At 58.2% G+C, this 57671-nt stretch carries 50 protein-coding genes (1 of these 50 running past the window's edge); 25 read left to right on the top strand and 25 right to left on the bottom strand.

What is annotated here, in order from left to right; translation table 11 throughout:
- Window positions 1-1410, top strand: the 3' portion of a protein-coding gene (locus JQK15_RS22950; protein WP_214868345.1) for a TonB-dependent receptor. Its footprint begins 852 nt before the window's first position; only the last 1410 of its 2262 coding nucleotides appear in the window; its start codon lies beyond the left edge, outside the window; the stop codon is at window positions 1408-1410.
- Window positions 1411-1857: 447 nt separating this feature from the next.
- On the opposite strand, the gene JQK15_RS22945 is transcribed toward JQK15_RS22950, so the two are convergent.
- The 5 genes from JQK15_RS22945 to JQK15_RS22925 all read right to left on the bottom strand — a co-directional run bounded on the left by JQK15_RS22945 (window position 1858) and on the right by JQK15_RS22925 (window position 8346).
- A complete protein-coding gene (locus JQK15_RS22945) occupies window positions 1858-2346 on the bottom strand; it encodes a Ros/MucR family transcriptional regulator (RefSeq protein ID WP_214868343.1) in 489 nt (162 codons plus the stop codon).
- Between the two features lie 255 nt (window positions 2347-2601).
- Complete coding sequence (locus JQK15_RS22940) at window positions 2602-4044, bottom strand: MFS transporter (RefSeq protein WP_214868336.1); 1443 nt, start codon at window positions 4042-4044, stop codon at window positions 2602-2604.
- Between the two features lie 207 nt (window positions 4045-4251).
- Entirely contained in the window at window positions 4252-5052 is an 801-nt protein-coding gene (locus JQK15_RS22935; protein ID WP_214868327.1) for an SDR family NAD(P)-dependent oxidoreductase, read from the bottom strand.
- A gap of 26 nt (window positions 5053-5078) precedes the next feature.
- Complete coding sequence (locus JQK15_RS22930; protein ID WP_214868325.1) at window positions 5079-6077, bottom strand: MBL fold metallo-hydrolase; 999 nt, start codon at window positions 6075-6077, stop codon at window positions 5079-5081.
- 13 nt (window positions 6078-6090) lie between these two features.
- On the bottom strand, window positions 6091-8346 hold the full coding sequence (locus JQK15_RS22925) for a TonB-dependent receptor (RefSeq protein WP_214868319.1): 2256 nt from the start codon (window positions 8344-8346) through the stop codon (window positions 6091-6093).
- Window positions 8347-8669: 323 nt separating this feature from the next.
- Between JQK15_RS22925 and JQK15_RS22920 the strand changes: the two genes are divergently transcribed.
- Genes JQK15_RS22920 through JQK15_RS22910 form a run of 3 tightly spaced genes read left to right on the top strand, consistent with a single transcriptional unit; the run spans window position 8670 to window position 11539 of the window.
- Window positions 8670-9740 carry an ABC transporter substrate-binding protein gene (locus JQK15_RS22920; RefSeq protein ID WP_214868317.1) on the top strand — a complete coding sequence of 357 codons (1071 nt, stop codon included), beginning with the start codon at window positions 8670-8672 and terminating at the stop codon, window positions 9738-9740.
- Between the two features lie 9 nt (window positions 9741-9749).
- On the top strand, window positions 9750-10760 hold the full coding sequence (locus tag JQK15_RS22915) for an ABC transporter permease (protein WP_214868315.1): 1011 nt from the start codon (window positions 9750-9752) through the stop codon (window positions 10758-10760).
- Window positions 10754-11539, top strand: coding sequence for an ABC transporter ATP-binding protein (locus tag JQK15_RS22910; protein ID WP_214868314.1), 786 nt, complete (start codon window positions 10754-10756; stop codon window positions 11537-11539). The genes JQK15_RS22915 and JQK15_RS22910 overlap by 7 nt, the downstream gene beginning before the upstream one ends.
- A gap of 157 nt (window positions 11540-11696) precedes the next feature.
- Here JQK15_RS22910 and JQK15_RS27560 read toward each other — a convergent pair whose 3' ends face one another.
- On the bottom strand, window positions 11697-11900 hold the full coding sequence (locus tag JQK15_RS27560; RefSeq protein ID WP_353047259.1) for a DUF5818 domain-containing protein: 204 nt from the start codon (window positions 11898-11900) through the stop codon (window positions 11697-11699).
- 221 nt (window positions 11901-12121) lie between these two features.
- Between JQK15_RS27560 and JQK15_RS22900 the strand changes: the two genes are divergently transcribed.
- Together JQK15_RS22900 and JQK15_RS22895 are read left to right on the top strand one after the other, a co-directional pair.
- Complete coding sequence (locus JQK15_RS22900) at window positions 12122-13108, top strand: exonuclease domain-containing protein (protein WP_353047257.1); 987 nt, start codon at window positions 12122-12124, stop codon at window positions 13106-13108.
- A 729-nt stretch (window positions 13109-13837) separates the two neighbouring features.
- Entirely contained in the window at window positions 13838-14809 is a 972-nt protein-coding gene (locus JQK15_RS22895; RefSeq protein WP_214868310.1) for a Ros/MucR family transcriptional regulator, read from the top strand.
- 1045 nt (window positions 14810-15854) lie between these two features.
- Here JQK15_RS22895 and JQK15_RS22890 read toward each other — a convergent pair.
- Together JQK15_RS22890 and JQK15_RS22885 are read right to left on the bottom strand one after the other, a co-directional pair.
- Entirely contained in the window at window positions 15855-16880 is a 1026-nt protein-coding gene (locus JQK15_RS22890) for a LacI family DNA-binding transcriptional regulator (RefSeq protein WP_214868308.1), read from the bottom strand.
- Window positions 16877-18085: an MFS transporter gene (locus tag JQK15_RS22885; RefSeq protein ID WP_251007982.1), complete on the bottom strand. Its 1209-nt coding sequence runs from the start codon at window positions 18083-18085 to the stop codon at window positions 16877-16879. Before JQK15_RS22885 ends, JQK15_RS22890 begins: the two co-directional genes overlap by 4 nt.
- A gap of 198 nt (window positions 18086-18283) precedes the next feature.
- Here JQK15_RS22885 and JQK15_RS22880 point away from each other — a divergent pair, with 198 nt between their 5' ends.
- The 3 genes from JQK15_RS22880 to JQK15_RS22870 are packed head-to-tail and all read left to right on the top strand — an operon-like array spanning window position 18284 to window position 24566.
- Entirely contained in the window at window positions 18284-20731 is a 2448-nt protein-coding gene (locus JQK15_RS22880) for a TonB-dependent receptor (protein WP_214868303.1), read from the top strand.
- 23 nt (window positions 20732-20754) lie between these two features.
- Window positions 20755-22308 (top strand): tryptophan halogenase family protein, encoded by a 1554-nt coding sequence (locus tag JQK15_RS22875; RefSeq protein ID WP_214868302.1) that lies wholly within the window; start codon window positions 20755-20757, stop codon window positions 22306-22308.
- Window positions 22305-24566 carry a beta-glucosidase family protein gene (locus JQK15_RS22870; protein ID WP_214868300.1) on the top strand — a complete coding sequence of 754 codons (2262 nt, stop codon included), beginning with the start codon at window positions 22305-22307 and terminating at the stop codon, window positions 24564-24566. The genes JQK15_RS22875 and JQK15_RS22870 overlap by 4 nt, the downstream gene beginning before the upstream one ends.
- A gap of 554 nt (window positions 24567-25120) precedes the next feature.
- On the opposite strand, the gene JQK15_RS22865 is transcribed toward JQK15_RS22870, so the two are convergent.
- Complete coding sequence (locus JQK15_RS22865; protein WP_214868298.1) at window positions 25121-25312, bottom strand: hypothetical protein; 192 nt, start codon at window positions 25310-25312, stop codon at window positions 25121-25123.
- Between the two features lie 143 nt (window positions 25313-25455).
- Window positions 25456-26073: an SOS response-associated peptidase family protein gene (locus JQK15_RS22860; RefSeq protein WP_214868296.1), complete on the bottom strand. Its 618-nt coding sequence runs from the start codon at window positions 26071-26073 to the stop codon at window positions 25456-25458.
- Between the two features lie 155 nt (window positions 26074-26228).
- On the opposite strand from JQK15_RS22860, the gene JQK15_RS22855 reads away from it, so the two are divergent.
- Window positions 26229-26654, top strand: a complete 426-nt coding sequence (locus JQK15_RS22855; protein WP_214868295.1) for an SOS response-associated peptidase family protein — start codon at window positions 26229-26231, stop codon at window positions 26652-26654.
- Window positions 26655-27701: 1047 nt separating this feature from the next.
- Here the strand turns inward: JQK15_RS22855 and JQK15_RS22850 are convergent.
- The 6 genes from JQK15_RS22850 to JQK15_RS22825 form a co-directional block, all read right to left on the bottom strand.
- Entirely contained in the window at window positions 27702-27890 is a 189-nt protein-coding gene (locus tag JQK15_RS22850) for a hypothetical protein (RefSeq protein ID WP_214868293.1), read from the bottom strand.
- A 642-nt stretch (window positions 27891-28532) separates the two neighbouring features.
- Window positions 28533-28841 carry a hypothetical protein gene (locus JQK15_RS22845; protein ID WP_214868291.1) on the bottom strand — a complete coding sequence of 103 codons (309 nt, stop codon included), beginning with the start codon at window positions 28839-28841 and terminating at the stop codon, window positions 28533-28535.
- A gap of 1120 nt (window positions 28842-29961) precedes the next feature.
- Window positions 29962-32514 carry an HWE histidine kinase domain-containing protein gene (locus JQK15_RS22840; protein WP_353047256.1) on the bottom strand — a complete coding sequence of 851 codons (2553 nt, stop codon included), beginning with the start codon at window positions 32512-32514 and terminating at the stop codon, window positions 29962-29964.
- A 605-nt stretch (window positions 32515-33119) separates the two neighbouring features.
- Window positions 33120-35159 (bottom strand): M3 family metallopeptidase, encoded by a 2040-nt coding sequence (locus tag JQK15_RS22835; RefSeq protein WP_502956864.1) that lies wholly within the window; start codon window positions 35157-35159, stop codon window positions 33120-33122.
- Window positions 35137-35952, bottom strand: coding sequence for a transglutaminase-like domain-containing protein (locus JQK15_RS22830; protein WP_214868287.1), 816 nt, complete (start codon window positions 35950-35952; stop codon window positions 35137-35139). Before JQK15_RS22830 ends, JQK15_RS22835 begins: the two co-directional genes overlap by 23 nt.
- The gene (locus JQK15_RS22825) at window positions 35946-36896 is read right to left on the bottom strand and encodes a transglutaminase family protein (protein WP_214868285.1); all 951 of its coding nucleotides are present in this window, start codon (window positions 36894-36896) and stop codon (window positions 35946-35948) included. The genes JQK15_RS22830 and JQK15_RS22825 overlap by 7 nt, the downstream gene beginning before the upstream one ends.
- A gap of 15 nt (window positions 36897-36911) precedes the next feature.
- Between JQK15_RS22825 and JQK15_RS22820 the strand changes: the two genes are divergently transcribed.
- Window positions 36912-37688 carry an N-formylglutamate amidohydrolase gene (locus JQK15_RS22820; RefSeq protein WP_214868283.1) on the top strand — a complete coding sequence of 259 codons (777 nt, stop codon included), beginning with the start codon at window positions 36912-36914 and terminating at the stop codon, window positions 37686-37688.
- Window positions 37689-37700: 12 nt separating this feature from the next.
- Here the strand turns inward: JQK15_RS22820 and nhaA are convergent, their stop codons facing one another.
- From nhaA to JQK15_RS22805, 3 genes are all read right to left on the bottom strand, one after another.
- Entirely contained in the window at window positions 37701-39113 is a 1413-nt protein-coding gene (nhaA, locus tag JQK15_RS22815) for a Na+/H+ antiporter NhaA (protein ID WP_214868281.1), read from the bottom strand.
- A 268-nt stretch (window positions 39114-39381) separates the two neighbouring features.
- Window positions 39382-40275 (bottom strand): NAD(P)H-hydrate dehydratase, encoded by an 894-nt coding sequence (locus tag JQK15_RS22810; RefSeq protein ID WP_214868279.1) that lies wholly within the window; start codon window positions 40273-40275, stop codon window positions 39382-39384.
- Window positions 40272-41039: a histidine phosphatase family protein gene (locus JQK15_RS22805; protein ID WP_214868277.1), complete on the bottom strand. Its 768-nt coding sequence runs from the start codon at window positions 41037-41039 to the stop codon at window positions 40272-40274. The genes JQK15_RS22810 and JQK15_RS22805 overlap by 4 nt, the downstream gene beginning before the upstream one ends.
- Window positions 41040-41181: 142 nt before the next feature.
- Here JQK15_RS22805 and JQK15_RS22800 point away from each other — a divergent pair, with 142 nt between their 5' ends.
- From JQK15_RS22800 to JQK15_RS22785, 4 genes are all read left to right on the top strand, one after another.
- Window positions 41182-41391, top strand: coding sequence for a hypothetical protein (locus tag JQK15_RS22800; RefSeq protein WP_214868275.1), 210 nt, complete (start codon window positions 41182-41184; stop codon window positions 41389-41391).
- Between the two features lie 218 nt (window positions 41392-41609).
- On the top strand, window positions 41610-42725 hold the full coding sequence (locus tag JQK15_RS22795; RefSeq protein ID WP_214868273.1) for a DUF3182 family protein: 1116 nt from the start codon (window positions 41610-41612) through the stop codon (window positions 42723-42725).
- Window positions 42722-43519, top strand: a complete 798-nt coding sequence (locus tag JQK15_RS22790) for an alpha/beta hydrolase family protein (protein ID WP_214868271.1) — start codon at window positions 42722-42724, stop codon at window positions 43517-43519. The genes JQK15_RS22795 and JQK15_RS22790 overlap by 4 nt, the downstream gene beginning before the upstream one ends.
- 58 nt (window positions 43520-43577) lie before the next feature.
- Window positions 43578-44018 carry a pyridoxamine 5'-phosphate oxidase family protein gene (locus JQK15_RS22785; protein ID WP_214868269.1) on the top strand — a complete coding sequence of 147 codons (441 nt, stop codon included), beginning with the start codon at window positions 43578-43580 and terminating at the stop codon, window positions 44016-44018.
- 228 nt (window positions 44019-44246) lie between these two features.
- Here JQK15_RS22785 and JQK15_RS22780 read toward each other — a convergent pair whose 3' ends face one another.
- The gene (locus JQK15_RS22780; protein WP_214868267.1) at window positions 44247-44888 is read right to left on the bottom strand and encodes a class I SAM-dependent methyltransferase; all 642 of its coding nucleotides are present in this window, start codon (window positions 44886-44888) and stop codon (window positions 44247-44249) included.
- A gap of 394 nt (window positions 44889-45282) precedes the next feature.
- Here JQK15_RS22780 and JQK15_RS22775 point away from each other — a divergent pair, with 394 nt between their 5' ends.
- Window positions 45283-46176, top strand: a complete 894-nt coding sequence (locus tag JQK15_RS22775; protein WP_214868265.1) for an SDR family oxidoreductase — start codon at window positions 45283-45285, stop codon at window positions 46174-46176.
- A gap of 102 nt (window positions 46177-46278) precedes the next feature.
- On the opposite strand, the gene JQK15_RS22770 is transcribed toward JQK15_RS22775, so the two are convergent.
- Together JQK15_RS22770 and JQK15_RS27070 are read right to left on the bottom strand one after the other, a co-directional pair.
- The gene (locus tag JQK15_RS22770; RefSeq protein ID WP_214868264.1) at window positions 46279-46716 is read right to left on the bottom strand and encodes a DUF3597 domain-containing protein; all 438 of its coding nucleotides are present in this window, start codon (window positions 46714-46716) and stop codon (window positions 46279-46281) included.
- Window positions 46717-46898: 182 nt separating this feature from the next.
- The gene (locus JQK15_RS27070; RefSeq protein ID WP_251007981.1) at window positions 46899-47108 is read right to left on the bottom strand and encodes a hypothetical protein; all 210 of its coding nucleotides are present in this window, start codon (window positions 47106-47108) and stop codon (window positions 46899-46901) included.
- Between JQK15_RS27070 and JQK15_RS27065 the strand changes: the two genes are divergently transcribed.
- On the top strand, window positions 47035-47256 hold the full coding sequence (locus JQK15_RS27065) for a DUF4142 domain-containing protein (protein WP_353047258.1): 222 nt from the start codon (window positions 47035-47037) through the stop codon (window positions 47254-47256). The genes JQK15_RS27070 and JQK15_RS27065 overlap by 74 nt on opposite strands.
- Window positions 47257-47906: 650 nt before the next feature.
- Window positions 47907-48650 carry a Crp/Fnr family transcriptional regulator gene (locus JQK15_RS22760; protein ID WP_214868262.1) on the top strand — a complete coding sequence of 248 codons (744 nt, stop codon included), beginning with the start codon at window positions 47907-47909 and terminating at the stop codon, window positions 48648-48650.
- A gap of 7 nt (window positions 48651-48657) precedes the next feature.
- On the opposite strand, the gene JQK15_RS22755 is transcribed toward JQK15_RS22760, so the two are convergent.
- Together JQK15_RS22755 and JQK15_RS22750 are read right to left on the bottom strand one after the other, a co-directional pair.
- Window positions 48658-49008 carry a response regulator transcription factor gene (locus JQK15_RS22755; protein ID WP_251007980.1) on the bottom strand — a complete coding sequence of 117 codons (351 nt, stop codon included), beginning with the start codon at window positions 49006-49008 and terminating at the stop codon, window positions 48658-48660.
- Window positions 49005-49892, bottom strand: coding sequence for an iron-containing redox enzyme family protein (locus JQK15_RS22750; protein WP_214868260.1), 888 nt, complete (start codon window positions 49890-49892; stop codon window positions 49005-49007). Before JQK15_RS22750 ends, JQK15_RS22755 begins: the two co-directional genes overlap by 4 nt.
- Window positions 49893-50096: 204 nt before the next feature.
- Between JQK15_RS22750 and JQK15_RS22745 the strand changes: the two genes are divergently transcribed.
- The 4 genes from JQK15_RS22745 (at window position 50097) to JQK15_RS22730 (ending at window position 54546) form a co-directional block, all read left to right on the top strand.
- On the top strand, window positions 50097-50813 hold the full coding sequence (locus tag JQK15_RS22745; protein ID WP_214868258.1) for a Crp/Fnr family transcriptional regulator: 717 nt from the start codon (window positions 50097-50099) through the stop codon (window positions 50811-50813).
- A 53-nt stretch (window positions 50814-50866) separates the two neighbouring features.
- Complete coding sequence (locus tag JQK15_RS22740) at window positions 50867-51055, top strand: hypothetical protein (protein WP_214868257.1); 189 nt, start codon at window positions 50867-50869, stop codon at window positions 51053-51055.
- A 171-nt stretch (window positions 51056-51226) separates the two neighbouring features.
- Window positions 51227-52321 (top strand): glycosyltransferase family 4 protein, encoded by a 1095-nt coding sequence (locus JQK15_RS22735; protein ID WP_214868255.1) that lies wholly within the window; start codon window positions 51227-51229, stop codon window positions 52319-52321.
- Window positions 52322-52329: 8 nt separating this feature from the next.
- Window positions 52330-54546 carry an amylo-alpha-1,6-glucosidase gene (locus JQK15_RS22730; protein ID WP_214868253.1) on the top strand — a complete coding sequence of 739 codons (2217 nt, stop codon included), beginning with the start codon at window positions 52330-52332 and terminating at the stop codon, window positions 54544-54546.
- 26 nt (window positions 54547-54572) lie between these two features.
- Here the strand turns inward: JQK15_RS22730 and JQK15_RS22725 are convergent, their stop codons facing one another.
- Window positions 54573-55340 (bottom strand): Crp/Fnr family transcriptional regulator, encoded by a 768-nt coding sequence (locus JQK15_RS22725; RefSeq protein WP_214868251.1) that lies wholly within the window; start codon window positions 55338-55340, stop codon window positions 54573-54575.
- Between the two features lie 1300 nt (window positions 55341-56640).
- On the opposite strand from JQK15_RS22725, the gene JQK15_RS22720 reads away from it, so the two are divergent.
- The 3 genes from JQK15_RS22720 to JQK15_RS22710 all read left to right on the top strand — a co-directional run.
- Window positions 56641-56790, top strand: a complete 150-nt coding sequence (locus JQK15_RS22720; RefSeq protein WP_214868249.1) for a hypothetical protein — start codon at window positions 56641-56643, stop codon at window positions 56788-56790.
- A complete protein-coding gene (locus JQK15_RS22715) occupies window positions 56738-57259 on the top strand; it encodes a type II toxin-antitoxin system death-on-curing family toxin (protein ID WP_353047255.1) in 522 nt (173 codons plus the stop codon). The genes JQK15_RS22720 and JQK15_RS22715 overlap by 53 nt, the downstream gene beginning before the upstream one ends.
- Before the next feature lie 135 nt (window positions 57260-57394).
- Window positions 57395-57671: transposase (locus JQK15_RS22710; protein WP_214868246.1), on the top strand; the 277-nt coding region annotated here is incomplete at its 3' end.

The raw sequence follows: 57671 nt of genomic DNA, 5'->3' as shown, positions 1-57671 counted from the left end.
GAAGGAGTGACCGCGTCGCGCGACAACAGAACCGTCGCGACAAATTTCGACAGCGACGTGCGCGATAAAAATTATGGCGGATCGGTTCAGGCGGACATCGAAATTGGCGACGCGACCCTGACTTCGATCACCGCCTATCGCGAATGGAAAAACAAACAGCATCAGGATTGGGACGGCTTCAGCCTGTTGACCGCGCCTGGCGCCACCACCTCTCTGACACAGGGCGAGGATCATGGCAGCGTTGACAGCAGTCAGATCAGCCAGGAGTTGCGCTACACCTCCGCCAAGGGCGGTCTGATTGATTATGTCGTGGGACTTTATTTCCTCAAGGCCAAGACGGACGAGATCTATCGTCGCGACATCACCCGCCTGATCAACGGGGCCACTGTCGCCAATTATGGCGTCGCCAACTATGGTATCGAGTCCGACAATTTCGCGGCTTATGGCGAGGCGAATATCAACTTCACCCCGTCGTTCCGCGGCATCGTCGGCGGCCGTATCATCCAGGACGAACTGCAATTCTACCACGCGCGCGTGTCCGATGCGCCAGCAGCCGGCGTGCCCGGCATCGCCGCCTCGATCGCGAACAAGGGCAGCACGTCGAAGACCGACTATACCGCCCGCCTTGGTCTCCAATATGACCTTTCGAGCGACGCCCAGGTCTACGCGACCTGGTCGCGCGGTTATAAGGGGCAGGCCTATAATGTCTTCTTCAACATGCCGCAAAATGCGGTCGAGCCGCTCGATCCGGAAACCTCGAACAGCTATGAGATTGGCCTGAAGGGGTCCGCCTTCGATCATCGGCTGCAGGCCAGCATCGCGGCCTATATCACCAAGTTCCACGGTTATCAGACGAACTTCCAGGATAGTTTCCAGGGCGCCCTGGTGACCCGCCTTACCAACGCTGGCGACGTATCTTCGCGGGGCGTGGAAGGCGATTTCTCCTTCCGCCCGATCGATCCGCTCAACATCGGCTTCAACATTGCGTATACGGATGCCAAGATTGACGAGTTCAACTGCCCGGCCGGCGCCACCTGCACCGATTTCAACGGGCAACCGCTCCCCTATGCGCCCAAGTGGAAACTTCACGGGGATATCACCTACACCGCTCCGCTCAGCGATACGCTCGGTCTCGAGCTCAATACTGATTATAGTTACAAGTCCAAGACCCAATATTCGATCACGCAAACGCCCGACACCATTCAGGCGGGCTATGGCATCTGGAACGCTTCAATCGCGCTGGTTGGTGACAAGGATGGACATCGCTGGAGCTTGCGCGGGATCGTCAAGAATATCGCGGACAAACATTATTCGACCTTCCTAGCTTATGGCGCAGTTGCCGGGCTATCCCGATTTGTGCCGCGCGATAATGACCGCTACTTCGGGTTGACCGGCAGCATCGATTTTTGACACCTCCAAACCGATCGCAATCTTGACCGCTGCATCTTGAATGACGTCAACGATACAGCGGTCAAATCGACCTTCGGATGGAACGCGTTCGATTGCGCCGCAGCCCGATTGCACTCCGGCCGCGCAGACATGAATCGAACCCAGTTGGATGACATATTGTGGATCCACATGTCGTTCCCCGAGATGATGTTGGGGATAGCCGGATGGCGCCGCGCTGATCCCTCGCCTTTGACTCAAGCCAGCACGAACGACGACGCCTGCCTTTGCGATAGCTCGACGTGCGAAATCGCGCCGGCTTGTTCGCAGGCTTTCCGTAGCGGAAATATTCTTCCCTATGTCTGATTCATACAATGCGAATCGGTAGCGTGAGGATAGCGAGAGTGCGCGACCCGAAGGCTTCGAGCCTTTTAACTGGCCCGCTCAGCTCAGCCGGGCGGGCCTTTTTGTTTATTCGGCCCCTGCGTTCACGCCAGTCTTCTTGGTCCGCCCCTTGGCGGCATTCGCTTTCGACGCAGCCGCATTGTTTCCTTGGCCCGGCTTGCGTCCCAAGCCGATCTTGACCGCCAATGCCTTGCGCTGTGCAGTATAGTTAGGTGCGGTCATCGGATAATCGGCGGGAAGTCCCCACTTGGCGCGATAATCTTCCGGCGTCATCTGATATTGGCTCATGAGATGGCGCTTTAGCATCTTCAACTTCCTGCCATCTTCAAGACAGACGATGTAATCGGGCTTTACCGAGGATCGGATGGAAACTGCAGGATGCAACGGCTCCGCCGCTGGCTCCGCAGGAACCGCAAGACCGGCGAGTGCGCCGTGAACATTTGCAATCAGAGCAGCCAGATCGCTTACAGCAACTGAATTGTTGCTGACGTGCGCCGCTACAATATCGGCGGTAAGGGTGATCAGATGCTCTTTGGTTTCGTCTTGCTCGGGCATTTCCACGCGTCCCTTTCAGATATATCGGAGCGCGCCTTCTATAGTCCTGCGTTCCCATTGTCATCGCTCTCGAGAGAAACATTTTATATAATATAATCCTCGTGGGCCACGACCTGGAGGCGATCCAAGTGCTACGCGCAACTTGTCTGCCCGTGTGATGCAAGCGTTACCCACAATATGGTTGCAAAAAACACGGGATCGAGTGCTATCAATCTACCTGGCGATGAGGTGGTGCCGCAATACATTAGCATTGTGCTACAAACCTGGGATACGCCGGATTGAGGCGCCGTCATCTTCCTTTAGCTTGCGAAAGCCGAGTGTTGTCGCCAGGCTCAAGATCCCTAGCAATGCTAATGCGATACGCACATCGGTGGCAGCGACCTCATCGCCATGTCGCGCAAGCATGCTGAGTTGAATGAGGAAGGCCGCCAGACTCACACCCAGACTTTGCGCGAGTTCCTGCGACATGCTCGCGAAGGCGCTGCCTCGTCCCATGCTTGCGTCGGGAAGATCAGCAAATGCCAGCGCCCCGAGACCAGTATATTGAAGAGAGCGCGATACGCCGCCCAGAAATAGAACCGGCACCAGTAACCACAAAGGGGATGTCCCATCGAACAGAGCATAGCTGCAGCCGAAAATGCCAGCGATCAGCGCATTTCCAATCATCACTCGACGAAAGCCAAAACGATGCAATATGGTGCCCGCGACCACTTTCATCATCAGAGCGCCCACACCGCTTGCAAACAGAATGAGCCCGCTGGCGAGCGGGCCAAGACCAAAACCGACCTGAAGCAGCAAGGCAAGCAGCACGGGAAGTCCGGCAACCGTGATCCGCCACAATGTGCCACTTTGCATGACAACGCGAAAACTCCGCACTTTGAGCAGACTGAGGTCAATCAGCGGGTGCTTCGCACGCCGTGCATGATGGATGGCCAGAGCCAGGGTGAGGAGGCTGGTGATTGCGAACATTGCGACCACCAGCCGATCCATCGCGCCTGGAATGCCTGCCAATGCTAGCGTTCCGCATGATGCACCGGCCCCAAGGAGCAAAAAGCCGGGCAGATCAAAAGGCCCTGGATGGGGACTGCGCAAATCCGGCACGTAATGCAGGGTGGCCGCGATGCCGATCACGCCCAAGGGGATGTTGATGAAGAAAATCCAGTGCCAGGACGATAGCTCCACGATCAGCCCACCCAGCGGCGCGCCCAACACCGGCCCCAACAGCGCTGGCGCCGTGTAGAGAGAGATTGCCCGAACATAATCGCGCCGCGGCACGGCGCGCAGCATCATCAATCGCCCGACCGGTGCCATCATTGCCCCACCCACGCCCTGGGCGACGCGCGCAACGATAAATTGCGACAAGTTTGTGGCAAGACCACAAAAGAGTGAGGCCAGGACGAACAGGGCGATGGCCCAACAGAAGCTGGTACGGGCTCCGAACCGATCCCCGATCCATCCACTGGCCGGGATGAAGACTGCTATACTAAGGAGATAGGCGCTTACCCCCAGATTCATCTGTAGAAGGCTTGTTCCCAGTGCATCAGCCATAGCCGGCAGCGCAACAGTGATGGCGGTACCATCTATCCCTTGCATCAGCAGGGCAGATCCCACGATCAATGGTGCCATCGGATGCAGAGATGGCAACGGGACAAGGTGAGCGTCGGCCTGTTTTGCAGCCGTGCCGGTCATCATCTCCATTCGCCACCCCTTTATAGGAAGGCCGCCTTTCGCGTCTGTAGGCCTCCCCTTGCAAGCAGCGCCTTATTGTAATTTCTCGATGTTCACTGGGAGGCGTAAATAGAAGAGGCCGACAGTGTCGTCGAACGGAACGTTTACCTCTTAGCGCTTGGAGCCGCTGCCGACGAATTGCGCCGCGTGCGAACGAAGCCAGCGCTGAACCATCGCTCAATAATGGATGGTACGGGGGCTGCCTCCGCCAGCCGCTATGGCGTCGCCATTGATGGCGACGCTCAGCGGGGATGCGAGAAAAGTGACGACCGCTGCCACTTCCTCCGCTTCGACGATGCGGCCGATGAGAGATTGACCAAACAGAATCTTCTCGGCGGCATCCTGGCTGATGCCGTCCGCCGCCGCCTTATGCGCAATGGCATCTGCGGTTCTTTCGGTCCTGGTAGCGCCCGGGTGGACGACGGTGACATTGACACCTTTAGGCCCCAGCTCGTCGGCGAGGCCCTTGGTCAGCGCTGCAATCGCCACATTGCGCGTCGATCCGGGAATAGTGCCCGTCTGGCGCGCTGCAAGACCGCTGATGTTGATGATCCGTCCCCAGCCATTAGCCACAAGATGGGGTGCGGCCGCCCGCGCGACGCGCAGATAGCCAACCAGTTTGGTATTGAGTTCGTCCAGCAGATAGTCGGATGCAACACCTGCGACGCCGGGCACCTGCGGTTGCGCACCGGGGCGGGCTGCATTGTTCACCACGACGTCGAGGCCGCCCAATTGTTCCACTGCGTGGGCGACCAGAGCATCGACCTGTGCATCATCGCGCGTGTCAGCGACGAATGTATGTACCTCACTACCGGTATCGCGCGCTAGTTCCTCTGCCGCAGCAGTGGCGGCTGAACCATCCCGCGAGGACAGGAGGACGCGCACGCCCTCCTGCGCGAGCGCACGTGCGATCGCCTTCCCGATCCCCCGGCTGCCGCCGGTCACGAGTGCACGCTTGCCCTTGAGTTTCAGGTCCATGATCCGTCCTTTCGCTCGCTTGTCGCCTATTTGGGAAGCCAGACATTGTCCGCCTGCGGCCGTAGTTGCGCGGCGAGCAGGCAGTGATGGAGAATCTGATAGTAGCGGCCCACAAATCGCGAGCCCTTGAGGAACGGGTTCGGCTCGTCCGGCGTGGCAGAGAGCGCTTCGATTCTCCCACGCGTGCCGTCGGCGAAGACATGGGTATTGAGTATCCCCTGTGCTGATGCTGCGCGGCTGATCTTCGCGAAGCGTAGGACCGAAGCGTCATAGGCTTTCAATCCGCCCACTTTTTCCGTCGGCTCGATCGATGCGGGGAAAGCGGTGCTTCCCAGCAACGACAGATTATACCGCTTGCCTTGAGCGAGCACGGGCACAATCGCCGACACGACGCCTGGCGTGTGACCAGGCGTCACGTACAGGGCAATTTTGGTATCACCGAGTATAAGCTGCTGGCCATCGGTGATGACGATGTCGCGCCGGGGCAATTCGGTCCCGCTCCGCTCGATCGCGTCGGCTGGCGTCTTTTCAAGCAACTGCCAGTCTGCTGCACTGAGTGCGATCCGCGCGCCATAGGTCTTCTGCAACCAGGCGGCGCCTCCAAAATGGTCATAATGGCCATGGGTGACGATGACATAGCGGATGGTGGCTGGATCAAGCCCCAGCTTTTGCAGGCCGGGCACGATGTGATCACGCGCCTCCGCCTCGCTTTGCGATGCGTCGAACAGGACCAACCCCTCGCTCGTCTTGAGGACAAAGACGCCCACGAAGCCATTGCCGACATAATAGAGATTGTCGAACAGCCTGGCGGGCTCAAGCCATTGCTTGCTGCCCATTTCCAGCGCTTGTCGCACGACCCCGCCACCATGAGGCTCGCACAGGAAGAGCGGGTCCTTCAGGTCGTCGCCAGCGACGGCGCGCGCCTTGGCGGCCTCGGCCAGAGCGGCAGGGGTGTCGTGCGCCGGCTGCGCGCCAGCAGCGGCCGCCAGCAACGACAGACCGATCGGGATGATGGAACGATACATGCCCTGCCCCTTCTCAGAATGTCTTGTTGATGAAGATGTTGACCGTGCGCGGTTCGTTGTAGGCGCGATAATAATTGACCTGCGACCCAGCATTGTTGGGCGAGTATCCGCCTGCCTGTCCCCGGCGAAGGTCGAATATGTTCTTGACGTTGACGCCTGCGTTCCAGCTCCCGTCCTCGCCGGCATAGTTGATGGTGCCATTTACGAATGTCTGGGCGCGAACCTTGGTCTGCTCGGTATTGTAGATGTCGATAAAGCGGCGTGATTCATATTGGGCGTCCGCGCCGATCCGCCATTTGCCAGGTGTATCGATCGGCAGCGTATAGTTGACCGCGACAGACGACTGCCATTTGGGCGCCAACGGAAATTCGAGGCCAAGCAGCGTGGTCCGCCCCGCGACATTGGCGGGAAGGGAAGCGGTGAAGCTCTTGTAACGGGTCTTGGTATAGGAGCCGCTGGTGTCGATACGCAGCCCGTCGATCGGGGCGATCGACAGTTCCAACTCTACCCCCTTCGACACGCCATCGCCGGCGTTGAGCACGCCGTTGAAGGCGGGCAGGGTCGGCGTGGCGGGAGACGTAGCTCGGACCTGGAAATCGCTGATGTCGTTATAATAGACTGCCACATTGGCAACGACCCGATCGCTTAGGAAGCGAGTCTTGAGGCCCGTCTCATAAGTGGTGATGACCTGCGGTTCGAACGGGACGGTCGATCCCAGCAGGCTCGCGCTGCGCAGGTCGAAACTGCCGCTCTTGAAGCCTTTGGAATAGGAGGCATATTGGAAGATATCGGGTGTCCACTGATATTGCAGACCCAGCTTCGGCGTGAAGTTCGAGAAATTCTTCGGGTCCGGTCGCGCCGTGAAGGTCGACTGATATGGCCCATATTGCGCTTCATAGACGTCGGGATCGAAATTCCACTCGACCGGATTATGCAGCTGCACGCCCACACTGTTTCCAACGAAGGAGACATATTTGCGCCGGTCGACCGTGTAGCGCGCGCCCACTGTCGCAGTCAGGCCATCCGTCACCTTATAGTTGAGCTGCCCGAAAGCGGCGTAGCTCCAGGTCCGCAGCGTGTTGCGGATACGGGAAACAGAGCCGATATCATCGGTGGTTGATGCGGTTGCCTGATTGAGGCGGTTATTGAAGAATTTCTCGTAGAAGAAATAGAGGCCGGCGACGAAATTGAGACGATCATATTCGCCGTTCAGATTGAATTCCTGCGTTACCTGTCGCTGGCTAAAGCCTGCATAGCTGTCGCCTTTGATCGCGATGACGCCGTCATTGTCATAATAGATCGGCCCCTCGAGCCCACGCCAGGCAGTCACGGATTTGAGCGTCAGATGATTGTCGAGCTCATAGGCCGCCGTCAGCGATGCGCCGAAAGCTTCGGTCGAGTTGTAAGGGGGCGTGTCAGCCCAGGTCAGGTCGGGATCGGTTTTCTTGCCCGAAGGTACGCCATTGGGCTGGTTGACCGGGGTGTAATAGCTTTGCGTCGAGCGATCGAACATGCCGTCGGCCGACAAGGTCAATGTGAGGCGGTCGGTCAGCTCCGACTTCAGCTTGCCGCGCAGGACCAGCAGGTCGATGTCGTTCACATGCTTGTTGAGCGGCACGCTATATTGCCAGCCGTCGCGCTTGCGCCGGATGATCGAGAAGGCACCATTCAGTTTGTTGTCTGGCAGGATGGCGCCATTGACGCGCAGACGCAGATCCAGATTGTCGAAGCTGCCATAGGTAGCGCCAACGAAAATTTCCCTGTCGGCAGTCGGATCCTTCGTGATGAAACGGATCGCGCCGGCACTTGAGTTGCGGCCATAGAGCGTGCCTTGCGGTCCGCGTAGAACTTCCACCCGCTCCAGGTCCGGCGTGTCGTAAAGCGACCCCACCGTACGGGCGAGATAGACGTCGTCCACATAGACGGCGACGGTCGGCTCGGGGTAGGTGTCGATCTCGCCGATGCCGCGGATCGAATAGGTTTGGGTGGTGTAGGCGGTGGAGCGCCGCGGCGCGAGAAGGCTGGGCACGCGCCCGGCCAGATCGCGAAAGTCAGAAATCTTGAGCTGGTTGATCCCGTCCGCACCTACGGCGGTGACCGCGATCGGGGTCTTCTGGATATTTTCCGAGCGCTTGGAAGCTGTGACGACGATCTGGCCTAAGCCCTGGTCGAGAGCTTCCTCGTCTGCTGCTTGCGGACTGGAAGGCTGAGCATGGGCAGTGCCAGCGAATAGGCAGGCTATGGCCAGCGCCTTGGCCGAAGCTGTCATCAATCCTGAATAGCGCGCAGTGCGACGTCCGGTGACATTATCCGGTAGCATCGTCAGTCCCCCGATATGTTTTTGCGAGGAGGACGGGCTAAGGTTCGACCATGTCGATCGACAACAAATTTTAAGTGATATGAACCAAACTAATTTTACTTATTGATACTTCGAATACAGGAAAATATCTGTTTATATATTCCGATATTTTATCGAAATTTGTGGCAAGATTATGGATTGATTTTTTGACGATATCTATAAGAAAAATGAATGACTGTACCGTGATATTGACCGCTACGCCGTGAATCTCTTCACAACATCTGGCGCGCAGCATGACCGACAAGTCCGAATATGACGACATAGCCGAACCGGAGCCTAGCTCCCGATCCGCCCCGATAAGTCGACGCAACCTTCTCATCGGTGGAGCGGCGGCTGCGGGGGTTGCTGGAGCAGCAGGATATGCGGCGCTTGGGCCAAAGGAATTGCCGCACAATGCAAAGGGCCAGCGCAAATTGACGCTCGCCTGGAATGCTAATGCGATCTGCCTCGCCCCAGCGCTGCTTGCCAAGGAATATGGCATTTATGACCAGTTCGGCCTGGACGTCGACCTGCTGAATTTCTCCGGCTCGACCGACCAGCTGCTGGAAGCGATCTCCACCGGCAAGGCGGATGCCGGAGTCGGTATGATCCTTCGCTGGATAAAGCCTCTGGAACAGGGCTTCGACGTCAAGCTGATCGCAGGCACGCATGGCGGCTGCATACGTGTGCTGGGATCGCGCCGACAGGGCGTGACCGATGACATTGCAAGCCTGAAGGGCAAGGCAATCGGCCTGTCGGACATCTCCGGCGCAGGCCGCAATGCTTTGGCCGTGCTGCTGAAGCATAATGGCCTCGATCCCAATCGCGATGTGGAATGGAAGGCCTTCCCAGCCCCGCTCTTGTCGCAGGCTGCCACCAAGGGCGAAATCCACGCTTTCGTCGATTCCGATCCCATTGCCTACGTCCTCCAGAAGGAGTCGGGCGGGGATTTGGTGGAGGTCCTCTCGAACCTGTCCAAGCCTTGGGACAACCGCGTATGCTGTGTGTTGGGAGCCAGTGGCTCGCTGATCCGGGACGACCGTAAGTCCGCTGTTGCCCTGTCCAAATCGCTGGTGGCAGCGGCATCGCTGTGCTCGGTCCGGCCGGAGGCAGTTGCGAAGGTCTTTGCACCCTATGCCAAGGCCAGCGTCGAGGATCTGGTCGCGGTGTTGCACACCCAGACCCATAATCATCATCCCGTCGGCCGCGACCTGCACCGCGAGGTCGCACTTTATGCAGGTGAACTGCGCGATGTCGGCGTGATGAAACCCAATATCGTGCCTGACGTCTTCGCGTCGCAGGTCGTCGATACGCTGGATGCCTGAGGAGGCAATATGAACAGCATAGCGCAAACAGATCGCTTCGCTTCGCTTGGTGGCATCAGGGGCAACGGGCCGGCATTCGCACTGGCGGCCCCATGGAAAGGTGGGTTGGCGGCCGCGGGAGCATGGGCACTGACTGCGGTGCTCACCTGGGCGTGGCCGGACCTGACACCTTGGCCACGTACGGAATTGCTAGCTTTGCTGGAGACTGGCGTTGCCTTGCTATTGGCGGGCGTAGCGCTGCTGGGCGGCCCCCGGCTTTCGGCGATCTACCCTTATGACCGCTGGTTCGGCGCGCTCGCCGCGATCCTGGCGCTATGGCAGGTGCTCACGGCTAAGATCGGCCTGCTGCCGCTTCCCTTCTTCCCGCCTCCGCAATCGATACTCGAGGTATACACCGATGATGCGGCAAGGTTGTTTGAAAGCGTCTGGCGATCGCTGGCGCTTTTGATCCCCGGTTATGTGATTGGCGGTGCACTTGGCTTTGTAACGGGCGCTTCAATCGGCTGGTCAAAGGCGGCCAACTATTGGGGGCATCCAATCCTGCGCTTCGTCGGGCCCTTGCCTGCCACGGCGTGGCTTCCCATCGCCTTCTTTTTCTTTCCCGGCTCGCACAGTGCAAGCACCTTCCTAGTCGGCCTTGCGACCTTCTTTCCCGTAGCGGTGCTGACGGCGTCGGGAGTGAAGGGCGTCAATTCAGCATATTATGATATCGCACGCACATTGGGTGGATCGGAACGCTTCCTGATTCTCAAAGTCGCCGTGCCCGCTGCCTTGCCCAACGTATTCGTCGGCTTGTTCATGGGCTTGGGCTCGTCATTCGCCGTCTTGATCATAGCCGAAATGATGGGGGTGAAGGCGGGCCTGGGCTGGTATCTCCAATGGGCGCAAGGGTGGGCGGCCTATGCCAATCTCTATGGCGCGCTGATCGTAATGGCGCTGCTCTTTTCGGGACTAATCAGCCTGCTCTTCCATGTGCGTGACCGGGTGCTCGCCTGGCAGAAAGGCATTGTGCGATGGTAACGACATTGGACGCCGCCTTTGACTTGGGCCTGTCGATCCAGACCCGTAGCGTGGGGCACTGGTTCGACACCAAGGATGGTCGGCTCGATGTCCTGGAGGATGTAACGCTCGACGTCGCACCCGGCGAATTCGTTGCCTTGCTTGGGCCCAGCGGTTGCGGCAAGTCCACCTTGTTACGACTGATCGCCGGCCTCGATGCACCGCGTGCTGGAAAGGTCGGAGCGGACAAGGTGCGGATCGTTGGTCCCGCCCCGTCACGACTTCTCGTCTTTCAGGATCCCACTTTATATCCGTGGCGTACCGTGCGGCAGAATGTAGCGCTAGGGTTGGAAGCGACTGGACAGGTAAAAGGTTCGCAGGAGAGGATCGACCAGGCGCTCGATCTGGTCGGCCTGCGCGACTTCGCAACCGCTCTTCCGAACGAATTGTCAGGCGGCATGGCGCAGCGTGCCGCGCTAGCGAGGGTACTCGTCAACAATCCTCGCCTGCTGCTACTCGACGAGCCGCTGGGCAAGCTCGATTCATTGACCAGAATGACGTTGCAGGCAGAACTGGTGAGGCTGTGGCAGGACGCCCGATTTACAACTTTGCTCGTGACCCATGATGTGGAGGAAGCGCTTCTGCTAGCCGAGCGCATCATCATTTTCAGTCCGCGCCCTGCGCGCATCGTTCGCGAAATTCGCGTCAATGCCTCCTATCCGCGACATCGCGATGCGCCGGCGTTGCAAGCGCTACGCCGGGAAATTCTTGTATCCCTCGGTCACGACCATGAGCTTTGAAGGAAAATTTGGTAGGCGATAGGCTCTCCCTTTCGGCTCCCGCGTGCAAGAGCGGCGCGCTGATCAGCAGAAGCGGGTCGCTGCGCGTCATTTCTGTAACAGCTGCTGCAGATCGCCGCCACCGGCAGGGCGCGGCCCGCAGGCAAAATTCCTGTCCCTACATGCCAATGCTACTCATCGCATGCTGGATAGGCCTGATGGCCTCGATCCAATTTACTGCCACGCTTTGAGCGCCTGTCCGAATGCCCTCGACAACAACATTACTTTGCAGCAGATGCCCGACATCCTTGAGCTTTCCGATCTCCCAGAAAGCGCCATCGCGAGCCTGGACGTACAGGCTTGTCGCGCCCGCAACAAGCATACCTTCAAGGCGGAAGTATGAACCGATATTCATGTGCCTGATGTATGCGGGGCGATATCGGTTTCCATAATTCGTGCCATATGCCGTGCGATTTCTCCGGCGATCCGAAACGTGTTTGACCATTCTGCAGGGACGAACCCGCTGATCTTGTGCCATCGCCCTGCTTCTCGCCTGCCAAAGCATAAGGTTATGTTGGACAGCCGATCTTTATCGATGTCCGCATGGCTCATAAAAGGCCAATGCGCATTGAAGATTGCCCGCCAAGGGCCTTGTGCAACTCTATCAGCGCCGCGTATTGTCACGATATGTTCCAGCCCCTTCGCGCAAACCACTCTGCCAACGCCGCGGCAAATGCACGAAGTGGCGATACCGAAGAACCAGAGTTCGTAGTCCTCGATGTTGAGACGGCATGTTCGCGTGTCAGCAGCATCTGCCAGATCGGAATTGTTGGCTTTCGCAATGGCGCTGTCACGTTTGAGTATGAGACCCTTGTTGATCCGCAGGACCATTTCAGCAGCTTCAACACGCGGATTCACGGGATTGCTGCCAGCCACGTGCTGGGCCAACCCTGTTTCACTGACATTTACGACATCCTTCAAGCCCATCTGAATGGCCGCACGACCGTGGCCCATTCCTATTTTGACAAGGGCGCCCTCGCAGCAGCCTGCCGCATCCATGATCGCGCAATGCTCCAGACAACCTGGCTTGATAGCGTCCGAGTTGCCAAGCGCGCCTGGCCCGAGCTCCCCAGCCATCGGCTCAATGTCGTTGCGAAACACCTGGGTATCCCGCTCAAGCATCATGATGCGCTCAGCGACGCGCGCGCGGCAGGCATGATCGTCGTGAAAGCGATTGACCATACCGGTTTGCAGTTATCAGACTGGCTGGCGCCTCAGCCGAGAAAACGCGCATCGGCACCGCCCCCACCCGCCGCCGACGGCACACTGAAAGGTCAGCGCATTGCTATTCTGGGAGAAACCCTCAACGGGAGCCTGGCGCAACTGATCGCCGCCAATGGTGGCCGGATCATGGCATCAGTCGGCGCAACGACGACTATGTTGGTTGTCGCAGCCGACGAGCCATTTGGCTATGTGCGTTATGACGCCGCCTTCAAGAAGGCCGAAGCTCGTCGCCTATCGGGCGCTGATATCCAGATCGTCTCCGCGACCGCACTGCTCAAGACATTATCGGATCGGCGCGACGTTTAATCGCAAGTCGCCGCTTAATTGGCGCGTGTCACTTGCGTGTGGACATCTATCCATACGACCATTCCATAATGTGGCGGGCACATCGGAGGGGGCAGACAGGCCCTTCATTCATGAAAGGACTGAGCGTCCGCCTTTTTTCAGCGAGCGACGACTGAGCGGTGCGGAGCTTCCAGGTAAGAATAGGAAAATCGATATCGACAGGTGAAGGCATCCGTCGAAGTCATTTCGGCTCCCGTTGGCTTAGCGGGCGGATCTCCGTCCGCAGCAAGTGGGCCGTTGCAACCTGAGACTTTGCTGAAGCGGCAGCCAACCAATGCGGCTATTTAGTCGGCCCAGACTTGCACCCAGTTTGCAAGCGCCGACCTCTTAACCATCATCTTTCCAAAGCTTTGGACGGGGCACCTCAGCCTGCCCAAACTATCTGGTTTCGAGAGACAGCAAGTATTTGAGCCGGTCTGCAAACACAGTCAACCGTCGCGATAGATGCTCGCTATAGGGATAAATCAATGTGATCGCCATGAGCTTAACGGCCGCCAACCGATATGCTCCGTGCCAAAAGGCTTTGCCAATCCTAAACGACGAGCGGCTGGTTTCGGGTCGGAGCCACATGTGTCATGCATATCTGCAAATTTTCACTTCGCTTTGAAGTGAATTTGACAGTAAGTCGTTTACAAGGGACGCGAAGTTCCTCAATTGGGCTTGTCACACTACGAAAACGGGCTTGCGCATATGACTGACGATAATCAGACGGATATCACTTCGCTTACGGTGCAATTGCTGAGCGCATTCGTTTCCAATAACAATGTAGCTAGCGAAAATCTTCCCGAGCTCATCAGGGCAACGCGGGCAGCACTGTTCGACGACCTGAAAACCAAACCCGACACGCCTGACGCTCCCTCCCATGTGGGCGCAGTGTCTGCACGCAAAAGCCTCGCCTCTCCTGAGCATATTCTCAGCATGATCGATGGCAAGCCTTACAAGACATTGACTCGCCACCTTAGCGCTAATGGCCTGACCCCGGCCGAATATCGGGAACGCTATAAATTGCCGGCCAACTATCCCATGGTTGCTCCGGCCTATTCAGCTCAGCGACGCGCGGTAGCTGCTCGACTGGGCCTTGGTCGACGAGTACAGGGTGCAAGCGAAGCCGATGCGGGACCAGCAACACCCGTCGCCGAGCTGGAAGCTCAATCAGCAGATGCCGTTGCAACCACAGTTACAAAAGCCCCCGCAAAATCCGGCGCCAAGAAAAATGCCCCGGCAATTAGCCGCAAATCTGCGAAAAAGGCAACCGTCCAGCAGGCAGACAGTTCTGCTGTGAAGGCAAAGCAGCCCAAAAAGGGGAAAGCAACAATGGTCGAGGCCATAGAGTCACCACTTCCAGCCGCAAGCGCGGCCGTGCCGCCGGCCAAGCCCCGCAAACGCCTCTCGATCGCTGTGAGCGGCGACGCCGGTAAATCTTCCGCCGAAGATATGGCAATGCCGGCCAAGGTCGTGCCCCCGGTGGATGCAGAACCCCAGCCGCAGCTCCCTGCCGCCGAAGAAGCGAAGCCAGCCAAGGCAGCCCGACGTTCAACCAGTCCGAAACATACCGACAAGGTCGAACCGTCCAGCGCCAAAACTGTTCGCACTCGCCAGGGACGGCGAGCAAGTACTGCGGCTGCAAGCAAGGCCGCACAATCCGCCGAGCCGACGGGATAAATTGTTCAATTGGCGGCGGCTTGAGGCCGCCGCCAGTTATCTCTCCTCTCGTTCTCACCCACAGCGCATTGGGCGCTATGTCTCGACAAGGTGAAGCCGCGTTCACGCCGATGTCCCTTAACGATCACAGCGTTGCCGAATGCCTCGACGATCAGTTTGAGCAATCCAGATTCATCCGGCCGAAGCGATCGGGCGCCCGCTCTTCGACAAATTGTCCAGTTGTTCCCGCGCCGCGCATCGTTGCTGCTTGTGCTGTCGCACACGTGCCTGGGGAAATTCACGGCGTATCTCCGGAGCTTGGTTCGAGGATCACTCCGCAGGTCAGCGGGCCTCGCATAAAGCACGGGGCGAGCATCTGAAACGACGCGCGCTTCGCCGCGAGAAGCTTGGCCGTGATCAGTTGTTCCCATTTGTGGGCCAACAGTCGCGCTATATTCTGACGAGGAAAGCTTGTGCCAGCGCCCATTGCCGGGCGCGCGATATAGGAGCTTGAGCATGAGGGCACCAAATATGTCGATCCGTAAGACATGTTTATCGAGTTGCCCGACGATCGGTCGGGTGACCTCGGCGATGCGAAGCATTTAGGCGGTCTGTGATGCGTATTATGACGTTGCTACCGCGAGCCTTCTTGAAAGCTGAATCGACAAGAGCGAACGGAGGGCGGGGTTCCTTGCATCAGCCATTTCATCGCGGTGGTCACTGACGCGCAGCGAAAGCTCGACCAGCGGGACAAACTCAACCTGGGGAGCCCGGCACAAGCGTGAGAGCAACCCTGACCTTGATCGAGCACTACTGCTTGGTTCACGGCCACGACATCCCGAATCTCGCCGTCACGAATTTGACGGAAACTTGGCATTTAGCGGGATTGCCCACGAGGGATGCCACCTCTCCATTTCGCTAAATTAATTCCTGCTCGAGGGCGGCTGTAGCATGCCTCGAATAGGGCAAGCGACCAGCCCTTCCCAACGTTTATTACCCGGTCTGCATTGACAGTGAGCAACCTTTTCAGCGCTGCCAAGCCGGTCGCGCCACGTCTGGGCGACTATTAGATTGATGGCTTGGGCCCGGTACTATCCCGCCGAATTAGATCGTGCGGCAGCATCAGATGCGCGCCTTCGCCAGGCACCTGATTGCGAAAGCGGGGATCGACCAGGATATCTACCGCCGCCGCCGCCATTTCCGCCTTGGGCTGGCGTATGGTGCTGATCTGCGGCCAAGCGGCGCGCGACGATGGTGCATCGTCGAAGCCACAGATGGACAGCGCTTGGGGCACCGCAATGCCGCGCTTCATCGCGGTGATGAGCAGGCCAAGTGCCATATCGTCATTGGAGGCGAAGATGGCGGTAGGCGGCTGAGGCAGGGCCAGCAACTGCTCGCCCAGTTCAAGGCCGGTGCGCGAGGTAAAATCGCCCCGCACCACATAGGCCTCCTCCACCGGAACGCCGGCCGCCGCCATTGCCGCGCGAAAGCCTTCCTCTCGCCATGCCGAGGCGCTGTGGCTGACCGGCCCCTGGATGAACCCGATCTGGCGATGGCCCAGGTCTAGGAGATACTGCGTCATTTCCTGTGCGGCGCGCCGATCGTCCATGCGCACCGTGCCCGAGGCTGGCGGCGCGCTGCTGGGCGCGACCAAAACGGTCGGCAACCCCACCTCGGCAAGGACCGCCATTAGTGCGGCATCATCGCAGATCGGCGGGGCGATGATCGCACCATCCAGCCGCAGCGAGCGGATGCTGTCACGCACCTGATCGGCCCAGTCCGGCGCGCCAAGGTCGACGGGTTCCACCACCAAATGATAGCTGCGATCGCGACAGCGCATCAGCGCGCCATGCTGAATGTCGGCGGCATAGCCCGACACCGGATCGTCGATGAACAGGCCCAGCAGATAGGAGCGCGAACCGGACAGGCTGCGCGCGAAGGCATTGGGACGATAGTCAAGTTCGGCCACCACCTTCTGTACCTGTTCGCGCACCTCGGGGCGCACATGCGCTTCGCCATTGATGACGCGCGACACCGTCTTGGGCGACACGCCGGCGCGGGCCGCGACATCCTTGATCGTAACGATGCTCATGCGTCCTTCTCCCGCGACCATCCACAGGCGATCGCGAAACCCCCGATCCCGACATAGCAGATTGCGGGTAAAAGCAAGGCCGCGAGTAGACCGACCCGGTCGGCGACCACGCCGGTCAGCATCGGCACGACCGCGCCGCCCACCACCGCCATGCACAGCCACATCGATGCCAGCGGCGCCAGTTGCCGATCTCGCGGCAAGGCCAGCGCATAGATTGTCGGATACATGATCGCGTTGCACAGGCCGACCGCGATCAGCGCCGCCGCCCCCAGTGCCCCCGGCAGCAGGGCCGCACCCATCGTCAGTGCCACGGCCATTGCCGCCGCACAGGCGAGCAGCCCTGCTTGGCTGATCCAGGTCATCAGCCAGGCACCAACGAAGCGGCCGACCATCGCCCCGGCCCAATAGAGGCTGACCAGCCGCCCGGCACTGACCGGATCGAGGCCCAGCCGTTCGGGCAGCATCAGCATGTTGGTCATCAGCGTGCCGATCGTAACTTCCGCTCCGACATAGACGAAGATCGCGACGCTACCCCAGCGCAGCCGCCGCTTGCGCAACACGCCCAAGAACAGCTGCGGCCAGTCGCGCGGCAGATAGTCGCGCGCGCCGACGGCACTGCCCACCAGCAGGCTCCGATGCCCGACATAGAGCAGCGCCAGGATCGTCAGGATGAAGCCGGCAGCAGCAAAGGGCAGCGATGGGGTGATATCCCGATGCGCGCCGGGCATGACGCGCGACAACAGAAAGGGCGCGCTGAGCAATGGGCCCATCACCGTGCCGAGCGAATTATATCCCTGCAGCAAGGTCAGGCGGAAGGCCGCGCCACGGGCCGGGCCGATTACCGTCACCACTGTGTTGGAGGCGATCTGAAGCACCGTCTGTCCGGCCGACAGCAGCAACAATGCGCCAAGCAGCAGGACAAAGACGCGCAGCCCCTGCGCAGTCGCCAGCCCGAGGCACCCCGCCGCCATCACGGCCAGCCCTATGGCGATAGCTCGCATGTAACCGACTCGAACGACGGCAAGCGCAGCCGGCAGCGCGAACAGCAGATAGCTGAAGTGAAAGGCCAACTGGATCAGGAGCGCGCCCTTGTAATCCAGCCCCAGTATCGCCTTGAGCTGAGGCACCAGCAGACTGACAGAAGCACTGAGGAAGCCGCCGATGAAGAACACGCCGATCGACAGCCAGAACAAGGTTCTGGCCATGCTTTCAGCCGATTTTCCGGCTGGATCGGACGATGCTGCGATGGTCATGACGGGCATCTAGGGCACCCTCGAAGCAAAGGCAAAAGCGCTGTGACGCAGAAGACACACGGCTGACATCGATGTCAAATCCGACCTTGACAACGATGTCAGATTTCGGTCATCCAGCCGGCACAAGCAACAAATATCCGGGAGGATGACATGACGAGGCATGCACTCGTCGCGAGCACGGCGCTCGCGGCCTGCCTATTTTCCGTTTCCGCTGCCCATGCGCAGGACACGGCCGCCCCCCAGTCGGCGACCGTCGGCAATGATAGCGGCGACATCATCGTGACCGCCACGCGCCGCGAAACTACGCTGCAATCGACACCGATCGCGATTTCCGCCTTCAGCCAGGATACGCTGACCAAGAATGGCGTGAAGGATGTCACCGACCTCGCCCGCTTCGTGCCCTCACTGCAGTTCAACCAGCAGGGCGACCAGTCGGCCGTGCTGCTGACGCTGCGCGGCATCGGCAATGACAGCGCCTATACCGAGGTCGCCGACCCCGAAGTCGCCATCTATGTCGATGGCATCTACTCGCCGCGCTCGCAGGGCGCGTCGGTGCTGATGTATGACATGGAGCGCGTCGAAGTGCTGCGCGGGCCGCAGGGCACATTGTTCGGCCGCAACGCGACCGTCGGCGCGCTCAGCCTGATCTCGGCCAAGCCCAAGCTGGGCGAGTTCGAAGGCAATGTTGAAGTGACTGCGGGCAATTACGACCGTTTAGGCGTGCGCGGCGCGATCAACATCCCGGTCACCGACACGCTGGCCTTCCGCGTCGCCTTCGTCAGCGATCGCCATGACGGCTATGCCGATTATCAGCCCGCCCCCGATGTCGCCGGCGTCAACAAGTCGGCCTTCGTCACCTCGGGCAAGAAATATTATGCCGCCGACCAGCGTTCGGGCCGCGTCTCGATGCTGTGGCAGCCGAGCGACCGGTTCAGCTGGAACCTGTCGACCGAAGCCTTTTGGGACGATGGCGCGCCGGTGATCGGCCTGCTCCAGACCCCGCGAGAAGGCACTAAGCGCTGGTCGACGCTAAGCGACACTGCACCCGACACCGACCGCTATTCGGTCGCGGTGCGCAGCGCTATGAACTATGATGTTACAGAGGGCCTCCAGCTGAGCTACATTGCCGGCTGGTCGCGCATCGGCGGCAGCACCCGCGTGGATGCCGACGCCGGCGCCCTGCCTCCGACCGGCGAGCAGGATGCGGACGGCAATGACCTGCCGCTGGGCGCGTTCAACGAAAACTCCACGGTCTGGTCGCGCTACGATTTCCAGAGCCACGAATTGCAGCTGAAATCGACTGGTGACAGCGCCATCGACTGGATTTTGGGCGCCTATTACAGCCATGAGAAGAACAAGATCCGCTTCGACATCGACCAGCGCAACGGCTATCGCGACGGCACCTTCAGCTGGGCCGGCAGCTTCATCCAGGCCAATCGCCAGATCGACAGCCGCGCCGCCTTTGGCCAGGTCGTGTGGCACGCTACCGACTGGCTGCGCGTGACTGGCGGCCTGCGCTACACCTCCGACAAAAAGGAGGATATTGGCGGCCGCAACGTCATGTTCTCCAGCTGCCCCGAGACCCTGCCAGCCGATGCCTGCCAGGGCGGGATCTTCGGCGCCTATCCCGGCGCAACGGCCGAGGAACTGGTCAACCTGCTGCCCGGCTACGCGATTTCCAGCAATGACGTGAAGGGCAAGTGGGACAAGCTGACCTACCTCGCCCGTGTCGACGCCGACCTCGCGCCCGACACGCTGGGTTATGCCAGCATCTCGACCGGCTTCAAGTCGGGCAATATCCAGGATAATGCCGGCCTGACCGATCCGGAAACGCTGACCAACTATGAAGTCGGCCTCAAGACCCGGATGCTCGACCGTCGCGTGACGTTGAACCTGGCCGCCTATTATTCCGATTTTAAGGGCTATCAGGTGAACCAGGCTGTCACCTTCCGCGATGATGAAGGCAATGTCATCCGTAGCCAGATGATCACGCAAAATGCCAAGGGCGCCAAGGCCTATGGCCTGGAAGCGGAAATGAATGCGGCGCTGACCGACAATGATCGGCTGAACTTCTCGGCCACGCTGCAGAAGACCAAGCTGGAGGGTCTGGAGAGCGTCGACGGGCGTCTTTATGACGGCAGCAAGCTGTCCTCGATCGTCCAGTTAAAGGGCAATGAACTGGCCCATGCACCGCGCTTCTCCGCAACGCTGAGCTATGAGCACGACTTCGAACTGCCAAGTGGCGCCCGGATCACCCCGCGCCTTACCACCCATTATGAGACGAAGAGCTGGCTGAGCTATTTCAACGGCGATGCCAATCCGTTCGTGAACGCCAATGATCCGGCCGAAAACATGCCCGATCGTGGTACCTATGGCACCGATTGGGACAAGCAGAAGGCCTATTTCCGATCGGATGCGTCGATCCGCTTCACATCGCCGGACCAGAAATATTCGGTCGAGGCCTTCGTCCAGAATATCGAGAATGGCCATATCCGGACCGGTGCGGGTGCCTTTGGCGCGCCGCGCTACGACCCGGTATTCCTGTCAAACTTGCAGCCGCCGCGCACCTGGGGTGTTCGCGCCCGCGCCGGCTTCTGATCGCTTAGCAGGAGGCAAGACCCATGACGACCGACTCCCCCTCCCCCGGTCGCGTCGTCATAGTGGGCGGCGGCACGGCCGGATGGCTGGCCGCCGCCTACCTCTCCCGCACGCTGAAGATGCCGAACATCACGCTGGTGGAATCCAGCGAGATCGGCATCATCGGCGTGGGCGAGGGAACATTCCCCACCATCCGCACGACGCTGGCCGGGCTTGGTATCAGCGAGGCGGAATTCCTGGTCGAAGCGGACGCCACCTTCAAGCAGGGCGTGCTGTTTAACGGCTGGGCGACAGGCAGCGACAGCTATTTCCATCCATTCAACCTGCCCGTCGGCGGCGAGGATGAGGCACTGCTGCCGCATTGGATCGCGGCGGCAGGCCCGGCCCGTGCAGCCTGGGCCGATGCGGTCACGGTACAGGAACGGGTGATCCGCGCCGGACGTGCACCCAAGCGGCCCGAAGACGCCGATTTTTCCGGGCCGATGAACTATGCCTACCATTTCGACGCAGCCCGCTTCGCCGATTATCTGCGCCGCATTTCGGTCGCTGCCGGAGTCTCGCGCGTAGAAGGGACGGTCAGAGCGGTCGAGCGCCATGCCGATGGCGATATCGCTGCACTGCTGCTGGCCGATGGCGGGAAGGTCGAAGGCGACTTCTTCCTCGATTGCTCGGGCTTCCACGCGCTGCTGATCGGGCAGACGTTGGGGTCTGGCTTCACGAGCTGCGCCGACAGTCTGTTCAATGATCGCGCGCTGGCCATGCAGGTGCCCTATGCGAGGCCAGACGCGCCGGTCCGCCCCTATACACTGGCGACCGCGCATGAGGCGGGCTGGACCTGGGACATCGGCCTCTCCGGCCGGCGCGGCATCGGCTATGTCTATTCCAGCCGCCACTGTTCGGACGAGGAGGCGGAGGCGACCTTGCGCCGTTATGTTGGCAGCGAAAGTGACGCATTCACACCGCGCCAGCTCCGCTTCGAGACCGGCTATCGCGACACCCAGTGGATCGGCAATTGCGTCGCCGTGGGACTTTCCGCCGGCTTTTTCGAGCCGTTGGAATCAACCGGCATCATGCTGATCGAGGCGGCGCTCAGGATGATCGGCGATTTCCTGGTCCCTGGCGATCGCACTGCCCGCGATGCGGCCGCGCGCAGCTTCAACGGGCTGATGGCCGCGCGCTTCGCGCGGATCGTCCATTTCCTGAAGCTCCATTATTGCGTCACCCGGCGCACCGACAGTGCCTATTGGCGCGACAATGCCGATCGCGCCTCGATCCCGCAGGATTTGCAGGACATGCTGGCGCAGTGGCGCCATCGCCCACCCTCGCGCTTCGACTTCCTGGTCGATGTCGAGACGTTCCTGCCGCCCAGCTATCATTATATCCTTTACGGCATGGGTTATGAAACGTTGCTCACCGCTGGAACGGATCGCTATCCCGGCGCGGCGGAGGCCCGCGACATATTCACCCGTGTGCGCGGCGCCCAGGCCGGCGCCTGCGCCGCCCTACCCGACCATCGCGCACTGCTGAACCAATATCACGCCCGAGCGGCAACCATTCCAGCCAAGGTTTCCCGATGACCAAGAAAATTGCCCTGATCGCCGGCCTGATGATTGCCAGCAGCCTGACCGGCGTCGCCGCCGCGCAGACGGCTGCCCCCGCGTCCGCAACAGGCCAGTCGGCACAGGCCCGCGCCGACGCGCTGGTCAGGCAGATGACGCTGAAAGAAAAGCTGCAGTTGATCCACGGCTATTTCCCACCGCTGGCCAAGCCCGTACCGCCGATCGCGATGATCCCGTCGGCCGGACATATTCCCGGCATTCCCCGCCTGAGCATCCCCACCCTGCGCGAAAGCGACGCCAGCCTGGGCGTCGCCAACCAGATCGAGCAGAGAAAGGGCGATGTCGCCACCGCGCTGCCCGCCAGCATTGCTACCGCGGCGACCTTCAATCCCAAGCTCGCCTATGAGGGCGGTGCGATGATCGGTGCGGAGGCGCGGGCCAAGACCTTCAACATCCTGCTGGCGGGCGGCGTCAACCTGACCCGCGATCCGTGGAACGGTCGCAATTTCGAATATCTGGGCGAAGACCCGCTGCTCGCCGGCATCATGGTCGGCGAACATATCAAGGGCGTGCAGAGCAACCATATCGTTTCGACCATCAAGCATTTTGCACTCAATTCACAGGAGACCGGCCGCACGGTGCTCGACGCGCGGATCGACAAGTCCGCCCTGCGGGAAAGCGATCTGCTCGCCTTCCAGCTAGGTATCGAGATCGGCCAGCCCGCGTCGGTCATGTGCGCTTATAACAAGGTCAATGGCGACTATGCCTGCGAGAATGACTGGCTGCTCAACCGCGTCCTCAAGCAGGACTGGGCCTATAAGGGCTGGGTCATGTCGGACTGGGGCGCCGTCCATTCCACCGAGAGAGCGGCGATCGATGGGCTGGACCAGGACAGCGGCCAGGAACTGGATGACCAGATGTTCTTCGACGGCAAGTTCGCCGACGCGGTGAAAGCTGGACGCATTCCGACGAGCCGTCTCGACGACATGGTCCGTCGCATCCTGTTCGGCGTGATCGACAGCGGCCTGATGGACCATGCCGTCCCCGACAGCGCCCAGCCGATCGACTATGCGGCCCATGCCTTGGTCGCGCAGAAGGCAGCCGAGGAAGGCATCGTGCTGCTCAAGAATGACGGCAATCTGCTGCCGCTGGCGAAGACCGCCAAGAAGATCGTGCTGATCGGTGCCCATGCCGATGTCGGCGTGCTCTCTGGCGGCGGATCGTCGCAAGTGCGCTCGGTCGGCGGCGCGCCGGTCGAAATCCCGCTGACCAAGGGGGCAGCCGCCTCCTTCGCACGGATCACCTGGCATGCCTCCTCGCCGCTGAAAGCGATCCAGGCGCTCGCCCCCAATGCCAAGGTCACCTATATTGACGGCAGCGATCCCAAGGCGGCTGCGGCCGCAGCACAGGGCGCCGACATGGCGATCGTCTTCGCCTGGGCCTGGCGCACCGAAGCGCAGGACCCCGAAAGCATGGCCCTGCCCGACAATCAGGATGCGCTGATCGACGCCGTCGCCGGCGTCAACAGGAAGACGCTGGTGGTGGTCGAGGCCGGCGGCCCGGTGCTGATGTCCTGGGTCAGCCGCGTGCCCGCCATCCTGCAGGCCTGGTATCCCGGACAGCGCGGCGGCGAGGCGATCGCCAACATCCTGTTCGGCGATGTCAATCCTTCCGGCCGTCTTCCCATCACCTTCCCGGTCAGCGTCGATCAAGCGCCGCGCCCGGAACCGGTGGGCCTCGCGGAACTGCACGCCGCCGAGGCCCGCCGGGACGCCGGCGACAAGACCGTCTATGGCATGAGCGGCGGACTAGCCTCGTTCCCGGTCGATTATCCCGAGGGCGCCGATGTGGGCTATCGCTGGTATGCGGCGAAGAACGCCAAGCCGCTTTTCCCCTTCGGCTATGGCCTGACCTATAGCAGCTTCCGTTATGCCAATCTGAAGGTGGCGGACGGCGCCAAGCTGACCGTCAACTTCGATGTCAGCAACAGCGGCCAACGCGCCGGCGCCGACGTGCCCCAGCTTTATGTCGAAGCGACCAGCGCGGCCGGAACCAAGGCCTATCGCCTGGCCGGGTTCGAGAAGGTGTGGCTCAAACCCGGCGAGACCCGGCATGTCAGCCTGACCGTCGATCCGCGGGTCATCGCCCGCTTTGACGAGGCGAAGCCCGGTTGGAGGCTGGACGCTGGCAGCTATAAATTGCGCATTGGCCATTTTGCCGGAGACGCGGCGCTGACCGGTACCGCTCGGCTGAACATGATCGCACTCGACCCGTAAGTCACTCGCCATAAGCCTGGGATGATGGATAGCAATGGCAGTCGTTGACATGGTGGGCTGAGAAAAGCCCAATCTTCACCAAAGCCACGATTTAGGTGGGGGTGGAGCGAGCGCGCGCGGCCCGCCACTCGCGCGCTCGATGATCTCTAGCGCCGCTCCTCTAGGGCGATGGGCAAGTAGCGCTGCTCGGTCCCTCCGCCAAGGGGGCATTGCCCGCCAGAGCGCGCTGGCACAGCAACGGGATACCCGTCGCGATGGTCAGCTCCAAGAGCCATTGGCGGACAATCGGCAAGGGGTAGTCCATTTAGATCTGGGCGCGACCGTCTGCCCCCGATCCAGCCGGAGATATCTCCAGGGACTGCGCGATATCGCGCAATTCGCCTTGGTCCACCTTTAGCATTGCCGGGTCGGTGAGAGCAGCCAAACACGGTGTCGACTTCCGCGGGCGGCGTGGTCATCACTATTTTCGCCCCCATTCCGCGTAGTTCCAGAATTGGAGTATTCCAAACCCCATTTGATCATAACTGGGTATCGGCGAGCGGCTCTTTTAAGGCTCAATGGAAGTGATGGCGTCGGATCGGCACCAGATTGCCCGCCTCTCTCAGCCGGTCGACCGGCTCCGACGCTAGCCTTCTTTTGCTCAACCGCAGTTTCCAGGCCGGTCCCATGCCTTGCTCCAACGCCTTGCGATTGCCAGCCAGACCCATCGTTCCGATCGAACGCTGCATGTCATCCTGGTCGATCACGGCACGCCCTTGGCAGAGCCGGAGCGCTGCCGGACCAGGATCACATCCAGTGAGAGCTTTCTGCACCAGCCCTTAGTTCGGCAAAGGCTATCCGATAAATACCTGCCGGCGCTAAAGAATGCGATCAAGGCTGACGTCCGGCATCAGAGCAGCGCGCCTTGAGCCGGCGGTGCCCCATATACCTGCCTAACGGAAAGACTTCCTTTTGAGAGCCAACGCAGTACCTTGCTGGATGGGACGTCGGGATCGAGCCAGTCTGCCCATTGATCGCGCGCCAAGGGAATAATCTGGCGGTGGTGGTACGTCGCGACATCGGGTCCCGCCTCCATGGTGAGCATGGTAAAGGCTTCGCCGAGAGGACTTTCCCGCCAGATGCCTGCAATACAGAACCAATCATGATCGGCCATTGTGAAGAGCCATTTATCCAGACGCTTCTGCTCGGGATCAAGCGGATCGGTGAACTCGTAGAAGCCATCGGCGAGAATGAGGCAGCGGCTGGAGGTGAAATGCCGGCCTTCGGTCCGGAAATTATAAACTGGCTTGCCGTTCCGACCAGGCCAACTCCAGCGACGGTTCACAATGGCTCCACTCCCGCGCTGCCCCTCTGCACTGCGCACGATCGGCGCCATCTCCGTCATCCTGATATCTTCGCGCGCCGGCACATTCGGTACGCCCTCAGGCAGGTTGATCTTTATCTTGAGGTGTTTGAAGTCGTCGGAGATCGACGTAATATCGATCAGCAACCGATAGTCGTTGCACATCTGCTATCCTCGCACGTCTGCTAGAGCTTGCATTTGCCCGTTGTTCTCTTAACGTTCTTTTCGTGAATTCGAAAGCAATCCCGTTTGACTCCGACGCGCTCGACAGTCGGCGCGCCATCATCCGGCGCAGTCTGGACGATGCGCAAGAGATTGAGATGATCGAAGCAGTCTGGGGTTCCAATCCGCGCTTCAACGACGGGGTAAGCCATGAATTCATCCGGTCAGAGGGTCGCAAATTTCCTGCCAGTCGCTGCCTTGTTGCGGCGTCGGAATTTTATATTCGTAACGCCGACAGGAAATTTCGTGCCTTCCGGAAGGATGGGAATTTCTTCTATCTAGCGGCTGTCTGGGAGCGCCCGATGGGCGATCGGCCGGTTAGTTACCGGATCATCACGCTTGACGCGAATTCGGATGTAATCCGCTACCAAGCCCGCCATGGGGCAATCATTGAGCGTCGCGATGCACAGAAATGGCTGGATTTCTCAGTGCCCGAAGAAGAACTGCTGTTGACGCCTCCGGCCGGGATCTTCTTGATCGAAGAGATACTCACCAAACCCGTCCAGACCAGCATGGCATTTTGAGATTATGTGAGCTCTACCCTGCCAGCTGCCCCCAGTCGGGAGCCTCAGCGCGCCCGGTGCTCCGGCCGGCCGTGCTACCGCTGTAACTGGCTGAGGCGCGTAAATCCGCCGGAAGACCCATTCCATAGCGTCCGCTATTACAAAGTGCTCGCCAGGTCGGGCAATGTCGCACAACTGCTCAAGCCTGCTCTTGACGGGGGACGTTCCGTGAAGGTTAGCCGCGAACTCAAGAAAAAAAGCACCAGAGACCTTTTTCGACGCGGCGCCAAGGCGGCTGCGAAGAAGCACGTCTCAAGAAGACCCGTCGCAACAAACGAGCTTCTCAGGAAACCGGTTACGACCGCCCACACGGCGGCATGGGGCCCTCCATTTCGGGCTTGGCCGGCGCAGCGATCAGAGAGACGAGCAGCATCAAGCACATAAATTTCAGGCTATCGGTCTAACTAATGTTATTGAGGAAGCCCTCCCTACCAAATTAGTCGCCGCTTCGACTTTCAGAATCAGCGAGACGGTAAATTGGGAAAAAACGAGAGGCGCAAATATAGCGCGCAAGATTATGTGTTTGCAGAAGCAGAAGCAATTTTCTCAACCGACGAGTCACTTTTGTCGGAAATTGCTGATATGACCGATTGCGATTTTCCAACCCCGCGACAAAAGGGTGCACTTATAGAATTGCGACGCCGTCGGCTTATCCCTGAAGAGGATTGACGCTGAGCCGACCTCTGCCCCAATCAGCCTTGGACCAAAGAGCAAATAGAAATGCCTCTCCAAAAGACGCGCGGCACTTCGGAATTAATGATGCGTGATCGATGAGCAGATGGGATGACGGCGATGGCCAACAGGAGAGTTTTCCCGAGCTCGCCGGGCATTTTCCCAGTGCCGGAATCTGGAGCCCTAGAATTCGAAATCCTCTATCGACCTACAGCAATTGGAACAGCAGCAATGGGAAATATGCTGACAGCCCAATGGAACCGACAATGCTGGGTAAGCGATCGCCAGCGGCTGGGATATGGCCTTTCGCGATGTCGAATTTCGCCGGCCAGCCTCTTACCGTAGACTGCGCATAATAAAAACGGCTGAAATAAGTGCCGCACCTCCAAAAGCGATCAAATGTCCAGAAAGCGTTCTCGAAAGGGAAGGTTCATCAAGTAACTGTAGCTCTTCTGGATCTGAAAACAGCTGTACATCCACTTCGAACGATCGCAGCACATCTGGAGATTTGATCAGGGGGATCATGCGCGTCCTCTCTCCTATACGGGAACATGGCCGCATGCTATCGACCAGACCATCGCGTTCAATTTGCCGTGTCATGGGGTTGCGACCCGCGCCGGATTGCCAGACGGGGCATCCGAAATTTGCCGTCGGCATCAGCCTAGGGACAATTCGACAATATCTAGCCCATTATCCTTGGCATAAATCATTGCAGCCTGCATTGCATCGATCCGTGACGAATATCCCTGGTTATTCAGATTGAGCGAACGGTCCCCGGCACGCCCGGTCTCCGCACTTATATGCCACCGACCCCGATCATGCTTGATTGCAACATATTTCAACATCTTTTAAAACTCTATCTTGAGATCCGGGTATGCAATCTGCCTCGCGCGGACAATGCTCGAGCCGGGCAAGTGTTCCCGCCTCCCCAAATCTCCTTCATTGCCAAGCTCGCTGTGCCCAGACGGACGGAAGAGTGGAGAGTGTGAGAAAAACCCCGCACCGTTCGGTGCGGGGCGAGGGGGCCGCAAATCAATGACTTGCGCTACGATAACTATCGAGGTTTAGATTTGTATCCCCAAAAAAATTGCGACTGCATAAGTTTAGGGTTCGGCTCTTCTCTTGGCGCAGTCCCAGCAGACAGATAGCCGGTTCGGCGCAATCGCCTTAACGCTCATATGCTCCCTCGACCTTATCTGCGGCTGGGCTGCCACCCCGCTTGGAAGACTGTTTGTAGTTGATTGCAGGGCTGTTGGTAGCCATGGAAGGCTTGGTTCTCCCGGCCGTCTGCGCAGCTTTTTCTTCCACCGACTTTTCGAAGGTGCGTTTGAGAACCCAGCCTACAGCAAAAGTTACCGTCGCCGTTACGGCTGCTCGTGCAGCCGTCTCGACGATGCTGAATTTTACAGCCGTCTTGATATCATCATCTTTCGAACTCGCAAATTTGATGGGAGACTGAACTTTTTTATACAGCATGGCCTCTACTCCTTGATAGCATTGCCGAACTTCAAATTTGGCTAAACTAATAAAATCATCTCTTTAATACGTCTTAGCAATCATCAATGCGCCATCATCACGAATAAAAATCACGATCATGAATACTAATAACGATATATTTTACCTTTAATAATCACACGACAACTTGATAGTAGACAAACTTCCGTTCATTTTATTGTAAAATATTGACCCGAAAATGTTCGCCGCGCCACGCGATTCCTGCCTACAAAATCGCGGCTTTGATAAAGATGATTAGATAACGGCCCTCAGGCACTGCGGATCCGGCGACCAGATGATTTCAAGCGCATGTTTTCACCGGCTGTGGCTGGACGCGCATTTTTTTCTCAGTGCCGAGCCAAATGCCCTTACCAGAACAACGCAATGACTGCGTTGGGAAATGAACGCCTCGCGCCGCCTTTCAATCTTCCACGATCGATGCATAGCAGGATGGCAAATCCTGCCTTCGAGCAGCGTGAACTGGCAACCCTCCATTTTTTCACGTCGTTTCAGGGTCGGCACAATTCTATACGGACAGCAGGCTTTAGTGGGAAGGGAACAAGTGGGCTAAAAGGCGATTGGACATCCTTGAGGCAAAGAAAAGGAACTATCATGTGGACACTGGTATTGCTGCTCGCTGCAGCGCCACCACAACAAACCACTACGTCCCAAGGCAATGGGCATCATGCGAATGATGAAAGACGCGATAGCACCGCGCGTTCCATCGAGGAAGCGCGCAAACGGCATGGAGAAGGGAATGCTCGTTCCGCTGAGAGACCCCACCTTCACAGTGACGGGACCTCGGAGAAACGGCAATCCGACGGGGCGCTCATGCCTGGCGCGCCCGGAACCAACAATCCGACAATTCCTGACGGCACAACCTGATAGAATTTTGATACCGGTTCGATCAAGGACCGCGTTGACACGTTGAAAAAGGTTTTCGGATGAATTCGGACATGATGTTTCACGGCATCTCCCAAAGCGCTTCCGCCGTAGCGGTCAGGGATGTGCCCGAATGCCGAAAGAACGCAGATATAGTCGTGAGCATCATCAAGGCGAGATGGTGATCATGATCCCCGTGGCCTCATACCTCAGCTTTTGCTCAGCCCGACAGCTCCTCGATCGCCTTTGCAAGATTATGCGTGGTATAAGGCTTCTGGACTACCGTGACAGACCGGTGCTCCATGGAAAGGCTTGCCTGCTCACCATAGCCTGACGCGAAGAAATAGTGAATCCCCTGCTCCCTCAGTCTGTCGGCAACCCCGAAACTTGTCTGATCGCCCAAGTTGATGTCGAGGATAGCGAAGTCGAAACGCGTCTCGTCAAGGAGGTCATGGGCAGCCTCTGGCGTTGACGCTGTGGACACAAAAGCGCCCAGACGATTGAGAATATCTTCGGCATCCAACGCAATAATGAGGCTGTCCTCTACTAGTAGCACGGACTTCCCGGCAGCGACTTGCGCGTCGAGGAAATGTTGGCTCGAAACATTCGGCCGTTGGATATGGATTTTCGGGCTGTCGACTTTGCGCGCGTCCGAGACATGCCTGGCGGGAATGATGAATTCGGCGCGGACGCCCCTCGAGGCGTAATCAATTTTGGCCTGACCACCCAGATCGTAGGGAACAGAGCGCTTGATGATGGTGGTGCCAAACCCCTTACGTTTGGGCGCCTGAACCGGTGGACCACCGCTTTCCTGCCAAACGAACAAAAGGTCGCCCTTATGATCGCGCGACCATTGGATATGGACTTCCCCTGACCCCGACAGGCTGCCATATTTGGTAGAGTTGGTCACGAGTTCATGGACGACCAGAGCCATCGTGGAATAGGCTTGGGGGTTGAGCAGAGTGGGCGTGCCACTGGCGATAATCGCGCTCTGGCGATCAGCTGCAAAGGCCGCCGCCTCGGCATCGATCATGGCGCCGAGGGGGGCAGGTCCCCAATGATCATCAGTAATCTGATTATGCGCCCGCGCGAGCGCGTGAATTCGGCCGTCAACGAGCCGGACGAAATCCTTCACCTCAGGACTGTCGGGCTGTGACTGTCGGATCAAACCGCGGATAACGCCAAGAATATTACGGACCCGGTGATTCAGCTCAGCGATGAGCATTTCCTGGCGCGCGTTTGATTGACGCCGTTCAGCCGCAGCCTCGTCAGCAATGCGCAGCACAACCTCAATGAGGGTTGCGCGTAAGGTCTGTGCGACACGCAACTCGGATTTCGTAAAAGGCTCCGCATGCCCTTCCACATTTTCCATCCATTCAGCAAAACTTTCGCGCGGAGTCAGGCGCGGACCATTGGGCCCGTATTCGATCGGCTTGTGGGGATCGCCAGCCCAGCGGACCGACTGCTTCAGCTCCTTGCGAAATAGCATTACATAATCGCGCGGCGACCGGGATATGGGTATCGCGAGGAGCCCAGCGGCCTGCTCGGCATATTCCCCAGCTCCATCAACGAGGCTTCCGATTGTATCGGTGGTAAAAACCCGGCCCGCCGCCAGACCATTGAGCGCTCGGACAATACGCCGAAATTCTTCTGTAGGAGGGGTAACGCCCGAAAAGGCGTAATTACCGTTGATCCAGACGCCAACACCGTCTGCCGGGATAGCGCTTGTCAGAATGTCTCCAAGCCAATCAGGATCCTGCAGTAACGTCTCGTCTGAGGCCACTGCGCCAAGTAGCTGATCAGAAATGTTGCGAGCACGCTCCTCATATTCGGCAATCTGGCGCCGCTCGCGCGATTCAAGCCGCATTGCGAACATCTCGGCGAACAGCTCACATACGGAGCGGCGCTCGAATGTAGGTGAGCGGGGGGAATAATGGTGGCATGCGAACAGCCCCCACAATTTGTCGTCGACCACGATCGAGATAGAAAGGGAAGCTGCTACTCCCATATTCTTGAGATATTCGATATGGATGGGCGAAACGGAGCGCAGGATCGAAAGCGAGAGGTCAAGGCGCTTTCCCGACCGGTCAATCTCGGGAACGATGGGAACCGGCTGCGCCTCCACGTCGCGGATCACACGGACCAGGCTGCGCTTATAGAGCTCACGGGCTTGACGAGGAATATCGCTTGCGGGATAGTTCAAACCAAGAAAACTGCCGATGCCTGTTTTGCAAGCCTCGGCCACAACTGCACCAGCTCCAGAATCCGCGAACTTATAGACCATTACCCGGTCATATCCCAGAAAAGCGCGCACCTGCCGGGCCCCTTCCCGGAAGAAGGCCGTCATGTCTTTGGTGCGATCCAGTCGCGACATCATAGCGCGAACAGCATTGGTAGCGTCCCCGCCTGCTTCCGAGCCGGGTTCGGCTTCGATCACAATCTGCCCGTTCGAGAAATGAACCGCTACATCGTAGGGCTGGCCCGATGTTCCGATCTGGCAGGCAAACAGACGCTCTACCATGTCGGCATCAGCCAACCGGGCAATCCGGTTCCGTAGGTCGTGCAGGAAGGTGGCGGGAACATAATCAGGCAGCGGTGCGCCAATCAAAGCCTCCGGATCAGATCCCAGGAGGTCATGGATGTTCGCAGATACTCTGGCGATAATCCAATCGGGACTGACAACAATCAGGAAGCCGGGCTGCTGGATAGCACCAAGAAGATGAATTGGCTCGCGATCGCAGTTCGTTAGATCGGTCTTGTCGAAATCCGCCACTCTGTTCCCAATGTCGTTAAATATGTAAAATCGGGCATTGCCCAATAGCCTATCAGGCAAACTCAAAACGCTGTTCAGCCATATTTGGTTTCGCATAAGGCGATGCGATCGGTGCACATAGTGGCAGCCGCTCAAAACTCTTTCACGCACATGTTCCGCGCGGGAAAAAGGCCTGCTTGGCGCGATGCCCGTATTTGGCATCTCGCAAGACCACGACGGTGGCGGCGGCAAGGTGTTTGCCTTCCAAAAATTCCGTCCGCGGGGCGAGAACGCGCTGCGGTTGTTCGCTGGACTTCGCCGCACGCATGCGTCTGAGCTGACTTTTATACGTCCAGTGATGATCGATGGCCTTCAGGGCGACATCAGCACCGAGGGTGCAGACACTGGCAGACCGCGCCCGGCATGATCGAGGGCAGGATTACCTGCCTCTACATCGTGCGCAATCCTGGCAAGCCGGGTCGCATTCCTTCCGTACGGCGATAGCCGGGGCCTAGGATGGTCATTAATGTCTGCGTCTCGCGCAGCAATGTCACTGCAACCGGTGTCAGAAGATAGAGGTTTGAGCCTCGTGCCGATGATCGGACCGACGCAAAGCCCAACCACTCTCAAGCCCCCACAAGATGTCGCGCTCGCATCAGAGCTTCAGCCTGCGGGTAGCGCCCCCTAAACGCATAAAACGACTCCAGAGGGTCTCGACTATCACCGGCCGCCAATATTTCGTCGCGGAAGCGCGCAGCCAACGGCGGATCAAAAATATCACCCTTCTCGACAAATGCCTCGAAAGCATCTGCATCCAACACTTCGGACCATGCGTAACTGTAATAAGCCGCAGAATAGCCACCGTCAAAAACATGCGTGAAATAAGGGAGCCGGTGACGAAGCCCGATTTCACGAGGCATTCCCAACTTGCTAAGCTCCGTCTCGACAAAGCCACGCGGATCCACCTTCGCTTGCGGGCTTTGGTGAACGGCAAGATCGACGAGCGCGCAACCGATCAGCTCCACCGTGCCAAAACCTTGACCATAGCCCTCCGCCTTGCCGATTGCGGTAATCAGCTCTTCTGGCACATCAAAGCCAGCGAGCACCTTTGGGCTGACGATCCAGTTTTCCATGAATTTGCTGGGAAATTCCACAAAGTCCCGTGCCACCGCCGTACCTGACTGGCTCGGATAGGTCACACGGGACAATAGCCCGTGAAGCGCATGGCCAAATTCGTGGAACAGCGTGCGCGCCTCATCGATCGAAAGCCGCGTCGCGCCGCGATCGGGTGGCGGCGCCGGGGCAAAATTGGCGACCAAGTAAATGATCGGGCGGACATCTCCATCCATTGTCTCCTGAACCCGCAGGCTGCCCATCCAGGCACCGCCATGTTTTTCCGGCCGAGCGAGATAGTCGGTAAAAAGCAAGCCCACAGCATTAGCGTCTGCGTCCGTCACTTCCCAGGCCCAGACATCGGGATGATAGCCGACAATATCGGCACGCCTCGCAAAGTTCAGCCCATACAGGCGTCCGGCGGTGTCGAAGGCGGCCTGCCGCACTGCGTCGAGACGCAGATGCCTCGCTAGTGCCTCACCATCCAGCGCGTAGCGGGCACGGCGGACCCTTTCTGCATAAAATCGCCAGTCCCACGCCGATAGAGCAAAGCCTCTTTTCTCTGCGTTGATCATCGCTTGCAGGTCCGCCGCTTCCTCCGCGGCCCGGCGTTTGCCCGGCCCCCAGAGCTGCCGCATCAGCTTTGTCGCTGCTGCTGGATCATGCGCCATACTCTCGTCGAGCGCATAGTGCGCATGGTCGGCATAGCCCAGCAGCTTCGCCCGCTCCTGGCGTAATGCGAGAATTTCAGCGATGATCGGCCAATTGTCGTGCGCACCACCATCGCAGCGGCTGGTAAAGCCCCGCCACAATGCTTCACGCAGATCGCGGCGCTCCGAGAAAGTGAGAAAGCCCTCATAATCGGTGCGGTCGAGCGTGAAATGATAGCGCCCCGGTTGCCCCCTCGCGCTCGCGCGCCCAGCCGCTGCCTCACATATAGACTGCGGCAACCCCGCCAGATCCTGCGGGCCAAGATCGAGCACCCAGCCGGTTGTGGCGGCTTGCACATTCTGCCCGAATTGCACCGAGAGCGCCGAAAGCCGTGCGTCAATTGCGGCAAAGCGCTCCTTGTCAGCCGATGCCAGAGCTGCGCCGCCGCGCAGAAAGCCGGCGTGACAGGTTTCCACCAGTCGGATCTGCTCTGCGGTAAGGCCGCTCTCATGCCGCACGGAGTAAACCGCCAAGATGCGCGCAGCCAATGCGATATTATGGCTGATCGCGACCGAATGGGCACTTAGACACGCCGACATTTCAGCCTCGATTGCGCGGATGCCGGGCGTACGGTGCGCCGAGGAAAGGGTCCAGAATAGCCGCCTTACTCGGGCTAGCGCCTGCCCTGACCGCTCCAGCGCAGCGACACTATTGTCGAAAGTCGCCGGTGCATCCTGCCCGACGATCGCTGCGATCTCTGCCTCGTGCCAACTAATCGCGGTCGCAAGCGCTGGCACAAAATCCTCGCTGCGCACCCGCCCAAAAGGAGGCGCTCCCAGCGGGCCTTCCCAAGGCTGCAGCAACGGATTGGCGTCAGGATCAGTCAATGGAAGACACCTCATCGGTGTGGACCTGGAAGCCTATCAGATTTGCAGGGCCAAAGGCGGTGGTCAAGGCAACGTCGGTGGCGTCGCGGCCGCGTGCCATGAGGATACGGCCAATTCGAGGGATATTGTGGCGCGCATCGCAGCTATACCAGTCACCGGCAAGATACACATCGAACCAGGCGCTAAAGTCCATCGGCGCGTCCGCAGGCGGCACTCCGATGTCGCCCAGATAGCCAGTGCAATAGCGAGCCGGGATGTTCATGCAGCGGCAAAGCGCGATGGCGAGATGGGCAAAGTCGCGGCACACGCCCTGTCGTTCCTGATAAGCGTCCCACGCGGTCTTGTCAGCGCGGGCATGACGATAGCCAAACTCGATATGTTGATGAACAAAATTGACGATCGCACCGACCCGGTCACGCGCGGTGGACAGATGGCCGAAATTAGCCCAGGCGACATCCATCAGCCGATCGGTCTCACAATAACGACTGCCAAGCAGAAACGGGATTACTGTATCGGGCAATTCCTCGACCGGCGCTTGCGGTCCACCAGGCAGTTGCCGGTCCGGCTGGCCACTATCTTCGATCACGAAATCGCAGGACAAAATAACATTGCCTGGTGGGATGGTCAGCCGCGAAGCCACATTTCCAAACCCATCCTCAAAATGATAGAGGGGGATGTCGGGGCTCGCATTCAGTCGCTGCGACGTGCGCAGATCCTTATGCCGCGATGGGTGGACGCTGAGCATCGCCATCATTGCCACCTGCATATCAGTGGAAAATTCAATATCGTAGCCGCAGCGGATCAGCATATGGATGACTTCCCTTGAGCGCCGGCAAGCCGGCTGTTGACCGCGCCATGGCCTATGTTGGGGAATATCGCCGGATCGGCGCGCTGGACGTCGACGCTGATATCCATGCCAAGGAAGCTGGCGGGCAGGCCGAACCATGTGCCCGACAGCGGCAGCGCCTGATAGGGATCGCGCGCGATCGCAACGCGGATGAGCCCGCGGTTTCCGATGATCCCATTAGTGGGATCAAACTCGACCCAGCCCGAACCTGGAAGGAAGACGCGTACCCAAGCATGGGTATTGCCGCCTCCAACCACGCCCGCACGTCGGAAGGGATTATAGACATAGCCCGACACAAAGCGTGCCGCAAAGCCGAGTGCTCGCACCGCTTCGATCATCAGCACCGCGAAGTCGCGACAGGTGCCTTGGCGCTTGCGTAGCGTCTCTATGGGAGATTGGGTGCCTTTCTCATGCCGCGGAACATAAGTGAAGCCGCGCTGTATGCCGGTCGCGATACGTGCCAACAAGTCAACCGTCTCGGTATTTCCGTCATTGCGGACGAACCCGCGGGCCCAATCGTCGACCACCCGTTCGGGGTCAAGATGCTGCCTTTCGATCGAACGCAGTAGGTCGGGCATATCCTCCGACGAATAGGTAAACGGGAAGAGCCGAGCATAGGGCTCCACATCGACATGCTTCCTCGTCAGTGGCGCATGTTCCAGCGTCGCCTCACTGGTTACAGTCAAATGGGATGCACGGCTTTTGAACGAGGCGACCGCCACGGAATTACCAAATACATCATGCAGCCAACGCAATTCAGCCGGATGCGGGTCGATATCGAGGCGGGCAGATAGCAAGCGTTGATCGAAGGCTTCGCGCGGACGCATCATGATGCGATGTTCGCCCAGCGACACAGGCTGCTGATAGCGGTAGGTCGTGACATGGTTGATCGTCAGCAACGGCATGAAAGGAGTATCCCCATGGCCCCAGAGGCGACGACATTATTGGGTCCGAATGATCCGCCGCCGTTCGCCATCGACAACGCGGAAGGTAGTTCCGCGTTCCTGTTGATCGGCGATCACGCAGGAACCGCCGTTCCGGCGGCGCTAGGAGACCTGGGTATCACCGCTGCAGACCGGGCGCGGCATATCTTCGTCGATATCGGCGTAAGGGGTCTTGGCAGACAATTGGCCTGTCTGCTTGACGCCCCTTTCATCCATCAGACTTATTCGCGCCTGGTAATCGACTGTAACCGGGACCCGGCGCATCCAGATGCCATAGTGGCTCGATCTGACGGTACATTCATCCCTGGCAATGACGCGTTGAAAGACGCGGTCAAGCAAGCCAGGGTTGCCGCTGTCCACACGCCTTACCATGCCGCGATAGCTGGCATTCTTGACGCCAGGCAGGCGGCCGGCCGTGATACAGTTCTGATTTCGCTACATAGCTTCACACCGATTTTAAACGATTTCCAACGCCCCTGGGAAATAGGGGTTCTTCACTGGCTTGGGCGAACGGATTTCGCCAGGACCATGCTCTCGCGACTACAAAGCGAGAAGACGAGATGTGTGGGTGACAACGAGCCTTACCGCATGGACTCGACCGACTACACCATAGCTCTTCACGCCTTTGCGCGAAATCTGCGCTATGCGGAAATTGAAATCAGACAGGATCTCATCAAAGATTATGATGGACAGAATTTCTGGACCAAGGAAATTCAAAAGGCGGCAATATCTGCTTGGCGAACAATAGCTTGAGCGCCATGCACATTAATGCACCTGTTGTGGTTGCCCCTCTTCTATCGAACCACGCGCGGCGAACCGAAGTGCCACATAGCCGGTTATGCCTGCCAGAGCCGAAGCGGCAAGGATCGCAAGGGATGCAGTTTCTTGAAGCCTGTCGTCGCTGAACGCCAGCCCGGATATAAAGAGCGAAATCGTGAAGCCGATGCCGGCTATCGATCCTATCGCAGCGATCATCGACCAGCGAACCTTATCTGGCAAATCCGCAAGTCCCAAACGGGTCGCAAGCCAACTGAAACTGAGAAAGCCCAAGGGTTTTCCCAGACACAGGCCTATCATTATGGCAGGCGCAAGGGCTGAGCTAAACATAGTATCGATGAGATCAGAGCTTATATGAACCCGCACGTTGGAGAGGGCAAATGCCGGCAGCACAACATAGCTCACCCAAGGTGCAAGCAAGGTTATGACCCGCTCGCCCGCGGAATGAGTGGCGCCAGTCATTTCGTGTAGATAGCCCAGACCCTCCTGCGCTTTCTTTTCCGAGCGATCGGCATCGTGCGTGCGGGTTTCTTCAGCGGCCAAGCGATGCGCATGCTGGAATTCATCAATTTCGCCCTGAACATTCGCCGCAAATTCCTTGCGAGCCAGACGAGGATAGACTGGGACGAGAAAACCAAGAAGCACCCCTGCAATCGTCGTATGGATGCCCGATCGCAGGATGCCGACCCAGAGCACCAGCGCAAGCAGCACATATGGAATATGTGCGCCCCAGCGCAGTCGGCGCAGCAGATAGATGACGGCAAAGGCAAAAGCCGCGATCAAAAGGCCATCAATATGAATAGTGTCGCTGTAGGCACCAGCGATAACCAGCAGACCGCCAATGTCATCTATCGCTGCAAACGCTAGAAAAAGCGCACGGACAGCATCTGGCAGACGTGCGGCAAACAGACCGATCAGCGCCAAGCCGAAAGCGGTATCCATGGTGATGACCGTGCCCCAACCTTTGATGGCATCGCTGTCGCGGGCGATCAGCCAGAAGAGGAAAACAGGCACGAGCATCCCGCCAAGGGCACCTGCGACTGGAAGAACGGCCGTGCGCAAGTGCGAGAGAGCACCGCGTACGAGCTCGCGCTTCACATCTGCGCCTATGATGATGAAGAACAGGGGGAGGAGCGCATGGTCAATCCATTCCGCGAGGCTATGGCTTACCGACGACCGGCCAAAGCCAACATGAAGCGGCGTATCCCAGAAACCCTCGTAAATCTCACGCAATGGACTATTGGTGAAGACAAGCGCGGCGAACGTTGCAAGGAGCAGCGGTCCGCCAAGCACGTCCTTTCCGGCAAAAAACCGCTCTATGCGATCGAGAAATTTTGCTCGGGCGGGCGCATGATGTCGTTTTGCCCGTGTTGCGCCTCTCTGGCGTGGAGTGATGGCCATCTCATGCAAGCGTCCATCGGTAGATAGAGTTCCCGTCCATCTCTCGATATGGCGGACGAAGTACCCTCTCTGGATTTAACTAAACTGATGTGAAGCGAGCACAATTTTTGCAAATGCCCAGCTGCGTTTAAGCGGTTGCGCATCGAAGCGGTCCGCTGCGCCTTTCACGTCTGGCCATCGACCGCCAGGATCGGGAGGCGTTCAACGTGGGAACCGGGGGTTACGCTTGCACGCAGCAGGACATTTGAAGGAGGAAATGTCCTCAGGATCAGGAGGCTCTGGTTAGCTGTCCGTCTATTATAGCAGGAATGAGCGGCAGAAGCTCGCGCGCAAGAAAACCGATCTGGCCCATTCTCCCCGCCAGTTCCGCTCCGGCCTGACCATGGGCCCAAGCACCCCAGGCTGCTGCCCTAAACGCAGAGGCACCCCGAGCAGCCAGGCCACCGACAAGACCGGCAAGGACATCACCCGAGCCACCCGTCCCGAGCCCGACGCATCCACCGGTAAAGACAAGGCACTCTCCGTTAGGGGACGCCAAGTAGCTCTCCTTTCCCTTGAGCAGAATGACAGCGTTCCAGCGACCAGCCATTTCGATGGCAATCGCTGCCGGATCCGCTTCAATCGCTTCTACAGATAAGCCGGTCAAAGCAGCCATCTCACCATGATGCGGGGTGAAAATGACATCTTTCGGATGCCATCTGGATTGGTCGAGCCTGCGCAGCGCTACAAGTGCAGCGGCGTCGAGAATAAGACAACCCGGCCAGACGAGACTATCGAAGAAATTATTGATGAATGCCTCGGTGCCTGGCGTATTGCTCATTCCAGGTCCCAGCACAAGCGTGTCACAGGCTGCCGTTCGCGCGAGCAGAATGTCTGCGGCTTCCGGCGCGATCTCTCCGTCGCTGTCAACAGGCAGCGCAATCATTGCGGCTTCTGGAACCAAGACGCCCAGCGAAAGTGACACAGATCTCACCGTTGCCAATTGGAGCTTCCCCGCGCCAGCGCGCAAGGCAGCTTCGCCGGTAAGGCGCAGAGCCCCTGGTACGAATTCACCGCCGCCCACCACTAAAACCCGGCCGCGATCATTTTTGTCGGCGCCATGCTCGATTGCCGGCAATGGGTGTTGCAGCAGCCATGCCTTATCGAGTGCCTTGCAGCTCATCCGCGAGCGCCCGCGATGGCGTCTGGCGAGCGAGTTACGGGCGTATCTTCCTGTTCGACCGGGGCTGTTACATTATAGCGCTTAAGAGATAGTCCGCCACGCGCGCCCTTGCTCTCATCAAACGCATATTCGGTGATGGCACAATTGGCGACGTCTGCCTCATGGTCTATCTCCAGTATCTCGGCCTCGTTCATGCCTTCGATAATGTAACGCAAGCATAGCACTACCACTTGGTGGGTGAAGATCATTACATGCCTCTGCGCATGATGGAGCGCGATCGTATCCATGACGGATCGCAGACGCAGTATGACGTCACACCAGCTCTCGCCACCGGGCGGCCGATGATAGAATTTTCCGAGCACCCTTCGGAACTCGGCCTGTTGCGGTTCGAGGCTGCGGATGCCGGTCGTTGTCAACCCGTCGAGTATTCCGAATTCCTTTTCCCGCAAGCGCTCATCAAAGCAAATGTCCACGTCCTGCCCACAGCCTCCCGCGCTACGGAAAAGATCAGCGGTCTGGCAGGCGCGTCGATAGGGCGACGCAAGGAGGATATCGGGCCGATCATGGGGCATCCGTCTGGAATACCAGCGACCAAGTGCGCGCGACTGATCGCGACCAAGATCGCTCAAGGGCACGTCTGCATCGCGATCCAATACATCGATACGGTCAATATCAGCTTCAATGGCAGCGTCTCGCGCAACATTGCCTGCGCTTTGGCCGTGCCGAACGATCGTCAATGTCCTGGGCCAATGCGTTTGGATCATCGCTTTTCTCCTTTGCTCAAAAATGGATGGGCGGCACAAATGATCCCGCACTGAGCGCGCCAGAAGATCGGGATCACGGATATTTCACGGTCCCGTGGAGTTGAAGCCATTGAGAGGAGCCAGGAAAGGCCGGGAATTACGGATGCGTGATGATGTCGAAGCACTTACGCTGATGGCCGAGGAAATCGCTCTTCTGCGAAACCTTGCTATCCAGAACATGAGCGATCCAAGTTGGGTACTAGTGCGAGCGTGCGCTGATCATATGAATGAGATCATGGATCATTTTATACAAGATGAGCGCCATATGGGCGGAGAGATGCCCTGGTGGCGACAATTTAGAGAAAGGTCTTGATCCAATGGCTGAGGCGAATACGGCTTAAACCGCGCGAAATCCCTTCTCATCTCGATCCCTCTCCCGCCGCTAACCCGTGCCCAGTGGCTTTCTCGCCTACCGCCACGTTGAACCCGCGAAGCACAATTCTGCCGCACAGGGCAAATGGATATAAAAGCGTAAGACCGGGTTGTTGAAGAACTGCCTGACGGCAGCTTCTCCAGGATCCGAGAGGTTTAATGGCCAGTTTTCATCAAACCCGCCTAGTCAAAATCTTTCCCGTGCTGGCTGGCACCATGAACAACGAACATGACCGGGTTGCACGAGCGGAACTTGCGCGAAGGATAGCCCGGCTGGGCGGGGCGACATTCGTGGAGCATGAACCTTCGACAGTCCGTGAGCCCGATGATCCACATCATACGCTCTTCATTCCTCCAGGCACGATTGAACTGGCCGTAGCTGTTCAGCTGGGCATCCGCAACGAGAGTCAAATTTACGGTGGCGTGGTTCCCCACGGCTTTGTGGGAAGCAAGGTCATCACGCATCCGCTTTTCCAGCCCAATGATTCAATACCCACGGGATGGCGCCCTGAACTGGGCGCTGCTCTTGCGCCATATGTCCTCTCTGGCTGGTCAGCTTTCGATATCGATACTGTTCGCGCCGCGAGCCTGGATCTACTTCAGCACGGCTCGATCCGTCTGAAGGAAGTTGAAGCGACTGCAGGGCTTGGACAATATGTTGCGACCTCGCCCCAGGGACTGGAAGAGGCGATCGCACAGCTTGATGCGAAAAACATTGCGCGCCATGGCGTCGTAATTGAACAAAATCTCGACAACGTCGTCACTTACAGTGTCGGAATGACATGGCTATTTGGCGAAACAATTTCCTATTGGGGCACTCAACGCCTCGCTACCAACAATGAAGGCGCCGTAGTCTATGGCGGTTCGACCCTGCATGTCGTGAGGGGCGGCTTTCAACAACTGGCGGCGCTCGAACTTGCCGATGATTTGAAACAGGCAATCGAGAAAGCGATCGCATATGACGCGATTGTCTCGAAATTCTATCCCGAGCTGATGGCCTCCCGCCGCAATTATGATGTCGCTGCCGGCGTGAATGCCACCGGGGAAATGCGCGTGGGCGTGCTTGAGCAAAGCTGGCGCGCAGGCGGCGCGAGCGGCGCCGAGATAGCCGCTTTTGAAGCATTCGCACGTGATCGCGAACGTTCCACGGTGACATGCGCGACGATGGAGATTTATGGTGAAGTCGACGCCGCGCCGGAGGGGAGCACCCTCTATTATAGCGGTATCGACCCGGTCGCAGGGCCCATGACCAAATATGTAATGGAGTTGGAATGACAGGCAACCAAACATGTTTTGACGTTGAGGGGGAAAGTCTCGAGGCAACCATCCTGTCACCGGACAAGCTGGTTCCTGGCATCCTCTTCATCCATGGCTGGGGCGGTTCGCGCGATCAGGATATGGTTCGAGCCGAAGAGATCGCGCAGCTAGGCTGTATCTGCTTCACCTTTGATCTACGAGGACATGCCAGACACGCTGAGGAACGAAACAAGGTGACACGATCGCATGGCCTTGCCGATGCCGTGGCCGCATATGACTATCTTGTCGGCCAGGACCAGGTCGATCCCTCTGCAATTGCGGTCGTTGGCACCAGTTATGGCGGATATCTTGCCGCCCTTCTCACAGCGGTCCGTCCGGTCAACTGGCTCGCCTTGCGTGTGCCGGCTCTCTATCCAGACGAGCATTGGGATGTCCCCAAAGCAATGCTCGATCGAGACCTAATCAACGCTTATCGGGCGCGCTTCCGTACCGGCCGGGAGGATAAGGCGCTCGCCGCGTGCGAACGATTTGCAGGAGATGTGCTTATCGTAGAATCAGAGAATGACGATTATGTCCCGCACGCGACAATCAGCTCCTACATGTCCGCTTTCCACAACAGCAATTCCTTGAGCTATCGTATCCTCAAAGGCGCCGACCATTCATTGCGGGATGAGGGTTGCCGGCGTGCGTATAACCAATTGCTGCTGACCTGGATCGAAGAAATGGTCCGGGGCGGTCGCCGGTCCTCCCGGGCCAGCGGGCAAGACGCAGGGGAATTGCCTTCACAGGCCTACAAACTTGCAGACCACTAATCCCTCTCGTCTTGGACCGATAGGCTCATTCACGCGTTGAGCCCGAAAGGAGAGAGCCATGCCTCTGACACTTGAAGATCTGTCGCGAAAAATGAAGGAAATCGATTTCGCGATGCTTGCCACCCATACTGAAAATGGTGCCATCGGATCGCGCCCGATGAGCAATAATCGCGAAGTGGATTATGACGGCACCGCCTGGTTCTTCACCGACGAAAATACATTGATGGCCTCAGATATTGCGACGAATCCGGCTGTCAATGTAAGTTATCAGGGCAAATCAGGCCTGCTGGGCCACCGCCCCTTCTTCGTTTCGGTGGAAGGTCGGGCTATGTTGGTCAAGGATCAGGCGCAGTTGGAGGCACATTGGAGCAAGGGATTGGAACGATGGTGGCCGCACGGTCCGCAAACGCCCGGGCTTATCCTGATCCAGGTCGTCGGCAAGCGCATCCATTATTGGCACGGTGAGGAGGACGGCGAAATTCTGCTTGAGGGCGCTTGATGCTGGCCACCGACGAAAAATGTCCGAGCGCCGACTTGGAAGACCAGCGCTTCCATCGTCGGCGTCGTTCCGGTTTTCATCGCCATATTCGTCGATTTGGGGTCTTGGCATGGCAAGAATCCGTAGAAGGACCCAGCCGTACACGAGAATGTTGCTACTGAGCATACCGCCCGGTCTGTAATCAGCGGCTATGAGGCAGGCGATGAGCAGCCACGTGAGGCCCCCAGTTCACCGTCTTCTTTGTCTGTCGGGCTTGGATGCCCAATATAGGTGACATGGTGGGATATTGCGCCATTCATATGCGGCGCGCACCATGTCGAACCGACGCTCGAGGAGCGCGCGCACAGCAGTCCGCATCTGATAGGCCATGAAGACCCCGTCGGGAGACAGGATTTGAACGCTGCCATCAATGATTTGCGTCGCAACTTCAGGCTCAAGGGTAGAAAAGGGCAGTCCCGATATAATGCAGTCGGCCTGCAATTGACCTAGCTCGGCCATGATATGCTGCACATCGGCAGCCGACCCCGTAACGACGTGCAATCTCTCATCTGTGATCGTCGAGGCCAGATGGTCGGTGAATGACGGGCTGGTATCGATGGCAATCAGCCGGGCACAGGGTTGAAGGCGAGCAAGGATGGCGCTCGTGAAAACACCGGTACCTGGCCCATATTCCACCATCGTGGTCACACAAGGCCAGTCGACGCCTTGCAGCATCCGGTCTATCAGCCAGTGGGACGCTGGGAATGACGAGCCGACCATCGTGGGGCTTTTCAAAAATTCCGCAACGGCCACCATGCGAGCCTTCAGATCGCTCGTTCCCACATGGGTTCTGGGCGCGGGATAAAATGCGGCATCTTGCACCTTAGCCATTACTGCTCCTAAGTTTCGTGCCTGATCTTAAAGCCTGATGGCGCCCGGGTGTTTCGGCCTTGCCGGAAAAATTATGCTTAACCAGATCAATTCCCGACCGGATTTCCTGTGCTTCCCTCAGCTCTGTCGATGTCGCCTTCGGCCCGGATGCTGCAACATGGATCGATTTGATATTCATGCGATATCTGCCGGAAGCAGCGTCACTTTGATTCGCGGCAATCGAACGGGCCGTTGCGACCGGCGATAATTTCTTGGTCTGGTTCAGGCACTTGATTGAGCCGGGCTTCTTTCGGCTACTCCGTGGAACCAGATGGCCAGACGGCTCGTAATTTGCTGTGCCGCTTGAAACGGCATCTCAGGACAATGTCCCTGTCCCTACCAGCAAGGAGCCAATATGGCAGAGCGTCTCACCATGCAGGACCCGCGCGAGCAATATCCAAAGCCCCCTTTTCCCGAGCAGCCACAGCCTGTTCCAGGCATAGCCGCGGACATGGACCCCAAGCCCGATCATGGCGAAGACAGCTATGTCGGCTCGGGTAAGCTGCAAGGACGAAAAGCGCTCGTTACCGGCGGCGACAGCGGTATCGGACGGGCCGTAGCCATTGCATTTGCGCGTGAGGGCGCCGATGTCGCCATTTCCTATCTTCCAAGCGAAGAAGCAGACGCAAAGTCAGTGATAGACTTGATCGAGGCTGAAGGCGGCAAGGCTGTCGCGCTGCCTGGGGACATTACCGATGAACGCTGGTGTCTCGAGCTTGTCGATGAGACAGTCTCGGGCCTTGGCGGACTTGACATTCTGGTGATCAACGCTGGCCATCAGCAATATCGCGACGATGTGGGCGCGGTGAGCTCGGAAGATTTTGACACTACGCTCAAGACAAATCTCTACGCCATGCACTGGATCACGCAGGCGGCTGTTCCGCATCTTCCAGCTGGTGCGTCTGTGATCACCACCGCCTCTGTGCAGGCCTACGAGCCATCAGCCATCCTGCTGGACTATGCCACTACCAAGGCCGGCATCGTCGCCTACACCAAGGCGCTGGCAAAACAACTCATCGAGAAGGGCATCCGCGCCAATGTGGTCGCGCCTGGTCCCTTCTGGACGGTTCTTCAGCCAAGCGGCGGCCAACCGCAAGACAAAGTCACCAAATTCGGTGAACAGAGCCAATTCGGTCGCCCCGGTCAGCCCGTCGAGATAGCGCCCGTCTATGTGCTGCTCGCGTCTCAGGAAGGCAGTTATATTACCGGTGAGGTTTATGGGGTAACTGGCGGCGCCGGTATCGCCTGATGAAAGAACGGCCCCGTCGCCGCGGGGCCGTTTCTGCGCAACCATGTCAACCTCGCCAGCCGCCAAGCCAAGGTCTTCATGAGCCCGCTGAGCATAGAGCAGTCAGTGGCGCAGACTTTCAGGGACCACTCCCCCATTTGCGGATAGCTTCGCCATGACAGCCCGGTGAAGTGCGATATTCTGCTCCGCGCTGCCGTCCGCGCCTACCCTCACGGAAAGTTCCTCGGCCAGCTCCTTACGTGCGGCTAGGCTTGAATCCAGGTCGAGCAGCTTCAACAGGTCAACGATAGAAGTCTGATAATTTCCGCCTCCTTCCTTGGCATCAGCCATGGCTAAAAGCACAGCGCCGACATCAACCGCGACAGGGGATGTAGACTCAGGCGCCGGGACGGAGGCGGCTGGCGACGTGGCAGGTGCTGGAACAGGCGTCGACGCAGGACCTGGATTGGATGTTCCTGTCGAGGAAGGAGTAGGTTTTGCGCTGGCTTCCGCGCCATCATGCCCAAAAATCCTGTCCCTGATTTTGCTGAATATGCCCATCTTTCGTCCTCCAAGATTGGAACCCCTTCTAACGATGGGCGCCAAGGAAGGCTCCCAGCGGGAGCGAGGCTGAAAGCCCCGGGTGGACGCGTCTACACGGTAAAATGCGGGAGACGATTGATAAGGATGCAGTTCGCGATTGAGGCGCTATCATTGACGGTGCTGACCATCGGTGGAGGCGGTCAGTAGGCCGACACTATATCCACGGAAAATGGTGCGGCGCCGCTCAATGACGTCAATATGGTTGAGCAGGTCCCGGTGGCGGAAAAGCCGGGATAGGTTTTTGCCAGCTTTGCCACCAAGAGCGATGCGGTCGAAATAGGAAGTTCCAACTTAGCCCTGGCAAACAGCCAGTCAGCTTCGGTCAAGACGCTCGTGGTCTCGATGATCAAGGCTGATACCGAATCCGCCATGAAACTGGCTGCGGCCGCGAGCGAAACATCTCTCGCGATTGTGCCAACCCCTTCCTCGATGGCTGTACGGCAAAAAACGCTTCTCATGCTCAAGGAAAAGAAGGGAGCCGGTTTCGACGCCGCCTAAATCGAAGCACAGATCAAGAGACATCAGGAGACGCTCGAAACGCTCAGAGCCTATTGCGCGACCGGAGATGTTCACTCGTGCAGCAATTTGCAACATCCCTGGTGCCCATCGTGACCGGGCATCTCAACATGGCTCGGGGACTTGAGTTTTGGTGGAACCCAGCGTCCTTGGCTCGCTGATGGAGGGCGGATAGTGCGTTTCGTTTGCGGTTCTCCGCCCCGCCCCGTGCTTCATGAAACCGGATTGGGGAGGCCTCATGGAGTTTCGATAATGGGCTTTGGCATATCCCTATCAGGCCTTCGGACGCTTCGTCTGGAATGGCAATGATGGATTATTTGCCGCAGGGAATGCGGCGGCCCAGGTCGACGAGGCGGCCGGCCGCAAATGTGCGGCAGGACATCGGGTAATCCCGATGGCCCCCGCCCCCTGCTTTTTGTGCCAATCACTTCCATATGTGTCTGCCAAAAAGATTTCTCCGCCAGTTGCTGAGGCGAGGATGGAAATCGCGCGCTTCAAACTTGCAAGTGGCAACGATTAAACTGGATCAGTCGCGACGGGCGATCAGCAAAAAATGCTGGCTTGTGACTGATCCTTGTAAATGCGCTGGGTTAGCGAATGACGGATGGACGCTCCGGACTTGCGGAGAGATCATGCTGCCACCTTATCATCGCCTTGACGAATTCGTGCCCCTGACATCTACCGAAACTCGGATCGCGGAAGGCTGGACGAGCAGCCAGCGTTCTGTAAAGCGGCATCATATCATCCGACGAGAAGGCGACCAAGTATCCGGGGTTTTCTTCTTATTGAAGGGCTGGGTCAGCTCGTCGGTGATGCTGCGTGATGGCCGCAGGCAGATCGTCAAAGTGCATCTGCCCGGCGACATGCTCGGCTTTCCCAGCCTTTCCCTTGTTCATGCCGGGGAGACGCTGGAAGCCCTTACAGATGCAGTTATCTGTCCTATCTCCAATGCCGCGATCGGCAAATTGCTGATGGATAGTCCGCGCCTCGCCACAGGCCTTTTTCTGAGCAGCCAAAAGGAACGGGTAGCGCTCATGCAAAATCTTTCCTGGCTGGGCGCAACCTCCGCCCTCGAGCGGATGGTAGCTTTCCTCCTTGACCTACATGACCGCGCGAAATCATCAGGCGTTGCCATGGAAGACCGTTTTGAAATCCCACTCACACAGCAGCAGCTCGGTGAGCTGCTTGGTCTGACCGCCGTCCACGTCAATCGAACCCTCAAACGCCTGGACAGCAGCGGCCTCGTGGAGCGTCAAAAGGCATTGGTGAGGCTGATCGATATTGCCGGATTACAGAAAATGACAGCCAATATCGCGCCGATCTTCGCCGAGCACGACGCTTGGGCCCGTCTCGGTAGCCCTTCGTCGAATCCCTAATCCATTTCTAATGGAGCATGCGTTGCAAAGTCGGGATCAACCGCTTTCCCATGGCAAGCTTGGGAATGAGCGGTGCGGAGGGATGTCCCGCGACGGCAGGATGATCAAAAGAGCCCGAGCAGAACACATAGGGAATGTCGTAGAGATCAAGATCATCTGCCAGAAGGCCCACATCCCCCTTTTTTAGCCGAATATCGAGCACGGCACCTGAAGGCATTTGTCTGGCAAGCGCTTCAAGGCCGTCGGACAAGGTCATATGGGGACCATCGACCGCATAGTCCGCCCCCTCCAGCATTTCGACGATGATTTGCGCAATCGCTGGATCATCCTCAACCAGCAGTATTGAACGGTCCATCATGCTACTCCTAGATGAGTGCGATAGCGGTCGAAACAGCGAGCGCCACAATGCAACCGGATCAGCGCGCCCTCGGCCATTGCTCTGGCACGCCGAGGATCCTCCTCCACCAGCGGCCTGATCGCCTCGTCATTCCAGTCGCGGCTATGCTTAATATCGAGAACTGCGTGCAGATCGAAATAGCGGCGCTCTGAGCCGGACAAACCGATACGCCGCAAGCCCTTGGCGGTATGCGCCGATCGGTCTGGAGCCGTAAGCTCGATAACACCCAACGCGCCAACACTATGCCATGCATAGCAGCGTGACGACGCCATGGCGGTCATGGCGTTTGCAAGTGCCAGACTTTCCCAGACAGTATGTTCAATTTGGGTGTCGAGTTCGAGAATGTCGACTAGTTGTCCCAACATGGGGCCATGCATTCCCTTGGGGTTGCCTCGTCCCATCTCGTCCCAATAATTGCGCGCCAGTTCGAGCTTGGCTCGGGCCGGCAACTTGACCTGCGTCATCGCTACCAGGTCATCGAACCCTGCCTCACCGGCTGCTTCCTGCGACAGGAACCAGCGCAACTGGTCCTTATCGGCCTCATTTGCCAACCAGGGAAAAAGCGGATCATGCTGTCCGGGCCCGGATGCCTTGAGCGCTTCGAACCATTCGACAAATGCGTCAGGATCAGCAGGCGCAAGCGAAGCCTCCTTCACAACCTCTTGGCGCAACTCCTCGATAAATGCATGCTCCAGCCGCAACATTGTCCGGTCTTGATCAAACTGCCGGGGAGTCGCGTCCTCGGGAAAGGCGGGGGAAAGCCGCCGCTTGTTCCAGTGGCTTAGTTGCTCCTGGAAATCCTGCCGAAGAAACTGCGAACCGCTATGTTCAAGCTGAGTAGCCACCGATAAGCCTTCCGATTTTTGATATATAGGAAGAATTCGGAAAGCGGCCCCCCGTTCCGCAAAATCAGACTAAACAGGATCAAGATTGTTAAGGCGTAGGGGATAGAAAAATCGGCCTTCACCCGATTTCAGTATCTGCCCGAAGGGAAAAAGGCCTATGCTAGTCCCATCTACGTCAATCTTCCTTCAGCGCTGGATGCCTCCATGATTTTTGCCGATCTGCTCCGTAACCGCAGGCGTGACCAACTCACTGCTGGAGATCTCGAGGCACTCGAAACCGCAGTTTCAGATCTACGGACCATAGCGGCACGCAAGACAATGATTTCGCGTGATGATCCAGTCCGATTCAGCACCTATCTGATCGAAGGCTTCATGTGCCGCTATATGGACGATCGCCAGGGCGCGCGCCAACTCGTTGCGGTCCATGTCGCGGGTGATTTCGTTGATCTTCACGGTTACCCGCTTGGCCACCTCGATCATGACCTGGCAACCTTGACAAGTTGCAAGGTGGCCCTGGTGCCCCATGGTGCGCTTGATCAGCTGATGGTCACGCGCCCTCATCTAAGCAAATTACTCTGGTTCGCAACGTTGCTGGACGCCGCCATGCACCGCGAATGGATCTTCCGTCTGGGTCGCCTGGACGCACTTGCACGGGTCAGCCATTTCTTTTGTGAGATAGAGGCAAAATTGCGGGCTGTGGGACGAAGCGATGGCACGAACTTTCAGCTTCCCATGACGCAAACGGATTTGGGCGAAGCATGCGGGATAACCCCCGTTCATATGAACCGGATGCTGCGTGAATTGAAGGAGCGCGGCCTGATGGAGGTGCGCCGCGATCAGGTGCATATCGCTGACCTAGCTGCCCTTGCCCAACTGGGAGAATTCGATCCTTCCTATCTTTTTCTGGACCGGCAACACTGAAGGAACCGGAAGTTGCGGTTGGTCGTTCCCTCGCAACTTCAGGAGGACTGTCCATGCCAACGCCTGGAATTCATAATGATATTGGGACGGCTTCGGCCGATGCCGGCCTCGTCATGCTCGATGGTCCCAATGGTATTGCCATCACTTTGACGGCCGAAGCCGCAGAAGGAACGGGGCACGCCCTAATTCGCGCAGCGGAAGAAGCCAGATCCCAAATGGACGAAGGCACAAAAGAAACATAGATCAACAAACAATGTTAGTATAGTCGGGCTCTGGCCTTATATTCTTGATGAAATTATGTGCGATACCCGTCTCAAAGGTTCAGCATGCAACTTTAAGCGTCTCTAGCATTTATGCATGCGACCTGCACATCTCGGGGGACTGCGGGCTTGTCTCTATCGAGGAATCGCAGCATGAAGATTGCCCAAATTGCCCCGCTCGCTGAAAGCGTGCCCCCCAAATATTATGGCGGTACCGAACGGATTGTCTCGTACCTGACCGAAGAACTGGTCAGTCAGGGACATGATGTTACGCTTTTTGCGAGTGGGGATTCGCGTACTGCTGCAGAATTGGTTCCCATTACCCCCGCAGCCTTGCGACTAACGCCCGGCATCGTTGACCCCATTCCATATCATATGATGTTGCTGGAGGCGGTCAGGCAGCGTGCAGATGAGTTTGACGCACTTCATTTCCATATCGACCTACTGCATTTGCCAATGGCGCAGAACTTTATCGGCCGAACCGTGACCACGCTTCACGGACGCCTCGACCTACCCGATCTACCACCCTTCTATCGTTGCTTTGGCGATCACTGCCTGGTGTCCATTTCGGATCATCAGCGTAAACCCATGCCGCCCGTTAATTGGGGGGGGACCATATATCATGGCCTGCCTGCCGACCTGCTTCCACCGCGTCATGGCGATAACGAGTCTTATCTTGCCTTTCTTGGCCGTATCTCACCCGAAAAGCGGCCTGATCGGGCCATTCGCATCGCCGCGCGGGCCGGCAAAGAGCTTCGTATCGCGGCCAAGGTCGACAATGTGGATCGGGCATACTGGGAAACGGAAATCGCGCCCCTCATCGATCGTTACCCCAACATACATTTTGTTGGGGAGATCAATGAACAGCAGAAGGCCGAGTTTCTGGGGAATGCAAGCGCGCTGCTCTTTCCGATCGACTGGCCTGAACCCTTCGGTCTGGTAATGATCGAGGCGATGGCTTGCGGCACGCCGGTAATCGCTTTTCGATGCGGCTCGGTTCCTGAAGTGATCGAACATGGCCGGTCAGGATTTATAGTGGATACCGAGGATGAGGCGGTCGCGGCCATCGAGCAATTATCTCACCTTGATCGGCGGCGGGTTCGGAGCGCATTCGACGCACGCTTCACGGCGGCAAGGATGGCCGCCGATTATACTGCGCTATATCATGGATTGCCCGGCGCGCGCACGGACGCCGCATGGCTGCGCCGCCAGCGAGGGGAAGAAGCAGAGCTGCAGATCGTCGCATAGGAGTTGCCATGTCCATGACCCAGCATGAGTCCGACCTGCCGGGTATCGCCGGCGGACAGGCCCTGTCCCAGGCGCAGACCCAATTCTTCATTCCTGCAACTGCTTCTTTGCACGAGCGTCGCCCCCGAACTCTCAAACATGGCGACAGCTTTGCAGTGTTCGATCATAGCGGTGACGCAATTTCTGGGCCCGGCAGCCCTGAAGGCCTCTATCATCGCGATACGCGGCATCTTTCGCATCTCTATCTCACCGTCAACAACATGCGTCCAATTCTTCTCAGTTCGGCATTGAGGGACGACAATGCTATGCTCACTTGTGACCTGGCCAACCCGGATTTTCCCGGTGACGATGGTCGCGTAGAAGTTGAGCATGACCTTATCCATCTGCGGCGCACACGCTTCTTATGGAAGGGCGCGATCTACGAGCGGATCACAATCCGCAACTTCGACACTCAAAGCCGGAAAATGTCCGTCGAATTGGCATTCGGAGCTGATTTTGCCGATCTCTTCGAGATTCGCGGAATGACGCGCTTGCGTCGCGGTACGCTGCGTCCGCCAAAAGTTGGTGCTGCGGAAGTTTTGCTCTCATATGTGGGGCGCGATTATCTTGAGCGCGCCACTCATCTTCATTTCGACCCACCGCCACTTAAATTAACGGAAAGCTCCGCCCGGTTCGAGGTCAATGTGGCGCCCGGAGAACGCTGCACTTTGTTCGCGCGCATTTGCTGCGGTCATATGCGAGAAGAGGAGCCTCTTCCCAAGCAATTCCTCAAATGCCTGCGTGAGGCGATGCGGGAGCTTCGGCATGCCCGATCACGTGGTGCCACTATCCGTTCGTCCAATGACCTGTTCAACGAAGTTGCTCGACGCTCGGTTGCAGACATTTCGATGCTGTCTACCGAGACCGAACATGGACCCTATCCCTATGCTGGCATACCCTGGTTCAGCACCGTGTTCGGCCGAGATGCGCTCATTACCGCAATTCAGACGCTATGGCTCGATCCAGCCGTCAGCCGCGGAGTACTTGGCTATCTCGCCGCGCATCAGGCCATAAGTTTTGATCCGGCGTCCGACGCAGAGCCGGGCAAGATCCTGCACGAGGTACGCCATGGCGAGATGGCAGAACTGGGCGAGGTACCGTTTCGCCATTATTATGGCAGCATTGATTCCACTCCGCTGTTTGTCATGCTCGCGGGCGCCTATCTGGAAAGGACGGGCGACATCGCATTTCTTCGTACAATCCTGAGCCAGATCGAGGCAGCACTGGCGTGGATTGATGTGCACGGTGACCGGGATGGCGATGGTTTCGTGGAATATGGGCGGCTGACTGACCAGGGACTTCAAAATCAGGGCTGGAAGGATAGTCACGATTCCATCTTCCATGCTGACGGCAGTATCGCAAAGGGCCCGATCGCGCTGGTAGAGGTGCAAGCCTATGTCTATGGCGCCTGGAACGCGGCGGCCGCCATCTACCTGGCCACCGAGGAGGCCGACAAGGCATCGACTTACCGCGCAAGGGCGGCTGATCTTCGCGATCGGTTCGATGCCGCCTTCTTTGACGCGGCCCTGGGCACCTATGTCCTGGCTCTCGATGGAGAGAAGCGTCCGTGCCGCGTCAGATCGTCTAATGCAGGCCATGTACTCTACACCGGCCTTGCCAAGGAAGAGCGGGCGGCAACGGTTGTACACACGCTGATGGCGCCATCCTCCTTTTCGGGGTGGGGCGTGAGGACAATCGCTTCCACGGAGAAGCGATACAACCCCATGAGCTACCATAATGGCTCGATCTGGCCCCATGACAATGCCCTCATCGCTGCCGGCTTTTCGCGCTACGGCTTCCAACGGCAGGCCGCTCAGATATTTGAGGGGCTGTTTGCCGCCGCCACCTATGTAGACATGATGCGGTTGCCTGAGCTCTTCTGCGGTTTTCCTCGCCGTCGCTCGCAAGGTCCCACCTTTTACCCTGTTGCCTGCAGCCCGCAGGCCTGGTCCGCCGCGGCACCACTGGCATTGATCCAGTCAAGTCTTGGGTTGCGGTTCGACGTCCCTTCGCGTCAGATTATTTTCAGCGAACCGGCCATGCCGACCTTTTTGAATGCGCTCAACATTCGGGCCCTGTCAGTAGGAAGTGGTAAAGCGGATATCAGTTTCGAGCGCATGGGTGAGACAGTTATTGTCAAACCTCTCGACCGCAGTGGCGACGTCTCCATTGTCACTCTGGCTTGAGGCCGCGCGCCTGGGAGCTTAGCACATTACAAAGTTCCCATCGTCATATCGCCTGCATGCTCGGGACGGTCGCTGGGATAGTCGGTCGAAAGCTTCAAATGGAAATAGTCCGGCTCAAAGCCGCAGCTCTGCCGCAAAGCCCTGATATCAGGCACGCAGAGCTCGCCGCCTGCCATTTCAATCAGGCCTTCCCTGCGCATGCGTTGTAGCATGCGGTTGACATGCACAGGGGTCAGCCCGCAGGCATCGGCTAAATCCTCTTGGGTAAGCGGCAATGCGACGCGATCGGTGCCAAGGCCGATCAGAAGTGATCGGAAATGCAGCTCGCATAAGAGGTGCGCCACGGCATCAAAGGCGTTGCGGCGGCCGCTATTAACCAGCCATTGCCGTAAAATGGCTTCATCCACCAGCGTTGCTCTCCAAAAGGCACGCGCGAGTGTGGCCGACAGACGAGTGATGCGATCTATTTCCTCATTTGCGATATAGGCTATCTGACAATTGGTCACTGCGACAATAGCGTGGTCCATCGCATCCAGCAAAGTTGCATGCAGATCACAAAAATCGCCTGGGAGCATGAAGGCAGTGATGCGGCGCGAGCCATCTTTGAGAATTTTATATCGCGCAGCCCACCCTTCAATGACTACATGAAGAAATTCAGGCGACTCGCCGTCGGAGATAATGTCCCTCCTGCGCGACACCGGACGAATGTCCCTACAGGCAGATAGGACCATCTCCTGCTCGAGGCCTTCGAGGGGTTCAACCAGTTCAAGTTTGCGGATGACATGTACGTTCACACCGTCTCCACGCAATTGCGTTTAGGCCAACTTAACATATCTTATGCCCTTACCCGCCCAACCGAACCTGATGGCCGATGAACCGTGATTTTTTCGCGCTATCCCCATTTTCTGAAAGCTGGTTTTGGCTAGGGCGGATGAATACGGCTCGGGCCGCTTGCGTTCCCCTGACTTCGATTCGGTCGCACGTTGATCTCGTGGTCCTGTCCTGACCGATGAACGGGTGGAGAGCATCCGGATCGGGCCCGTTGGAAAAGGCAATTCCATAGCCCTTGTGGCTGCGCCGCCTGATCTCATGCAGTTCGTGGCGCGGGACCAGTGGCAAACACGGCATGTCGCCCTTGCGCTTGGCCAGTCGCGCATTTTGGTGAAGCCATGGCGTGTTCAAAGCACTCGCCGCGATAAGTTTCTCAAGGCTGCCAAAAAAAAGGAAAAACTATCGGAGGCTTGAAAAACAAGCGCCCTTATCTCCAAGCCTTGGTGATCTGCTCGTCATCGATGGCGCTCACAAGCCGTCAAGGCTATGGAGGCTGGCTCTCCATGTCCGCCATATATGTCGCTCAGCAACTAGGCGCGTTCGATATCAGCTTCCTGCTCAGCGATATCTTTCCACCAGAAGCGTAGGGCGGCATCCCATCGATATCCGTGAGACTTTAGCCGATCCTTCGTCAAAAGACGCGCCGATAGCATGTACGCGATATGTCGGCAGTTCAGAGCCGCGCAAGAATGTCATTCACGGCCAGCGCTCCTCATAGAACCAACCGCATTGCGCCACGAGATGTGCCAGGGCGCGCCCTTCGAACCCAAGCTCGAGCCAATCAAGCTCGGCCCTCGAGCAGGCCCAGGGCTTGCCAGCAATGGCGGGGACGCGCCGATCCACAGCAGCCTGAAGTGGCTAGTGCGCAGGACAACACATGCACTCCCTCGGAAATGGCTGCATACGACGCCTGCACGTCGACCTGCGAAGCAAACTATTGGGACGATTACTACAATTGCGAAATTACGGTTGGCGGCTCTGGATATTATTGCTTCTTGACCGCCCAGAACAAGAGAGACAACTGCAACTGGGCATGCACGCCACCGTGCTTTTGACGGGGCAAACGATCGAACATTGGGAAACCTGGGCGAGGCACGACCTCGCCCAGAAGGCCGACAAGATGCTTCATGCGTCCAGGCAGTCATTACGGAAACGTCAAGAGTCCTGAGACCTCCGACGGTAAGCTATTTCAACCTTTTCTTGACCTGTGCGTTCTAAACCTCGATATAAGAATTGACCGCAACCGCAGTGAAGGAGGACGACATGACGGCATTGTTGAAGGCCCCTCCCCAGGGAGCAGCTAACGAGGACGTTGCGTTCCCCGCGCGCCCCCAGACTAATATCGACCGTAAGATGCTGCGTGAGCGCATGTTCGATCGCTTCAAGAACACATTCACCGATCTTGCCAAGTGAGATTTTCTGGCTCCAGCCAGACGACGTAATTGAGCTTCACGAGAGCGGGTTGCAAGCGTTCGGAGGCCCTTCGGGCATCCGTGACGCGAACCTGTTGCACTCCGCTCTCGTAGCGCCGTGGCAGCTGCACAGCTACAATGGCGAGAACGATATTCTCAAGCTTGCGCTGAGGCTCTGCCTTCGCATAGCGAAGAACCACCCGTTCATCGACGGCAACAAGCGCGCCGCCCTCGGCAGCATGATCGAATTTCTTAACATTAATGGCCACGACCTCGATCCCTTTCTCGACGCGGAGCTGACCAGCATAAAAAGGGACATCGCACCAGGGACGACGATGCTGTCGGATCTCATTAAGCGCCTTGCCGCGGGCGAAACTACAGAAGAGGAAGCCTACGACTTCCTGCGCACTCTACTGACCCCCTTCGAGTTCGCTGAAGAGCATCAGGCGTCAGGGACAGACGGCACCTAGCCGGTTGGCAGAATCGTTCTCATTCTGTTCTCGTCCGCTCCATGGAGCGCAAAAAAGCCCGACGACTTGCCAATATGGGTCCAGACGCTAGAGGCTGTTATGGACTTGTGAGTCCGAATGGATTCAAAGGCTTGGATGGAGATTGTCCGCAAGCCTTATCCGTCCGACGTATCCGATGAAGAATGGGCGCTGATCGTGCCGTATCTGACGCTTCAGCGCGAGGATGCGGGGCAGCGCGAGCACAGCCTGCGCGAGGTGTTCAATGGCCTGCGCTACATCGTGAAGACGGGCGCGCCGTGGCGCTGGCTGGCGGCGGAATGCTTCGAAGCGTTGGTGGACGATCTGCGCGCCGTGCTGCGTCTGGCGGCAGGTCGCACCGCTGAACCCAGCGCGGCCATCATCGACAGCCGGA

Source organism: Sphingobium sp. BHU LFT2 (assembly GCF_018604485.1).
GTDB lineage: Bacteria > Pseudomonadota > Alphaproteobacteria > Sphingomonadales > Sphingomonadaceae > Sphingobium > Sphingobium yanoikuyae_A.
This window is presented reverse-complemented; position numbering and strand designations above follow the sequence as displayed.

Coding starts and splice junctions, on each gene's coding strand:
- JQK15_RS22890 (WP_214868308.1), bottom strand. CDS start 16,880: ATGAGCATCGTTACGATCAAGGATGTCGCGGCCCGCGCCGGCGTGTCG.
- JQK15_RS22910 (WP_214868314.1), top strand. CDS start 10,754: ATGGTAACGACATTGGACGCCGCCTTTGACTTGGGCCTGTCGATCCAG.
- JQK15_RS22855 (WP_214868295.1), top strand. CDS start 26,229: ATGATCGAAGCAGTCTGGGGTTCCAATCCGCGCTTCAACGACGGGGTA.
- JQK15_RS22755 (WP_251007980.1), bottom strand. CDS start 49,008: ATGATGGACCGTTCAATACTGCTGGTTGAGGATGATCCAGCGATTGCG.
- JQK15_RS22770 (WP_214868264.1), bottom strand. CDS start 46,716: ATGGGCATATTCAGCAAAATCAGGGACAGGATTTTTGGGCATGATGGC.
- JQK15_RS22830 (WP_214868287.1), bottom strand. CDS start 35,952: ATGCTGATCCGCTGCGGCTACGATATTGAATTTTCCACTGATATGCAG.
- JQK15_RS22945 (WP_214868343.1), bottom strand. CDS start 2,346: ATGCCCGAGCAAGACGAAACCAAAGAGCATCTGATCACCCTTACCGCC.
- JQK15_RS22845 (WP_214868291.1), bottom strand. CDS start 28,841: ATGCTGTATAAAAAAGTTCAGTCTCCCATCAAATTTGCGAGTTCGAAA.
- JQK15_RS22785 (WP_214868269.1), top strand. CDS start 43,578: ATGCCTCTGACACTTGAAGATCTGTCGCGAAAAATGAAGGAAATCGAT.
- JQK15_RS22780 (WP_214868267.1), bottom strand. CDS start 44,888: ATGGCTAAGGTGCAAGATGCCGCATTTTATCCCGCGCCCAGAACCCAT.
- JQK15_RS22885 (WP_251007982.1), bottom strand. CDS start 18,085: ATGGCCAGAACCTTGTTCTGGCTGTCGATCGGCGTGTTCTTCATCGGC.
- JQK15_RS22940 (WP_214868336.1), bottom strand. CDS start 4,044: ATGGAGATGATGACCGGCACGGCTGCAAAACAGGCCGACGCTCACCTT.
- nhaA (WP_214868281.1), bottom strand. CDS start 39,113: ATGGCCATCACTCCACGCCAGAGAGGCGCAACACGGGCAAAACGACAT.
- JQK15_RS22760 (WP_214868262.1), top strand. CDS start 47,907: ATGCTGCCACCTTATCATCGCCTTGACGAATTCGTGCCCCTGACATCT.
- JQK15_RS22810 (WP_214868279.1), bottom strand. CDS start 40,275: ATGAGCTGCAAGGCACTCGATAAGGCATGGCTGCTGCAACACCCATTG.
- JQK15_RS22875 (WP_214868302.1), top strand. CDS start 20,755: ATGACGACCGACTCCCCCTCCCCCGGTCGCGTCGTCATAGTGGGCGGC.
- JQK15_RS22720 (WP_214868249.1), top strand. CDS start 56,641: ATGACGGCATTGTTGAAGGCCCCTCCCCAGGGAGCAGCTAACGAGGAC.
- JQK15_RS22900 (WP_353047257.1), top strand. CDS start 12,122: ATGGCTCATAAAAGGCCAATGCGCATTGAAGATTGCCCGCCAAGGGCC.
- JQK15_RS22820 (WP_214868283.1), top strand. CDS start 36,912: ATGGCCCCAGAGGCGACGACATTATTGGGTCCGAATGATCCGCCGCCG.
- JQK15_RS22775 (WP_214868265.1), top strand. CDS start 45,283: ATGGCAGAGCGTCTCACCATGCAGGACCCGCGCGAGCAATATCCAAAG.
- JQK15_RS22925 (WP_214868319.1), bottom strand. CDS start 8,346: ATGACAGCTTCGGCCAAGGCGCTGGCCATAGCCTGCCTATTCGCTGGC.
- JQK15_RS22730 (WP_214868253.1), top strand. CDS start 52,330: ATGTCCATGACCCAGCATGAGTCCGACCTGCCGGGTATCGCCGGCGGA.
- JQK15_RS22735 (WP_214868255.1), top strand. CDS start 51,227: ATGAAGATTGCCCAAATTGCCCCGCTCGCTGAAAGCGTGCCCCCCAAA.
- JQK15_RS22740 (WP_214868257.1), top strand. CDS start 50,867: ATGCCAACGCCTGGAATTCATAATGATATTGGGACGGCTTCGGCCGAT.
- JQK15_RS22835 (WP_502956864.1), bottom strand. CDS start 35,159: ATGAGGTGTCTTCCATTGACTGATCCTGACGCCAATCCGTTGCTGCAG.
- JQK15_RS22920 (WP_214868317.1), top strand. CDS start 8,670: ATGACCGACAAGTCCGAATATGACGACATAGCCGAACCGGAGCCTAGC.
- JQK15_RS22805 (WP_214868277.1), bottom strand. CDS start 41,039: ATGATCCAAACGCATTGGCCCAGGACATTGACGATCGTTCGGCACGGC.
- JQK15_RS22800 (WP_214868275.1), top strand. CDS start 41,182: ATGCGTGATGATGTCGAAGCACTTACGCTGATGGCCGAGGAAATCGCT.
- JQK15_RS22860 (WP_214868296.1), bottom strand. CDS start 26,073: ATGTGCAACGACTATCGGTTGCTGATCGATATTACGTCGATCTCCGAC.
- JQK15_RS22745 (WP_214868258.1), top strand. CDS start 50,097: ATGATTTTTGCCGATCTGCTCCGTAACCGCAGGCGTGACCAACTCACT.
- JQK15_RS22790 (WP_214868271.1), top strand. CDS start 42,722: ATGACAGGCAACCAAACATGTTTTGACGTTGAGGGGGAAAGTCTCGAG.
- JQK15_RS22850 (WP_214868293.1), bottom strand. CDS start 27,890: ATGATCCCCCTGATCAAATCTCCAGATGTGCTGCGATCGTTCGAAGTG.
- JQK15_RS22825 (WP_214868285.1), bottom strand. CDS start 36,896: ATGCCGTTGCTGACGATCAACCATGTCACGACCTACCGCTATCAGCAG.
- JQK15_RS22930 (WP_214868325.1), bottom strand. CDS start 6,077: ATGTATCGTTCCATCATCCCGATCGGTCTGTCGTTGCTGGCGGCCGCT.
- JQK15_RS27560 (WP_353047259.1), bottom strand. CDS start 11,900: ATGCTTGTTGCGGGCGCGACAAGCCTGTACGTCCAGGCTCGCGATGGC.
- JQK15_RS22880 (WP_214868303.1), top strand. CDS start 18,284: ATGACGAGGCATGCACTCGTCGCGAGCACGGCGCTCGCGGCCTGCCTA.
- JQK15_RS22795 (WP_214868273.1), top strand. CDS start 41,610: ATGGCCAGTTTTCATCAAACCCGCCTAGTCAAAATCTTTCCCGTGCTG.
- JQK15_RS22870 (WP_214868300.1), top strand. CDS start 22,305: ATGACCAAGAAAATTGCCCTGATCGCCGGCCTGATGATTGCCAGCAGC.
- JQK15_RS22895 (WP_214868310.1), top strand. CDS start 13,838: ATGACTGACGATAATCAGACGGATATCACTTCGCTTACGGTGCAATTG.
- JQK15_RS22935 (WP_214868327.1), bottom strand. CDS start 5,052: ATGGACCTGAAACTCAAGGGCAAGCGTGCACTCGTGACCGGCGGCAGC.
- JQK15_RS22915 (WP_214868315.1), top strand. CDS start 9,750: ATGAACAGCATAGCGCAAACAGATCGCTTCGCTTCGCTTGGTGGCATC.